Here is a 56,219-nt window from a genome sequence, read left to right on the forward strand (position 1 = left end):
TTGGCGCCGAGATTTCGCCCTGCTTCTTTTCTGAAGCGGGTTCAAGTTCATTAAGGGATTCGGGTTTTGAATTCTGTATGTGATAGCCAGAATGGTTATCACTGGCGTCTGTTTTTTGTGTTTTTAGCTGAAGTTCCAGATGGTTGAGCACCTCTTCGCGCAACAAAGCCATCTCGTTCAGGATTGCAGTGATGGTTTTGAGGTCGGCGCGGCGCGGCAGCCTCGACACAAGCGCGATATAATGGCTCTCGATCCGCTCCCAATTGCCGGCAGCCCCCTCCTCGATCGCTGCGGTGATGAGCTTGCGCACATCGCGACGGCAGATGGTGAGTTCCTCTTTGGCTAGGGAGAGCGCGCGCCGTTCAGCCGCTACCGATTGTGCAAGAAGTGCAAACTCTTCCGCGCGCAGCAGCAGCGGCGCCAGGCTGAAGCCAAAGGCCTGCTCGATATGGCCGCCGTCCTTGCGCCTGACATAGCGCTTGCCGTTCGGGCTATCGCGGCGATGGACAAGGCCCGCCTCGACCAGCGCCGCGAGATGGCGGCGAAGCGTCGTGCCGGCAATGCCATGGGCGCGCAGGCTCAGCTGTTCATTCGAGGGAAACACCACGAGCCCCCTCTCCTGCGACAGCTCGATGTCCGGGTAGAAGCTCAACAGCGCATTCAGCACCGCAAGGCTTCGATCCTGAAGCCCGAGCTTTTCGCGTGCTTCGGCAACATCGCGAAACAGTTTCCACTTGTCTGCCACTTTGCCGGCGCGGATGTCTTCGGCCTGCATCTGCTCTTTCACGAGCGCAAGCGAAACCCCACGCCGCCCAAAGGGCGTCGTCACTCCATGCGTCTGCATTGTCTTTCACCTTCAAACAGGCAAAAGAATCCAACCCGTCAAACAAACGGTTTCAAAGCTTGACAGCGATTCGTGGAAATGCGATTCTCACCTTGCTACAGATCGAGAGAGGCTTCCACGACGTCACAGTCGCTTGGGGGCCTTTTTCTTTTGCGGTTCAAGTCTCCTATGTCTTCATTTCCATGATCAGCCCGCTCACTCCGATCGGGCCGAACCTGCGATGTCTCTTGCGGCAAGCCTTCGTAAAGCCTGCCATTGTCAGCTGACAATGAGATCAGGCGTCCGAAGCGCCTTCATCCCGTTTTTCGAACTCTGCCACCAGCTGCGGCATCCGCTCAGCCATGAAGTCGGCAAAGGCCTGCGAGCGGATGGCAAGTTTTGCCCCCCTCCCCGTCCGCGACAGCGTACCAAGCACGATCCCCTTGCGGGTCTTTACCGCCTCATCGCTTGCCCTCATCTTCTGCTCGGGCGCCGCCTCATTGAGGGCTGCCCAGAGGCTGGCGAAACGGTCATTGCTGTCTGCGGTGCCAAATCCCTCCGCTCCGGTAATGGCTACAGCTTTACGCGCCGAAGCCTGAACCTTCAGACGGTCGGCGAGCGCCAGCCAGCGGGGCCGGCCGATCTTGGGCGCCGGGCCGATGGCCAGGATGATGTCATCCGGCACGGCCTGCGCCACCTGCAACAGCCGTGACACTTCCGGCTTGTCGACAGAAAGCGCCTGCGCAATCGTCTCACGATCAAAGCCGTGCTCGTCCATCCGCCGGGCAAACAGTGACCGTTCGATAAAGCTGAGATCGACGCGCTGGCCGTTTTCCTGGCCCTGCGCGAGGATCAGTTCCTGATCGCTCAGTTGGCGAATAACCGCCTTGACCTTCAGCCCCAGTTCGCCTGCGGCCCGCAAGCGGCGATGACCATAGGCCGCCTGATAGAGTTTGGCCTTTTCCGGATGTGGCCGAACGAGGATTGGCACCTGCTGGCCATTTTCACGGATGGATGCCTTTAACGCTTCGAGCGTCACGTCGACGGCGACCGGAATGCGATCCTGGATGAAGGCGGCCTCGACCTGCGCCGGATCGAGTTCCACCACGCGGTCACCCTGCGCAAGCGTTTCGCGCAACACCTTGGCAGCCGCGGCCTCTTCGTTCAGGCGGCCGAGAGACATGTTCATCGCCCGCACGGCACCAGCCGGACGATGGACCTGCTGCGGGTTCGCATCGGGCTTTTTCTGGTCGGTCGCGCCCACCATGCCCTTGAGAATATCGCGTCCCTTCATGCTCGTCCCCATGCCGCTCGGATCAGCTGTTCCACCTCTCCATTAACCCCGTCCATTGCCTCCACAGCACGATCATAGGTCTGGCGGTGCATGGTCTCTCGACCTGCCTCGTAGATCGTCTGCTTCGACAGGCCGGCATCGGAAACCGCGGTCGATTTGACCATCATGGAGGTCAAGACGCGCTCGTTGAACAGACTGCGCAGAAAGGCAACGATCTGGGCCTGCGGCCCGTCATTCGCCTCATAGCGCGTCACCAGATAGCGCATCCAGTCATACTGCAGATTGCCACCCGCTTCCTTGACGACCGCCAGAAGATCCGAGGTCATGGCGAGAAACTGGTTCATCGACGCAACATCCAGCATCTGCGGATGCACCGTGATCAAGACGGAAGTTGCCGCACAAAGCGCCGACAGCGTCAGGAAGCCGAGTGTCGGCGGGCAGTCGATCACCACGACGTCATAGTGATCATCCAGCAAGGAGAGCGCATTGCCGACGCGCATGAAGAACATGTCCGTATCAGTGCGCTCGTTATCGGCAAGCGCCCGCGGCGTGTCATGCTCGAACTCGTGAAGTTCCAGATTGCCGGGGATCAGATCGAGCCCGGCAAAATAGGTTTGCCGCACCACCTCCTCCACCGGACGCTGATGCTCGTCATACCGAATGGCGCCGTAGAGCGTCTCATTGTCGTTGACGTCGAACTCCGGCTGGAAACCGAGCATGGCCGACATCGAGGCCTGGGGATCAAGATCGACCGCCAGCACCCGGTAACCGCGCAGCGCCAGATATTGCGCCACGTGGATGGCGGTCGTCGTCTTGCCGGAACCACCCTTGAAATTGGTGACCGCAATGACCTGCAAATGATCGCCGGGACGCCGCCCCGGCAGATAGGACGGCTTGGTCTTGCCGAGATGCCGGCGGATGGCATTGATCTCTTCCAGGGAAAAGGTGCGGCGGCCGGAGGCCGATTTTTCCGAGGAGACCGTCTCCTCCTGGGCTGCCAGATGGCGCACGTAACTGTCGGTCACGCCGAGAAGGCGCGCGACTTCCGTGCTGCTGAAGCGCCGCAGATCCTTGCGGGCGTTCGGCGAGAAAAGCTTTTCGAACAGGATCTGCAACTGTCCGCTCAAAATGGCGGAATCATTGCCGATCGTTTCGTCGATCGAAAGCGTCTCAGGCTTTCTCATTTTGTCGGCAATTGCGTTGTTGTTCGGCATTCACGGAAAACCCGGTAAATTGGCGTGATTATCGCAAATAGGAACCGAGTCTGTCTTTCCGTCAAGCGGTTTTTGACCGCAACGCCGGATTTACCCAATTTATGCAGGAAATTCAGGGATTTGATTCCGTTGTCAGCTGACAATGCGGCTGAAGGCGCGGCAGAATCGGGCAGAAAACCGGTTTAGCCGAGAATCAGAAGGGCGGGAAGATCGCTCTCCCCGCCCCCAACAGTCGGATCAGGACGCTCCGCATAGCTCGCCTGCTATTCCTTCACCGCACCGGTCATCGAAGACACGTAGTAATCGACAAAGAACGAATAGAGGATGACCACCGGCAGCGATCCGAACAGGGCGCCGGCCATCAGCGAACCCCATTCAAAGATATCGCCACGCACCAGTTCCGTCAGAACGCCGACCGGCACCGTCTTGTTCTCGGACGACTGGATGAAGGTCAGCGCATAGATGAACTCGTTCCAGGACAGGGTGAAGGCAAAGATGCCCGCGGAGATCAGCCCCGGCACCGCCAGCGGCAGAATGATTTTCGACAGGATCTGCCAGCGGCTTGCCCCATCCACCAGCGCGCTTTCCTCCAGTTCGAACGGGATCGAACGGAAATACCCCATCAGCAGCCAGGTGCAGAAGGGGATCAGAAAGGTCGGATAGGTGAAGATCAGAGCCAGACGGGAATCATAGATGCCGATCTTGAAGACGATGAAGGCGAGCGGAATGAAGAGGATGGACGGCGGAACCAGGTATGCCAGAAAAATGAACAGGCCGACCGAGCGCGAGCCGGTAAAGCGGATGCGTTCGATTGCATAGGCACCGAACACCGATGCCACCAGCGACAGTGCGGTGGAGGCCGTGGCGACCAGCATCGTGTTCCACAGCCAGCCGGGGTAGGAGGTCTGGAACAGCAGGTAGTTTATGTGCTCCAGCGTCGCACCCACCACCCAGAACGGGCTGTAATTCTCGTAATCGGTCAGCTGCGCATTCGGCTTCACCGCGGTGATTGCCATCCAGTAGAAGGGAAACAGCAACACGAAGACGAAGACCGCCATGGGCAGGTAGACCGTCATCACCCGCCGCGGCAGCCGGTTGAGATAGGACATGCCCTGGCTGTCGTCCTGCAGGTCGGCATCGTTTGACGTCGATTTGGCGTTCATGGTCGTCTCCATCTCAATCCCCTCCACCCTGCTGCCATTTGCGCCTCTGCAGGCCGAAGAAAGAGAACAGGATCGCGGCAAGGAGGAAGGGGATCATGGCAACCGCTATGGCAGCCCCTTCGCCCAGCTGCCCGCCGGGAATGGCGCGCTGGAAGGAGAGGGTGGCCATCAGATGCGTCGCATTCACCGGTCCGCCCTTGGTCAGCACGTAGATCAGCTGAAAATCTGTGAAGGTGAACAGCACCGAAAAGGTCATCACCACGGCAATGATCGGCGTCAGCATCGGCAGGGTGACATGGCGGAAGCGCTGCCAGCTGCTCGCGCCATCCAGCGATGCGGCCTCCTGCAGCGATGCCGGTATCGTCTGGAGGCCGGCCAGCAGCGAGATCGCCACGAAGGGAATGCCGCGCCAGACATTGGCGGCAATGACCGATGCACGGGCAATGTTGGGATCGCCAAGGAAATTGATCGGCCGCTCGATCAGACCCATCTTGATCAGCGACCAGGACACGATGGAAAACTGCGCGTCGTAGATCCACCAGAAGGCGAGAGCGGACAATACTGTGGGCACCACCCAGGGCAAAAGCACGATGGCCCGGAAAAACGACTTGAACGGCAGATGCTCGTTCAGCAGCAGCGCCAGCCACAGGCCGAGTGCAAATTTCAGCACCGAGGCGACAAAGGTATAAACCACCGTATTGAAAACGGAGAGCCAGAACACCTTGTCATCCCAAAGGAAGGCGTAGTTTTCCAGCCCGATGAACACACCGTCGCGGCCGATAGTCGTGTCGGTAAAGCCCAGCCAGACACCGAGGCCAAGCGGGTAGGTGAGAAAGCAGACCAGGAAAACGGCCGAGGGCAGCATGAACAGGATGCCCAGCACATCGCGGTTGTTGCTGATGCGGGACCATAAAGAACGCTGCGGCGTGCCAGGATCCGTCGATGTCGTCATCGTCATCGTATGTCACTCCAGGAGGCGGATCGGAAACCGGAGCGCGCAAGGCTGAGCGCTCCGGCAAGGCGAACGTCAGACGCGGTAGTAGCGATTGGCGCGCTTTTCCGCCTGGGCAACGGCATCTTCCGGCGTTGCCGCACCTGTGACGGCCGAGGCGAACATGTCGACGAGCACATAGTCGGCCATGACGGCGGCAGAGGCATAACCGAGCGGGCCGGCATAGCCGTTCGGACGCAGCGTCTCGGACGCCTTGGCATAGGGCGCGTGGATCGGGTTTTCCGTCCAGATCGGATTGCTGGCGAAGGCCTTCAGCGGCTGGCAGCAATAGGCGCTGGAACCCTTGAGCCAGGCGTTCATCTGCTCGGCTTCCATCATGAACTTGATATAGGCCTTGGCCGCTTCCGGATATTTCGTATGCTTGAACAACAGCAGCGAACTGGTCTGGTGCAGTTCGATGCTCTTGCCGACCGGGCCGACGGGGAAGTTGGTGCTGCGCATGTCGGCAGCAATCTCGGCAAGCTTCGGATCGTTCTTGGCGGCGTAATAGATCGACACGCCATTCGCCGTCAGCGACACCTGGCCGGCGAGGAACGCCCGGTTGTTGTTGATGTCGAGCCAGCTTTCCGTGCCGGGGATGAAATTGGCGTAAAGCTCCTTGGCATATTTGATCGCGGCCAGCGTTTCCGGTGAATTGATCACCACCTTGCCGCCCTCGTCCACCATCTTGCCGCCGTGGCTCCACAGCAGCCAATGGGCATAATTGTTGCCGTCACCCACGGCCTTGCCGTGCGGGAAGCCAGCCGGCGTACCCTTGGCTTTCATCGCCTTTGCCAGTTCCAGGAAGCCGGCCGTGTCCTTCGGGAACTCGCTGAAGCCGGCCGCCTTCATATGGCTGTCGCGATAGACCACGGCATTGCCGATGGCGGTCAGCGGCATGGCGATGAACTTGCCCTGACGCGTCGCATAACCCTTCACGCCGTCGTAAAACCCGCCATACTTGCCGTCGAGATAGGTGCCGAGCTCCGTCAGGTCGACCAGCTTGTCGGGATACTGGTGGGCATCGTCGAACCAGCACATGACAAGATCCGGGCCGGAGCCGACATTGGCGGCAACAGCCGCCTTGGGGCGGATGTCCTCCCAGCTTTCCTTGTCGATGCGCACTTCGACGCCGGTTGCCTCGGTGAACTTCTTTGTGTTGGCGAGCCAGGCTTCCTCATCGCCCTTCACAAAGGGCGTCCAGCGCAAGAGACGAAGGCTTGCGCCCGCCTCAGGCTTGTAGCTCGGCTCGGCGGCAGCGGCCGTACGAATGCCCAGACCCGAAAGACCTGCGGCACCGGCAAGGCCGGCGGTACCGGCCAGAAAGCTTCTTCTTCTGATGGTCATGCTGTTCCTCCTCCAAATCCGGGACATTCCTGCTCGACATTCGCTGTCCCGACCGGCGAATGCGGGGATCGGCGCAGTGCAGATCCTCATCTCCCCGTGCCGACGGCTCCTCCCGGTCGGCGTGGGGCATTCTTGTCATGCGGAAATCCGCATGCCCGTCTGTTCGTCAAACAGGTGCACATGCGCCTGGTCGATCGCAATGGAGATGCTTTCGCCCGGCCGCACATCGATGCGTTCGCGAAAGACGCAGGTGACTTCCGCGCCGCCGAACCGGACAATGATCTGCGTCTCGTAACCCGTCGGCTCGATCACGACGACTTCGGCTTTGAAGCCGGTGCCGTTGAGGCTGATATATTCCGGCCGAAGGCCATAGACGAGATCGCGTCCGATCGCCTCGGGAAACGGGCGGGGCAGGGGCAGGCGCGTGCCATCGGCAGCCACAAGGATCTCGGGGTTTTCGGCGTCGATCCGGCCCTTGATCATGTTCATTGCCGGCGAACCGATGAAGCCTGCGACAAACAGATTGTTGGGATGATCGTAAAGTTGCAGCGGCGTGCCGATCTGCTCCACCCGTCCATCATGCATCACGACGATCTTGTCGGCCATGGTCATCGCCTCGATCTGGTCGTGCGTGACATAGACGGTCGTCGTCTTCAGCCGGTGATGCAATTCCTTGATCTCGGCGCGCATGGCAACCCGCAGCTTGGCATCGAGGTTGGAGAGCGGTTCGTCGAACAGGAACACCTGCGGATCGCGCACGATGGCGCGGCCCATCGCAACGCGCTGGCGCTGGCCACCCGACAGTTGGCGCGGATAGCGGTCCAAGAGTTTCGACAGTCCCAGAATGCCGGCCGCATAATTCACGCGGCTGTCGATATCGGCCTGCGGGGCCGAAGCCAGCATCAGCGAGAAAGCCATGTTCTTGGCCACCGTCATATGCGGGTAGAGCGCATAGTTCTGGAACACCATGGCGATGTCGCGCTCTTTCGGCGGCAGGCTGTTAACGGTGCGCCCGCCAATGCGGATTTCGCCGCCCGAAATGTTTTCCAGACCCGCCAGCATGCGCAGCAGCGTCGATTTCCCGCACCCGGACGGACCGACCAGGATGACGAACTCGCCATCCTCGATATCGATATTGACGCCCTTGATGACGGGAAAGGCGCCGAAGGACTTTTTCACCTCGGCAAATTGAACAGTGGCCATGCGTCTCCTCCCAGAGTGCAATCCAGAGTGCGGTTTGTCGTGACGGCACGTGATGACGGCAATCGTGCCCCCTTCTTGCCGTATGCCTCGCGATCGACACTCCATTCTGCCGATCGCTTATGTTTTTCAATCGGTTACAGTGCAGGCAGCGCCCTCCACAGCGCGCCTCACTGCTCACTCAAAGCCCTGCCTCTGCAGCGCTAAAGGTGCGTGTCCCCCTTAGCCTCGCCCGACAAAGGGCATCTTCGTTGCCATGACGGTCATGGTCAGCACATTTGCATTAAGCGGCAGGCTGGCCATGTAGACGACGGCATTGGCGATGTGGGTCGGGTCGATCGTCGGTTCGGCGGCAATGGTGCCGTTTGCCTGAACCACGCCAGTTGCGATCTTCTGCGTCATGTCGCTTGCCGCATTGCCGATATCGATCTGGCCGCAGGCGATGTCGAAATTTCGCCCGTCGAGCGCCGTGGATTTCGTGAGCCCCGTGATGGCGTGCTTGGTTGCCGTATAGGGCGCCGAATTCGGGCGCGGCGTTGTCGCTGAAATCGACCCGTTGTTGATGATGCGCCCGCCCTGCGGCGCCTGCGCCTTCATGAGGCGGAAGGCCTGCTGCGTGCACAGGAAGGCACCGGTCAGATTGGCGGCAAGGATGGCGCTCCACTGGTCGAAGGTGACCTCCTCCAACGGAACGCCCGGCACCGTGATCCCGGCATTATTGACCAGAAGATCCAGGCGGCCGAACTTTTCCGCAATGGCATCAAACAGCGCGCGCACGGATGCCGGATCGCCGACATCGGTGGCAATGGCATGAAACGAGCCGCCGGTCTCCTTCGACAGCACGTCGACCGCCTCTTCCAGCACGGCAAGACGCCGGCCGGAAATCACCACCGTATAACCTGTGGCCCCCAGCGCTTTTGCAATCGCGCGCCCCACGCCCGTGCCGCCGCCGGTCACCAGCGCAATCGAAGTTCTGTCCGTCACATCCGCCTGTGTCATGACAGAGATCCTCCGAGTTCGTCCTCGATATGGATGCGGATGATCTCGTCGAAGGTCGCTTCTGCGCGAAAGCCGAGCTGGGTGGCACGGCTGGCGTCAAAGCGCGTGGGCCAGCCCGCCACGATGCGGGCGATCACCGGATCCGGCTCGCGGCGGATCAGCGACACGGCCTTTTCACCGGCCACCCGTCGCAGTGCCTCGATCTCTTCTCCCACCAGCGCGGACAGGCCGGGCATGGTGAGGTTACGGCGCGGACCGATCGGAGCGGTCTCCATGCTTGCGGCATGCAGGAAGAAGCCGACGGCCGAGCGCGGGCTCGCAAACCAATGGCGCACATCCTCGCCAACCGGCAGCACGGCCTCCTTGCCCGACAAAGGCTCGCGCAGGATATTGGAGAAGAAGCCAGACGCCGCCTTGTTCGGCGTGCCGGGCCGCACGCAGATGGTCGGCAGTCGGATGCCAACCCCATCGAAAAAGCCGCGACGGGTATAGTCCGACAGCAGAAGCTCTGTGATTGCCTTCTGCGTGCCATAGCTGGTGAGTGGTGTGGTGAAAAACTCGTCGCCGATCGCATCCGGGAAGGGGGCCCCGAACACGGCAACGGATGATGCAAAGACGAGGCGAGGGGCATAAGGGGTGCGCTGGCCTTCGTGGCGGATGGCCTCGAAGAGCGCGCGTGTGCCATCAAGGTTCACCGCATAACCCTTGTCGAAATCCGCCTCCGCCTCACCCGACACGATTGCCGCCAGATGGAAGATCACATCCGGGCGTCCGGCAATCAGCGTCTCGGCGGTGCCGGGTGCCGCCAGATCCAGCGTCAGGCTTTTTGCAATCGACTGGAATGCAGGAGGTACCTGGGGCGCAAAGGCATCGGCAAGCGTCAGCCGCTCTATGTCCCGGCCGTTGAGCGCAGGGGAGGCGGCGAGTTTTTCGATCAGCTTGCGGCCCACCATACCGGCGGCCCCGATTACCAGAACATGCATGCGCGGCTTTCCTCCCTGCCTCTTGTCTTTCAATAGGCTGATGTCGCTGCGTGAAGCGACGTCAGGCGTTTTCCACCAATGGCCGGCGCTCCTCTGCCGCCATTGCCTTCGTCGTGTCGTAGATGCGCGTCAGATGCTGGCGAAAGGCCTCGGTCACACCGGCCCGGTCGCGCCTCTTCAAGGCATCCAGAATATCCGCGTGGTCGGCGTAACTGCTTTCAATCGCGCCCGGTTGCGCCATGGCATGGCGACGATGGTCCATCAGATAGCCGTAGAGATCGGTCACGAAATCGATCAGCAACGGATTGCCGCAGGCCCGGTAGATGGCCAGATGAAATTCGCGGTCGCAGATGAGAAACCGCATGGGATCGCCCGATAGCCGCCGCTGGGCTTCCAGAAGCGCCTCCAGGTGAGCGATCTCCTCATCGGAAATGGCATCCGCGGCATTGGCCACCACATCGAGTTCCACCAACAGGCGCGCGCCATGCACGGCATCGATGTCATAGCGATCAATGGCGCTGGAGGAAGCAATCGTCATCGGCAGATGGCTGAGATCCACATCCGCCACGCGGCTTCTGGTGCCCTGGGACACCTCGATAAAACCTTTGGCGGCGAGGATCTGGATGGCGCCGCGCACCGTCTCGCGGCTGACACTCAGCACATGCGCCAGTTCCCGTTCACCTGGCAGTTCATCCCCCTGGCGCAGCATGCCGGTCGCGATCAGCGTCGTCAGCTTGTCGGCCACGACGTCACGGGCCGTCTGACGGGTAATGGCCCGCCCTATATTGGGAACCTGGTTCAGAATGCCGCCGGTTTTCATAACCCGCCATCCACCAAAACGCCTGCCATGCCGCCGGTTAACGAAATCGTAACTGGTATGCTGGATGGACCACTGGACAAATTGATAGGCAACAGCCGACAAGCCGTCAACGCACAATCGTCGCTGCACTGCACAGAAAAACGCAACCGGAAGCCACAAAAACCCTAAACCGAAAGGGGAGGGGAGGGGAGAGGCGAGCAGCCGCGCTCACTGACGCAACGCCTTCAGCCAGCCAAGGCCCGCCACCGTGGACGTCGCCGGCCGGTACTCCGCACCGATCGGGCGATCATATCCCATGTCGTCGAGCAGCCTCAGCAGCGCGCGATAATCCAGATCGCCATGATCCGGCTCACGCCGGTCCGGCACGGATGCGATCTGGATATGGCCGATATGCGGCATCAGTCTTTCCAGCCGCGCCGGCAGATCACCCTCCATGATCTGCAGATGATAGCAGTCGAACATCAGCTTGACGTTGTCAGCTGCCAGCGTCTCGATCAGGTCGACAGCCTGCGCCGAACCGGTGAGAAAATAGCCCGGCGCATCGCGGGAGTTCAGCGGCTCGATGAGCAGCGTGATGTCGTGCGGGCGCGCAAGGTCGCTCGCATAGGCAAGGTTGGACAGGAACACGTCGCGCGCCTCTTCGCCACTCGCCTTGCCAGCCATGACATGCACATTTGGCGCGGCAATCGCGATCGCATAGGCAATCGCCTCGCGGATGGCGGCCCGCGCCTCGTCCTCGCGTCCGGGAATGGCCGAAAGCCCGTTATCGCCAAGCGCGACATTGCCCCGGCTGGTGTTGAGACCGAGCATGACAAGACCGGTGTCCGCAAGCGCCCCGCACACATCCTCGACCGGCACCGCATAAGGCCAATGGCATTCCACGGCCTCGAAGCCCGCGGCCTTGGCGGCGCGGATGGCATCCGGCAGCGCCAGATCGTCAAACAGAAAACCGAGATTTGCGGAAAACCTGGCCATGTCAGTCCCACTCCACATCAAAGGTGCGTACGATCTCGCCGATCTGGCTCTCATTCAGCAGGCGGGGGCTGAGGCCCCGCGTCAAAAGCGCAAGCTTTGCCGTCTCCTCCAGCTCTTCCATGGCATAGACGGCGGCTTCCAGATCCTTTGCGGCAACCACCGGCCCGTGATTGGCCAGCATCACGGCGCTGCGCTTGCCCGCAAGACCGCGGATTGCGTCTCCCGTCGCCGGATCGCCAGGAATGAAATAGGGAAGCAGCTTCACCTTGCCGAGCTTCATGATCGAATAGGCCGTGAGCGGCGGCAGCATGTTGTCCGGATCCACCTCCGGCAACAGGGAGAGTGCAACCGAATGACAGGAATGCAGATGCACCACGGCACCGGTTTTTGCCGGACGCGTTTCATAGAAGGCCGCATGCAGGGGCATTTCCTTCGTCGGCTTGTCGCCGCCGACCAGATGGCCGGCCGCATCGAACAGCGAAAGCCGCGCCGGGTCGAGCCATCCGAAGGAACTGCCCGTCGGCGTCACGAGAAGCCGGCCATCGGGGAGGCGTGCCGAGATATTGCCGGAGGAACCAGCAGTCAGGCCCCGCTCAAAGAGCGAGCGCGCCATGCGGCAGATATCCTCGCGCAGCCGTGCCTCTTCGCTCATTGTGTCTCCAGACGCTGCAGAGCCTCGGTGAAAAAGGCCGGGCCGCCAAAATTTCCGGATTTCAGCGCGAGTGCAACCGTCTTGCCGGAAATGTCGGCATAGGTCCAGGGCACGCCCGGCGCGATTTCGGCGCCAATGGTCAGCCGTGAGACACCGAGCGAGCGGGTTATCGCGCCTGCTGTTTCGCCACCGGCCACCACGAAGCGGTGGATGCCGAGATCAAGAGCCACACGCGCCAGCTCAGCCAGCGCATCCTCCACCAGAAGGCCGGCCTGCTCGACACCGAGCTTCTGCTGCGCCTGCCGCACTGCCTCTGGCTCGGCACTGGCATAGATCAGCTTCGGCTCGTCGGGTGTGCGGCTCTTCAGCCAGTCCACGGCCGCCGCTACGCCGTTTTCGGCGAGATCCAGGGGATCAAGCCGCAGGCAGGCGGCTGTCGGAAGATAATGCGCCACCTGGGTGCGGGTCATGGCCGAACAGCTTCCCGACAGAACGATCTCGCCCGTTCCGACAGACGGTCTTGCGCCGGCTTCCTCACCGCCGTCCAGCATGCCGCGCTCCCGATAAAGCCGGGGGAGGGGAGCTGCAAGCGCGCTCGCGCCCGTAATCAGCGGCATGTCGATCGAGGCGGTGGCGATGGTCAGCAGATCCTCGTCTTCGACGGCATCCACGATGATATGGGCGATCTGCCGGCCGTAGAGATCATTGAGCCGCGCCTTCAGCGCTTCCGGCCCGCGCGCCACATCCATGCGGCTCGCAAGGCCGACGGCGCCTTTCACCTGCGGCTGAAGAAGCCGCAGCAGGCTTGAATCGCGCATCGGCGTCAGCGGATGATCCTTCATAGGGCTCTCCGACAGCAATTGTTCGCCCACAAACAGATGACCCATGAAGACGCTGCGCCCGTTTTCGGGAAAGGCCGGGCAGTACAGGGTCTGCCCGGTGCCAAGATCCGCCATCAGCGCTTCGGCCACCGGCCCGATATTGCCGGTCGGCGTGCTGTCGAAGGTCGAGCAATATTTCCAGTAGAACCGCTCGGCACCGGCCGCTTTCAACCAGGAAAGGGCGGCACGGGCTTGCGCCACCGCATCCGCCACCGGCGCGGTTCGGCACTTGAGGGCGATTACCTCGAAAGCCGTCGTTTCCTCCGCGCGCGCAGGCTCCTCAGGCACACCGATGCGCAACGAGACCGGCAGGCCGCTGCGCGCCAGAAGCCCGGCCAGATCGGTTGCCCCGGTAAAATCATCGGCAATGGCCCCGAATAGAACACGCATGGCTCACTCCATTCCCGGCAGACGAACGCCGCTTCTGGCGGCGAGAACTTTTGCGACGGCCGCATCATCCTCAAGCCCGAGCCCTGCACCGGCGGCCTCCTGGAAGAGCGCAAGTGCGGCGGCGCTGAGCGGCGTTGTGCCGCCCTGCTGCCCGGCCTCCTGTGTCACGATCCCCAGATCCTTGACGAAGATATTGACCGCCGAGCGCGGCGTATAATCGCCATCGACGATATGCGGCCCGCGATTTTCAAACATCCACGACGACCCCGCAGAGACGGAGATCACGTCATGGACAGTCTTCAGATCAAGGCCTGCGCCCGCTGCAAGCGTGAGGGCTTCGGCCGTTGCGGCAATATGGACGCCGGCCAGAAGCTGGTTGATCATCTTGACCTTCGATCCGAGGCCAATCTCGGTACCCAGACGGAAAACCTTTGCAGACACGGCCTCGAGCGCGCGACCGGCCGCATCAAAAGCTGCGTCCGGGCCGGATGCCATGACGGTAATCTCACCAGTGAGCGCCTTCAAATGCCCGCCAGATACCGGCGCATCGATGACCTGCATGCCGGCGTCTAAAAGTTTCTGCGCAATCTCTTTGGTCGCCGAGGGGGCCATGGTGACGCAGAGCAGAAACACCGTGCCTGGCCGCGCCGTCGCCACAGCGCCCGTCTCTCCAAACAGCACCGCCTTTGCCTGGTCCGAATTGACGACGAAGACGAACACCACGTCGCTTTCGCCTCCCGCTGCCGGGCTTGCAAACGCCGCGCCGCCTTCTGCGGTAAAACGCGTGAGCACGTCCGGGCGAATATCGACGCCCTTCACTTCAAATCCGGCCCGCAGCAGTGAGAGAGCAGCCCCCCAGCCCATCGAACCGAGGCCGATCACGGTTGCCGTTTGAGAATGGGCCATAGGGTTCTCCGTCAGGACTGGCTTGCGATGGAAGAGTTGACTTGCGCGCCGGTATCGATACCGGTATCGGTAACGTAGAATGCCAGGACGTGTCCTGTCAATCGAGCAATTGCCTTTCCTATGGCCGCTGCATAGAGCTGAAACAGGGAGAGGGGCCGAGAAGCACACGCCGTGCAAGGACGTTTGACAGACGCGGACTTAAAGCCTGACCACAAGCCTCAACGCCGCCCGATCCCGATCCGGCATGCCAAGGACAGACACGTTCCATGCGAAGACCCACTCTTGAAGAAGTTGCGCTTGCCGCGGGCGTCAGCAAGATGACTGCCTCGCGCGCGCTGCGCGGTGCCGCCGACGTGTCGCAGGAAAGCATAGCCAAGGTGAAGCTTGCGGCCGAACAGCTGGGCTATGTCGGCAACCGGCTGGCGCTGTCGCTGTCGTCGCAGAATACCAACCTCGTCAGCGTCGTCGTGCCCAGCATGTCGAACATCGTCTTCCCGGAGGTTCTGTCCGGTATCACGGCGGGTCTTGAGGGGTCCGGCATGCAGGCGGTGTTCGGCATTTCCGATTACGACCCGGACAAGGAGCGCGATATCATCCGAAACATGCTGTCCTGGCGCCCCGCTGCCATCATCGTCACCGGCCTCGACCAGCCCGAAGAGACGGTGAGGCTGTTGAAGCAGGCCGACATCCCGGTCATCCAGATCATGGATCTCGACGGCACGCCGGTTGATTTCAATGTCGGCCTGTCGCACCACATGGCCGGCGAGGCGATGGCAAAGGCGCTGATCAAGGCGGGTCGCCGGCGGTTCGGCTATATCGGCAGCGCGCTCGACAAGGATTTGCGCGCCGGCAAGCGCAAGACCGGCTTTGCGCGAGCGCTTGCGGCTGAGGGTCTTCAGTTTCTGGCCGAAGAAACAGCGCCGGCCGGATCCTCTGCGGTTCTCGGCAAGGCGCTGACGAAACGGCTTGTCGAGAAGTGCGCCGATCTGGACTGTCTCTATTACTCCAATGACGACATGGCTGCCGGCGGTCTGTTTGCCTGCATGGAAATGCAGGTGAGCGTGCCGAGTAAGATCCTAATTGCCGGGTTCAACGGACTGGATCTCGCAAGCGCACTGCCGGTCAGCATCGCCACATCCCGCTCACCGCGCCGCGAGATGGGAGAAAGCGCCGCGCAACTGGCACTTGCGGCCCTTCGAAAGGGCAGGGACGGGCTTTCCCCGACGATCGAGTTTACGCCGGAGATCACCCTCGGGGAGGTCTAAACGCGCACTGGCCGCCTTCCCCTCCCCTCTTGCGAAGGGAAGGAGAGGGGAGGGGAGAACCTCAGGCGGTGCCGTCGACAATCACCAGCGGGCGCCCCTGCGTGCAGTTTTCCACACGCGCATCGACCCGGTAGACGTCGCGCAGCATGGCGGGCGTAATCACGTCCAACGTCGCGCCGCTCGCCAGAAGCTTGCCGCCGGAAATCACCAGCGTCTGCGAACAGTAACGAAGCGCATGGTTCAGATCGTGCAGGGCGATCAGCACCGCCATGCCTTCGGCCATCGCCAGACGCTTCATGAATTCCAGCACCTCAATCTGGCGAAACAGATCAAGCGCAGACGTCGGCTCATCCATCAGCAGCACTTCCGGCTTGCGCACCAGCGCCTGCGCAATCGCCACCAGCTGGCGCTGGCCGCCGGATAAGGCGCCGAGGTCGCGAAAGGCAAGGTCGGAAATGTGCAGAGCCGACAGAAGCCGGTCGATCTCGCTTAGGTCGCCATCCGCAACCCGCCAGCCGGACCCTTGCTTGGCCGCCAGCAGGATCGATTCGTAAACCGTCAGCACCGCATTGGCGCCGGTATCCTGCGGCATGTAGCAGATGGGCCGAAATCCTTCGCGCACATCCTCGACGGTCACGACACCCGCCCCCTTCAACAGGCCGGCAATACGCTTGAAGAGCGTCGATTTTCCCGCAGCGTTCGGCCCGATCAAGGCCGTCAGCGTGCCGCCCTTCAGCCAGTCGGTGGAGATCGCTTCAAAAACCTGCACCCGTCCGTAATGCGCGCCGACATCCTCGAGCTTCAGGGCTACCATGCGCGCCTCCTGTTGGTGAAGATCAGCGAAAAGAAGAAGGGGACACCGACAAGCGCGGTGATGACGCCGATCGGCAGGATGGCGCCAGGGATCAGCATTTTCGAGACGACCGAGGTGGCGGACAACAGAAGTGCGCCGCAGATGACGGAGCCCGGCAGGAAGAAGCGCTGGTCTTCGCCCACCACCATGCGGGCGATGTGCGGCCCGACGAGGCCGACAAAGCCGATCGTGCCGACAAAGGAAACCGGGATGGCGGCAAGCAGGCTCACCAGCATCATGGTTTCGAGCCGCAGGCCGCGCACGTTAACACCGAGGCTTGCCGCCTTGTCATCGCCGAGCCTCAACGCCGTCAGCGCCCAGGCGCGACGGGCAAACAGAGGCACGCAGATCACCAGCACGCCAAAGGTGACGGCAACCTTCATCCACGTCGCCTTGGTGAGGCTGCCCATGGTCCAGAACACGACGGCTGCCAGCGCCTGTTCGGAGGCCAGATATTGCAGCAGCGATAAAAGCGCATTGAAGGTGAAGACCAGCGCAATACCGAGCAGAACGATGGTTTCCACCGACACCCCACGCAGCGTCGAGACGCCATAGATGAACAGCGAGGCGAGCATGGCCATCAGGAAAGCATTGATCGGCACCATGAACTGGATGGCCGCCGGAAAGACAGCCACGCCCGCCACCAGGGCAAGCGCCGCACCAAAGCCGGCCGCAGCCGAAATGCCAAGCGTGAACGGGCTTGCGAGCGGATTGGCAAGGATCGTCTGCATCTGCGCGCCGGCCAGCGACAGGCAGGCCCCGACAGTCACCGCCATCAGCGCAATCGGCATGCGGATATCCCAGACGACGACGCGCAACTGGTTCGACACCGTGTCCGGCATGAAGATGGCGGAGAGAACTTCGCCCAGCGTATAGCGCGCCGGCCCAAGCCCGATATCGATCGAAATGCTGAGCGCCAGTGCCAGCGCAAGGCCGCTTAGAATAAGAATGCGGCGCGCGGCAAGAGCGCGGTAGCGACCGCGCCCCTCCACGATCGGCTGGTCCTGCAAAACGGCCACCATCAGTTCACGCCTTTGTCGAGGGAAACGAAATAGCCGGTCTTGTAGGTGACCGGCAGGAATTTCTCGTGGAAATCCCGGAACGTCTGCTCCGGGTCGAGATCGGCAAAAAGCTCCGGGTGGAACCACTTGGCAAATTGCTGGATCGGAACGAATTCATACGGCGCGCCATAGAACTGGTGCCAGACGGCATGGACTGCGCCGTTCTTGACAGCCTTCACCTCCGGAAAGGGCGTGCGCGTCATCAGGCTTGATAGCTTTACCCGCGCCGCCGCAAGGTCCGCACCGCGACCGACCGAGACGAACTGGTTGATGTCGCTTTCAGCCGCCCAGTTGGAACCGGTGACGATCACATGGTCCGGATCGGAGACGACAAGCTGCTCAGGGTTAAGGTCGCCGAACGTGGTGGTAATGATGCCGTTGGCAATATTGTCGCCACCCGCCTGATCGACCATCTTGCCGAAATTGTAAGGGCCGAATGTGCGGCAGCAGTTGTTCTCACCCGATATGCCGGGTGCGCGCTCGATGAAGACTTTCGGGCGTTTCAGGTCCTTCACGCCGGCCAGGCGATCGGTCACGCGGGCAATCTCGGCGCGGCGATAGGCCTTGAACGCCTCAGCCCGGTCGGTCGCGCCAAACAGCTTGCCCAGGATGTCGATGGATTTTTCCGTGTTCTTGTCCGGATCGAGCCGGAAATCGAGATAGACGACCTTGATGCCGGCCGCCGCCGCCTTGTCCTCGAACCCCGCTTCTTTGGCAATCTTTGCCGCTTCGAGATTGAGCGTGATCACATCCGGCTGCAGGGCAATGGCGCTTTCGAGATCGAAATCGCCTTGCGGCACATAGCCGAAGCGGGGCAGGTCGGCGATTGCCGGGAAATGCTCCACATAGGCGTCATAGCTATCGGGGTCCTTCTTCACCAGATCATCGCGCCAGCCGACGATGGTATCGAAAGTATGCTCCCCTTTCAGCGCCGCAATCACATGCACCTGGCGTGCTTCGCCGACGATGACACGTCGAGCCGGCAGCTCGACGTCTACCACACGACCGGCGGCGTCGGTGATTTCCGCCGCAAGGACGGGGCTCGCCAGAAACGGCAAAAGAGCGACAAGCGCTCGCGAAACTGCTGAAAACATGGGGAGTCTCTCCTTGGCAAAGGCATCCGGCAGGCTTGAACCTGCCGGATGCGGCCTCATCAGTTCTTGTCGTTCAACGACACGAAGTAACCGGTGTGGTAATCGACCGGCAGGAAGCGGGTGTGCAGTTCCTGGAAAGTCGCTTCCGGATCGAGATCGGCAAACAGGTCGGGATGAAGCCACTTGGCAATCTGCTGGATGGCGACGAACTGGTACGGGTTGTTGTAGAACTGGTGCCAGACCGCGTGGACATTGCCCTCCTTGACGGCCTTGATATCGGTAAAGGCCGGGCGCGCCATCAAGGCAGAGAGCTTCTTCTTTGCCAGCGCCTTGTCAGCGCCCGGGCCAACGCCCACCCATGCGCCACCCGGAACATAAAGCTCCCAGTTGGCGCCGGTCACGATCACCTGGTCCGGGTTGGACGCAATGATCTGCTCCGGGTTGACGGTCCCGAAGGTGCCGGGAATGATGCCGGTGGCGAGATTGATGCCGCCGGCCATCTCGACCATCTTGCCGAAATTCTCCGGGCCGAAGGACATGCAGCAATCATCGCTGTAGCCACCGGCGCGCTCCATGAACACGACGGGCTTCTTCAGGTCCTTGGCCTTTGCGATCACGTCGGTGACGCGGGCGATCTGCGCGTCGTGGAACCGAATGAATTCGTCCGCCTTCTGTTCCTTGCCGAACAGGGTTCCGATGAGACGCATGGACGGATCGGTATTTTCCAGCGATTTTTCCCGGAAATCGACGTAGACCAGCGGGATGCCGACCTTGGAGAGCTTCTCGATATAACCGCTCTCTTCTGTCGCCGACTTGGCATCGATGTTCATGATGATGACATCGGGCTTCAGCGTCACGGCCTGCTCGATATCGAACGTGCCGTCCTTCATGCCGCCGAAGGTCGGGATCTTTGCCATCTCGGGGAATTTCTTGAGGTAGATATTGTAGCCGTCGAGATCGGCCTTCTGGAAATCATCGCGCCAGCCGACGATGCGCTTGAACGGCGCGTCCGTATCCATGGCGCCGGTGAAATAGATCTGGCGGCCTTCGCCGAGGATCACCCGCTCGACAGGAACGCTGACCTCGACTTCACGCCCGGTAATGTCCTTGACCTTGATCTTTTCCCCCGCCTCAGCCACGCCTGCTGCAAACGTCAGCGACAGTGTCGCGGCCAGAACCGCCCCCGAAAACTTGAACACGATGGTCTCCATTTAGTCGTTTCCGGGCGCTTTTATGGTTTTATGACTTTTCTCGTCAAGAATTATCTTTTAGAAGAATTCCAAGCATTTACAGCCTGACGGACCGAATTCATGCAGCAGTTGGCAACGCAGACGAACTACAACCTCAAGGACGAGATCAAGGCCTACTGGTCGCAGCGGGCCGAAACATTCGATACGCAGCCCGGGCACGAGATCTTTTCCGAGAGCGAACGGGCGGCATGGCATGCGCTGATCCGGCGCCATCTTGGTGATGGAAAGGGTCGAAAGGCGCTTGACCTCGCATCCGGCACCGGCGTCGTTTCGCATCTCATGGATGATCTCGGCTTTTCCGTCACCGGCATGGACTGGGCCGAGCCGATGCTCGAGCGGGCGCGGGCGAAGGCCGAGGCACGCGGGCGCACAATCCGCTTCTTCCTGGGGGACGCGGAAAACACGCTGGAGCCCGACAATGCCTATGACGTCATTACCAACCGCCATCTGGTGTGGACGCTGGTCGATCCGAAAGCCGCCTTCCTCGAATGGCACCGTGTGCTGAAGCCCGGCGGGCGGCTGTTGATCGTCGACGGCGATTTCGTCAATCAAGGTCTTGTCGCGCGCCTTGCCGGCCGCGTTGCCGAGGCGCTGAAGACCTTCGGCATCGGCGCGCAACGCCCGCTGCATGGACCGGGCGCAAGCCTTGCCGAGACCCATCGCAGCATCCTGTCGCGGGTCTACTTTTCAAAGGGTGCGCGGGCCGAAGCAGTCGTGGAATTGCTGAAGGCCACAGGCTTCTCGTCGGTCACCGTGGATACCGACATGCGGGCGATCCATCGAGCGCAGAAGAAGAATTTTAGCTTCCTGAAGGGCCTCGAGCGGGCAACCCAGCATCGCTATGCCATTTGCGCCGTGAAATAAGAAAGACGAGGGCAGCCGAAAAAGCCGCCCTCATCCAGTCCCTGATCAGCCACCAAGGCCCAGAATTGCCGCCCCTATCAGGCCCGGCTCGATCTGGCATTCGGCCTTCACCACCAGCGGCCGCGCGAACTTGCGCAGGATGCGCGCCCGAACCGCATGATCGATGGCCTCGAGCAATTCCAGCGAATTGGACAGGCCGCCGCCGACCGGCATGATGGTGGCGCCGGTGACATTGGCAACCAGCGCCAGTGGCCCAGAGAGGATATCGACATACACATCGATGGTGCGCACGGCATCGGGATCCTGCCGTTGCCAGTCGGCGATGATCTCTTCGCTGGTCAGCATCTTGGCGTGGAGATGGGCGTGAAGCTTTTCCATGCCGCGCGCGCTGCACACCGCGTCGATGCATCCATCAAGGCCGCAGCCGCAGCGGAAGCGCGGCAGTTCAGCCGGTGGAGTACCGGCCTGCGTTGCGGCAACCGGCCCATGGCCCCATTCGCCGGCAAAGCCACCTTCGCTGTTGATCAGCTTGCCGTCGATCACCAGCCCGCCACCGACACCGGTGCCAAGAATGACGCCGAAGACGACGCGGTGGCCGCGCCCGGCGCCGATGCCGGCCTCTGCCAGCACAAAGCTGTCCGCGTCATTGGCGATCTTCACCGGAAGCCCAAGGGCAGTCTCAAGATCGTCCTGCAACAGCCGGCCGTGAATACACGGAACATTGGCCACCACCGCGCGGCGGCTGTCCGGATCAATGATGCCGGCAATGGACAGGGCAACACAGGACGGCTGTTCCGGCGCCTGGTCGATGACGGCGCGCATGGTGGCGACGAAGGCTGAAAAGTCATGAAGCGGCGTCGGCTGACGCGGCAGGGGGCGGATATCCTGGGCAGAAGTGGCAATTGCCCCCTTGATGGCTGTTCCGCCAATGTCGAAACACACGATCATGATACGAATACCGGCGACTTGGCGCCATGCACCGGCATGCCGCCGATCCAGGTGGAAAGGAGATTGAGCTTGTCATCCAGGAGGATGAAATCGGCATCGCGGCCCGCCATCAGCTGTCCTTTCGTGTCAGCGCCAATCGCCTCCGCCGGATAAAGAGAGGCCATGTTGAGCGCTTCGGCAAGCGGCAGGTTCAGCCTCTCGTGAACAAACCGGACGCAGGACATCATGTCGATATCGGCCCCAGCCAGCGTCCCGTCGGCCAGCGTCAGCCGCCCGTCGCGGCGATAGACCTGGCGGCCATTGAGGTTGAACCCTGTCTGATCGGTGCCGATCGTCGACATGGCGTCCGTGACGAGGAAGATCCTGGCCGGCCCCTGCTTGGCCCGCACCGCAACCCTCATCGAGACAGGGTCTACATGGAAGCCGTCGGCAATCAGGCCGCAGGACAGGCGCCTATCGGAAAGTGCCGCCCCCACCACGCCCGGTTCGCGATTGCCAAGCTGGCTCATGGCATTGAAGAGATGCGTGACCATCGAGGCGCCGGCATCCGCATAGGCAAGAACAGTTGCCGCACCAACATCCGTATGGCCAAGGCTTACCACATAGCCGGCAGCCTTCAGTGCGGCCACCTGCTGCGGCGTGACGTTTTCCGGGGCAATGGTGATCAGCGCCTTGCCGAACGAGCCCGCCGCCTCGACGAGAACGGCAAGGTCGGCCTCGGTCATCGGCCGGATCAGGGCAGGATCATGCGTGCCCTTGCGCGCGATGGAGAGATGCGGTCCTTCGAGATGCAGGCCGAGAAAACCGGGAATGCGGGCTTCGTGCGCTTTGCGGCCGGCGGAGAGGACCGTCGTGCGCAGCTCCACCGTGTCGGTGATCAGCGTCGCCAGCAAGGAGGTCGTGCCGAAACGCGCGTGCGCCGCGCAGATGGTCGCAATCCCGTCGGCAGTCGGCTGGTTGTTGAGCAGCACGCCGCCGCCGCCATTCACCTGCAGGTCGATGAAGCCGGCCGCGACCAGAGCGCCCTGCGCATCGATGCGGGGGAGGGAGGGCAAAGCAGCGTCCTCGGGAAGGATGGCCGCGATCTTGCCGCCCTCAACCACAAGCACATGCTTTTCCAGAAAGCGCTGACCATCAAAGATCCGGCCGCCCGTCACCATGATATCGCTTGGCATTTCGGTGGGCGGCGTGCCGGCAGGTGAAGACGACATGCTCATCGGGTTTCCGTTACCTTCTTCAGGGCCGCCGGCTTGTCGGGATTGAAGCCGCGCCGAAGCGAGAGGGTTTCGACCATGCCGTAATAGGGAATGATGAGGCAGAGCGCATCGGTCAGCGGATGCCCGGTTTCTACGACCGGCAGAGATTTCGGCCCATGCCCGAGGCTCGAGGTGAGGTAGATCGCCGCGTTCTTGTCGACAAGCTTTGAGGCGGTTTCGGCAACAGACGCTTCGGCCTTGTCACGCGCGGCAAAGGCGATGATCGGAAAATCAGCTGCCACCAGCGATACCGGCCCGTGCAGAACCTCGGCCGAGGAATAGGCTTCTGCATGCAGTTCGCAGGTTTCCTTGCATTTCAGCGCCGCTTCCGAGGCAATGGCCAGCGAGGGACCGCGACCGAGCATGTAGAGCGAATCGCAGGTGGCAAGCGGCGCGACCAGCTGGCTCCAGTCGAGCGACAGCGCCTTTTCGAAATACTGGGGAAGGTCCGACACCGCCTTTTGCAGGCCATCGTCTTTCTTCCAGGCCGCCAGGATGGCAAGGCCCGTGACGATCGAATTGACGAAGGATTTTGTCGCGGCAACGGCAATTTCCGGCCCGGCCTGAATGTCGATCGCCATGGTCGCCGCATCGGCAAGCGGCGAGGGCACTGTATTGGCAAGCGCAATCGTCAAGGCGCCGCCGGCTTTGGCGCTGCGGGCAAGCGAGACGATATCGGGGCTTGCCCCCGACTGAGAGACAGCGATGGCGGCTGCCCGCTCAAGCCGCAGCGGCGCATCGTAAATCGAGCTCAGCGACGGCCCGATGGAGGCGACCGGAATGCCGAGCTCCAGTTCGATGGCGTATTTGAGGAAATGCGCCGCATGGTCGGAGGATCCGCGCGCGATGGTGACAACGACGGCCGGATCCCGCTCGCGCAGGGCCGCGCCTGCCGCTTCAATGGCCCCCTGGCTCTTCACAAGAAGATCGGAAGCAACGGCCGGGATCTGGTTGATCTCCTGGCGCATGATGGAAGTCATGAAAAAGCCTTTCGAATTGGGCGTGGCGTCAGGCGCCGATGGTGAGTTCGGCGACGAGATCATAGGCGTCGCTGCGGTAAAGGGCGGTGGACACTTCCATCACGCGCCCGCTGTCGAGATAGGCGATGCGCTGGACAGACAGCGCTGCCGAACCGGGCGGAACTCCGAGAAGTTCGGTCTCTTCGTCCTTCAAGAGCACCGCGCAGATGCGCTGATTGGCCCGCACCGGCCGGATGTTGCGCTGGGCAAGCGCCTGGTAGAGCGAGTTTTCCACGACATCGGGATCGGGCAGCATGTCATCGGCAAGGCTGGTGCGCTCCAGCGCGATCGGCATGTCGTTGGCGGTGCGCAGGCGCGTGATGCGACAGACCCGGGCGGTGCCGGAAAGCCCGAGCGTCATGGTTTCCTCGGAGGTTGGATCGAAGATGCCGCGGTCGAGCCAGCGGGAGCCGGGCACCATGCCGCGCCGGCGCATGTCTTCCGAAAACGAGGTGAGCCGCGTCAGCGGCTGCTGCATGCGCGGCACCGGCTTGACGACAAAGGTGCCGGAACCACGCCGGCGCACCAGAAGCCCCTGATCCACAAGATCATCGATCGCCTTGCGCACCGTCACGCGCGAGATCGCCGCCTCATCGGCAATGTCCCGTTCTGCGGGGAGGGCATCGCCATGCTTCAGGCGACCGGACACCACGGCGTCTTCGATCATGTTCTTCAGCTTGAGATAAAGTGGACCGCCGCGCACGGCCTGGAGCTGCGCCAGCGGCAGAACCTCCTCCATTGCCATACCGATCCCCCATTGCGCTGGAAGCAGAGGATTGCAGCAGGCGAACCACCCCGCAAAGCCCGGCTTCCGTTTACCGTTTCGTAAGCGGGGACAATACCAACGCCATACCAAATCCGCAAATGGTTTTATTGGATATGTGAATTCCGTCTAATAACACCGGATTTCTCGTTGTTCTCCAGTGAAAACGACAGTTTTGGAATTTTTGTAACGGAACCGGTAGACGATTGGCATTTTTTTGGTATTGTTATCGCATTGACTGGACAGAATGACGGGGTGCAGCAACCACCAGATTTCCGAGATACCCTTTTACGCTGCCGGCTGCGCAACACGCGGCGAGCCATGAAAAGGAATTTCAGGAAATTTACCGAACGGCGTTTTTTGGTTGACGAAATCCGGCATCTGCCACAGGCTAAGAAAAATAATTACGAAAACAGGGAACAGGCCACAATGAAGGTCGCCATTATCGGGCTCGGATTCCGACTGGGCTATCTGGGACGCGCATTCAAGGATATCGACCCCGATTTCGAGATCGTCGGTTATGTCGATCCGGCGCCTGCCGGTCTGCCGCGCCTGACGGAGGCTGGCATCTCGCCGGGCAAGGCCTATGCCACCCCCGAGGAGTTGATTGCGTCCGAAAAATTCGATCTTCTGATGATCGGCTCGCCCAATCACCTGCATCTTGAACATATCCGCATCGGGCTTGAAGCGGGTCTTACCGTGTTCACCGAAAAGCCGATCGTCGTCTCGATCGAGGAAAGCTATGCGCTGGCCGCTCTCCTCAACACCTATGGCCATGACCGGCTGCTGGTCGGGCTCGTGCTGCGCTACTCGCCGCTTTACCGCGACCTTCGGGAAGCCCAGGCCAAGGGTCTCCTCGGCGATGTCGTCTCCATCGAGGCTTCCGAGCACATCGCGCCTTACCACGGCGCCTTCTTCATGCGCGACTGGCGCCGCTACGGCCGTTATGCCGGCGGCTTCATGCTGGAAAAGTGCTGCCACGACCTCGATCTCTATAACGGCGTCGTCGGCCAGCGTCCGCGTTTCGTCGCAAGCTTTGGCGGCCGCAAGAGCTTTGTGCCGGGCAACGCGCCGCAGAATTCCGGCGTCAACGATCTCGAAATCTACCACAAGAAGCCGAGCGGCTGGATGGGCTCCGACAAGGTGTTCGACAGCGACGGCGACATCATCGACTACCAGACTGCCATCGTCGAATACGAAGGCGGCGCCTCGATGACCTTCCACACCAATCTCAACGTGCCGGACGAATTCCGCCGTTTCTGCGTGATCGGTTCCAAGGGCATGGCGGAAGGCGATTTCGTTCGCGGCTTCCTCGACGTGCACGATGCCCACACCAGCGAAAAGCGCGTCGGCAACCGCTATCAGGCACCGTCTGCCACCTCGCACCATTACGGCGCCGACGAACAGATGGCAGCCGACGTCTTTGCCCATATCACGACCGGTGCGGCTCTGCCGGTTTCGGCGCTCGACGCCATCGAAGCCGGCATTCTGGCGCTGGCCATGGACGAGGCGCGGGCGAGCCGCAAGGTGGTCGATCTGGCTCCTGTCTGGGAGCGCTACGACACGCTGCTGCACGGTCAGCCCCTCAAGTCGAAGACCGCGTGAGGGAGTAACGCCATGCATGCCAGACGAAGCGCTGTCATCTTTGCCTGGCTGCTGCTGGCGCCGGCTCTCCTGTATGTGCTGACGATCGTTGCGTACCCGCTGGTCGATACCTTCATCCTCTCCTTCACCGATGCCTCGCTGAAGAAGGTGACGAACTGGGTCGGCTGGGAGAATTACGACAAGATCTTCAACGCCACCTTTGCCGAGGTCATCACGCGCACCTTCGTGTGGACCTTCTTCTCGGTGTCCATCAAGATGCTCATCGGCACGTTCGGCGCCTCCATGCTGAACGCTGCCGTGCCGGGACGCGCGCTGTTTCGCGTGCTGACCATGCCACCGTGGATCGTGCCCATGGCCATCGGCATCTTCATGTGGGGCTGGATGTATAACGGCCAGTTCGGCATGATTTCCGGCCTTCTGCAGCGTGCCGGCGTCGTCGATGGTCCGGTCGCCTTCCTCGCGCAGGGCTCCACCGCCTTCTGGGCCACCGTGATCACCGATGTGTGGATCGGCGTACCCATGGTGACGCTGTACATGCTGGCCGCCATGCAGTCGATCCCGCAGGATCTCTATGAGGCCGCCTGGACGGATGGGGCAGGGCGCTTCTACCGCTTCCGCCGCATCACGCTGCCGCTCCTCGTGCCGGCGATGATCACCATGTCGATGCTGTCGCTGATCTCGACCTTCAATTCCTTCGACATCATCTGGATCCTTACCCAGGGTGGCCCGAACGGTGAAACGACGACGATGATCATCGACACCTACCGTACCGCCATCGGCTCGAAGAAATACGGTGAGGGGGCAGCGCGCGCGGTGATGATCTGCATCTTCCTGTCGATCTTCTGCCTTTGCTATTTCCGCGTCACCAGCCGCCTGTCTGCCGGAGAGAAATGATGAAAGAGCCCCAGCAGCTGATCAATCGCTACAAGTGGTACGAGATCGTCGGCATCTATTGCGGCATCTTCGTCTTCCTGTCCTTTGTGCTGTCGCCCTTCGTCGAGGGCTTCCTGGTGTCGCTGAAGCCGCTCAGCCAGCTGTTTTCCTCGCCCTACCGGTTCATCCCGGAAAACGGCTCGTTTGCCGCTTACCGTACCATGTGGGAGAGCGTGCCGGGCTTTGGGCGGTATATCTTCAATTCCTTCTTCATTTCCTCGATCGTGACCGCGGTGGTGCTCGCCATGGTGGTGCCGGCGGCCTACGCCTTTGCCCGCTTCGAGTTCAAGGGCCGAGGCACGCTGCTCGGCGCCTTCCTCGCGGTCAACATGTTTTCGGGCGCGGTCCTCCTCATCCCGCTCTTTCGGCTGATGCGCAGCTTCGGCGTGCTCAATACCTATTTCGCCATGATTGTGCCGGGCGTCGCCTTTCTCATCCCGTCGGCCATCTGGCTGCTGCGCACCTATATCATGCGCATCCCGCGCGAGCTGGACGAGGCGGCCTATGTGGATGGGGCAAGCCATTTCTACACGCTGCGCCGCGTGATCCTGCCGATTGCCATGCCCGGCATCACAGTGGTCGCCATCACCACCTTCATCGGGTCCTATGCCCAACAGTTCATCTTCGCGCTGACCTTCAATGCGAAGTCCGAATACATGCCTTTGCCGGTTGGGCTTTACGCCTATTTCGGCCGCCAGGAAGTGATCTGGAACGAGTTGATGGCCGCAAGCTTCGTCGGCATTGCGCCTGCCATGATCGTCATCTTCTTCCTGCAACGCTATCTCGTCAGCGGTCTGACCGCCGGCGCGGTGAAACAATAAAACAACGACCACAGAGAATGGGAGCATGACCGTGAACATTTCTATCAAGACTGGGATCTATGCCGTAGCGCTTGCCGGCACCACGATGCTGAGCGCCATGGCGGCACATGCCGCCGACAAGGAAATCTCCTGGATCTATTGCGGCGACAAGATCGACCCGATCCATGAAAAGTACATCAAGGAATGGGAAGGCAAGAATGCCGGCTGGAAGGTCACGCCGGAAGTCGTCGGCTGGGCCCAGTGCCAGGACAAGGCAACGACGCTTGCCGCCGCCGGCACGCCGGTCGCCATGGCCTATGTCGGCTCGCGCACGCTGAAGGAATTTGCCCAGAACGACCTCATCGTTCCGGTGCCGATGACGGATGCCGAAAAGAAGAGCTATTATCCGAACATCGTCGATACCGTGACGTTCGAGGGCACCCAGTGGGGCGTGCCGGTCGCCTTCTCCACCAAGGCGCTCTACTGGAACAAGGACCTCTTCAAGCAGGCCGGTCTCGACCCGGAAAAGGCCCCGAAGACCTGGGCTGAAGAAATCGCCTTCGCCAAGCAGATCAAGGAAAAGACCGGCATTGCCGGTTACGGCCTGCCGGCCAAGACCTTTGACAACACCATGCACCAGTTCATGCACTGGGTGTACACGAACAACGGCAAGATCATCGACGGCGACAAGATCGTCGCCGACAGCCCGGAAGTTCTGGCCGCACTGCAGGCCTACAAGGACATCACGCCCTATTCCGTCGAAGGCGCCACCGCCTACGAACAGAACGAAATCCGCGCCATCTTCCTCGATGGCAAGGTCGGCATGATCCAGGCCGGCTCGGGTGCGGCAACGCGTCTGCAGGCCACCAAGATCAACTGGGGCATTGCACCGCTGCCGCTCGGCCCCTCGGCCAAAGGCGAGGGTACGCTCCTCATCACCGACAGCCTTGCCGTCTTCAAGGGCTCGGGCGTCGAAGACAAGGCGATCGAATTTGCAAAATTCATCACCTCCCCCGGTCCGCAGGGCGAATATGAATTGCAGGGGGGTGCCGGCCTGACCCCGCTTCGTCCCTCGCCGAAGGTCGATGAATTCGTCGCCAAGGACCCCTTCTGGAAGCCGCTCATCGACGGCATCAAGTTCGGTGGACCCGAGCCGCTGTTTACCGATTACAAGGGCTTCCAGAACGTCATCATCGAGATGGTCCAGTCGGTCGTGACCGGCAAGGCCGAACCTGCCGCTGCTCTGAAGAAGGCATCTGCCGACCTCGAGCAGTACAAGTAACAGCCTTCTCCATCAGGGATCGCGGCCATGCCGGTCGCGATCCTCATCCGCTTACCTTACCGCCGCGGCCGCTCGTTCCGGCGAACGGAGACTGAGACCCTTGGGACAGCTTTATCTCAACAACGTACAGAAGTTCTATGGTGACTTCGAGGTGCTGAAAAGCATCAAGCTGGAGGTGAAGGACGGCGAATTCGTCGTCTTCGTCGGTCCCTCCGGCTGCGGGAAATCAACGCTGCTGCGCATGATCGCCGGCCTCGATTCCACCTCGTCGGGCGATATCGTCATCGATGGCGAGCGGGTCAACGACAAGCCGCCGGTCGAACGCGGCATTGCCATGGTCTTCCAGTCCTATGCGCTTTATCCGCATATGACGGTGTTTGAAAACATCGCCTTTCCGTTGCGCGTAGAGGGGCTTCCCGAAGCCACGATCCGCGAAAAGGTCGGCGCGGTTGCCAAGATCCTGCAGCTGGAAAAGCGTCTTGAACAGAAGCCTGGCCTGCTGTCGGGTGGCCAGCGCCAGCGTGTCGCGATCGGCCGCGCCATCGTGCGCGAACCAAAGATCTTCCTGTTCGACGAGCCGCTGTCGAACCTCGACGCCGCCCTGCGATCGGACATGCGCATCGAATTGTCCAAGCTGCACGGCGACCTGAAGGCGACGATGATCTACGTCACCCACGACCAGGTGGAAGCCATGACCATGGCCGACCGCATCGTGGTGCTGAATGCCGGCCAGATCGCCCAGGTCGGAGCGCCGCTCGAGCTGTACCACAAGCCGCAGAACCTGTTCGTTGCCGGCTTCATCGGAAATCCCAAGATGAATTTTCTGCCGGTGCGCTGCGAAGCGGCCGGTCCTGAAGGCATCACCGTCTCCTATGACGGGCAGACCGTGACCATCCCGGTCGAACCTCGTGCCGATATCGTCGGGCGCATGCTGACGCTCGGCATTCGTCCGGAGCACACGACGCTGTCGGGCGGCGACCTCAATGTCACCGTCACCCCCTCGGTCATCGAGCGCCTCGGCATCAATACGGTCGCCTATGCCAGCCTGCCGACCGGCGAACCCTATTGCGCGCTCTTGTCCGGATCAGCCCCGATCGCGGTCAACACGCCGGCCACCACCGGCATCCGCATCGCCGATTGCCATCTGTTTGACGAGCAGGGTGAAGCCTTCGAACGGCGTATCGACTGGCGGACTGCGCATACCGAAGAGGCCGGAGCGGCTGCCTGAGGCAGGTCACGGCACCGGAAGAGCGAGGCGTCCGCAAACTCGGTGCGCCGCAGCGGAAAAGCCGGTTCACGATACAGGCGTGAGCCGGCAAAACCGAACTGCCACTATCGCGTTACTGGGGTTTGCGTCGGTCGCGCGACGGCATCGCGCACTGTCGTGACCAGCGTATCAAGTGCCGTAAACATCGCCTCTACCGCATAACCGGCGAGAAACGCGATGGTGAAGCTGTTGATGGTCGAGAGCGCGTGGGACGAGTCGATCAGTTGCGGCATGATAAAGCCGAGCGTCATCCCAAGGTTCATGCGCAGATAATATCCCGATTCCTCTCTCAGCACGAAGGTCTGGTTCGCCAGCCGTGTCAGGATGCTGCGCAGGATATAGGCGCAGGCCCCCAAAAGACCCACTACGACGTTGATGGCGTTGCGCACATGGACCTTGAACGGAGCTAGCAAATTCTGGTGTTCCGCGCTGAGAGTATTCTTCAAAATATCCGTCAATGCAAAGCATAGAATCGTTGCGATCAAAGACCCGACCGTGAACCACATCAGCTTCTTGATCAGACGGTTGACGCGCTTATAGATGTCCGCCTCTCTGGAGTCAGCATCATGCACGCTCTGTCCTTTCATCTGCCCTTCCATCAGCTCGGCAATTTCCAGCGAGAGTGGCGTGGCGGGGTAGATACGCGGCGCGAGCTTGTCGATCGCCTGTAACAGGGAAACCTCGACATCACTGATGGCCGTCGATGTGGGTGGCGCTACCATACCACGGGCCTTGGCAAGCGCTAAGGATGCGTCCTCGATAAGCTTTTCCGGCACCTCGATCGTTTTGGTGATGGAAGAGAAGCGCAGCATCCGCTCCAGATCGGCAACCATCTTGCTGATCTGGGAATTGTCCTGAAATGTAGCCTGCTGAACGTCAACCATATGCATGTCGCCCCCAACATCTAATGCAAATTGACGAATTTATTAAATGGTCGGCGACTTAAGGAGTCAACGCTTATCGGATTGCAGGATTTAAATTATTTATAGACCAAATCTGCTTGGAAGAACGGTCTGCTTCCAAGTTAGACTTCATGCAACTCATCTATAGGCCATTCACTGCTTCGGCAATGTCGCCTTATGCTTGGAGGGTGGCGACGCCGGAGCATTCGCGCCGCAGTCTAGCCGCGCCGTTACGGCATGTATCCCCCGCCATTCACCCAGAGAACCTGCCCCGTCATGAATCCACTTGCCGGCGACAGCAGAAATTCGATCGGGCCGACGATATCCTCCGGCAAAGCCAGCCGTTTCATCGGCGTCATGGCACGGTAGGCGTCGAGGGGAACGATCGACTGGCCGTCCTCATCGGACCGTCCAGTGCCGCCGCGCAGGAAGGCGGTATCGACGAGACCCGGCGCCACGACGTTGAAACGCACCTGAGGGGCGTTTTCCACCGCGAAGGTTTTGGTGAGCGCGATCACGCCGGCCTTGGAGGCCGAATAGGCGCCGTAACCCGGTCGGACATGCGCGGCAAGGCCGGAGGCGACATGGACCACCGTGCTCCCTTGCGCCATCATCGGCAGGACGGCTTTTGCCGCAAGGAAGACCCCGCGAAGATTGCCGGCGATGACCTCGTCAAAGTAATCCGCACCGGTCTGGGAAAGCGGCTGCAAGGCGCTGTTATAGCCCGCCAGATTGACGAAGCCGTCCACCTGGTCCCAGTGGTTGCCAAGTGCAGAAAAGGCCGTCGCGATCGAGCTTTCATCGCACACGTCGATGGCAATCGTTTTCGTGTCGAGTGCGTGGCGTGCAAGCGAGGAGGAGAGGTCGAGTACGGTCACGTCATCGCCCTTCTGCGCCAGATGAGCGATCAGCGCGCGGCCGATGCCGCCGGCACCGCCAAGCACGGCGATGCGGCGGCGCGTTGCCTTCTCAGTCATCGGTGTTCCTTTCAGGCCCAAGCGAGCGAAAGAAGTCCAGGATCTCCTCTTCGGAGACGACGTCGGCATATTTGGCATTCATGTCGAACAGGTTGGCTTCATGCGGCGCAGGATGGCGATCGCCGCAGGCCTCGCGCACGACGGTGGTGATGAAGCCGTGTGACATGGAATCGACACAGGAGGCTCGCACGCAGCCGCTGGTGGTCAGCCCCGTCAGCACCACATTGTCGATGCCCATCGCCGTCAGCGTCGAGGCAAGGGAGGTGCCGAAAAAAGCCGACGGATACTGCTTGGAGACGACGATTTCGTCGTCGCGCGGGACAAGACCCTGGGCGAAGACCGCGGTCTTCTGGCCCTGCACGAAAGAGGCAAGCGGCTTTGCCTTTTCAAAAAAGCGCCCGCCGTTCAGCCCGCCTTTCTGGTAGGTGACCTCCGTCAGGATCACCGGAATGCCCTGTTCATGGGCAACGGCGCGGATGCGCAGGGCAGAGGCGAGCGCCCCATCCACCCCGGCATAGAGAACGCAATCGGGATCGAAATAGGCTTCGGCGAAATCGATCAGCACCAGCGCCGGGCGCTTTCCGAACCCCGCCCGGTTGTCATAGGCGATCCTGTAGTTGTCATCGAGATCCTGGCTCATGCCTTGCTCCTTCAGATTTCCGCAAAGCGACGTTCAAACTCCCAGACATCCTCGAAGCCCAAAAGCTTGTTGAATTCTGCGAACGAGTAGAGGTCGATGTCGGGCGAGGTGATGCCGTTCACCTTCAAATCCTTGAAGGACTTGTCGAGGGCCGCGCCGACGCTCAGAAAGCCGAGCGCCGGGTGAATGGCAATCGCATAGCCGAGCTCTTTCAGCCGGTCGGCGGACAATAGGGGCGTGCGCCCGCCGTTCACCATATTGGCAAAGAGCGGCGCCTGGATGCGCTCGGCGACCGTCTTCATTTCCTCTTCGCTTTCGGGCGATTCCACGAAAACCACGTCTGCACCGGCTTCGCGATAGGCATCGGCACGGCGGATCGCTTCGTCAAGGCCGAGACTGGTTCGCGAATCGGTGCGCGCGACAATCAGGAAATCACGGCTGGAGCGGGCATCACTCGCAACCTTCACCTTGCGCACCATGTCTTCGAGCGGAATCACGCGGCGGTTTGGCGTGTGGCCGCATTTCTTGGGAAACTCCTGGTCTTCGATCTGAATGGCGGTCACGCCGGCATCCTCGTAGCCACGCACCGTATGGCGCACGTTGAGGAGGCCGCCATAGCCGGTATCGGCATCGGCAATCACCGGGGTCTTCGTCATTTTCACGATCTGGCCGATACGCTCGATCATGTCGCGATAGGTCGCAAGACCGGCATCGGGCAGGCCGAGATAGGAGGCGACCGTGCCATAGCCGGTGACATACAGCGCCTTGAAATCCTGGCGATCGGCGATCAGCGCCGAGATGAGATCAAATACGCCGGGCGCGAGAATAAAGTCCTTGGCCTCGAGGGCCTGCCTGAGACGAGGGTCCGCCATGGTTTTCCTTCCTATCTTCCTTGTGTTTTTAAGAATGTGTCAGTGCGCGGCGAGCAGCTGGCCATAAGAACTGAACCGATCCTCGATGCCGGTCGCCCGCAGCATCGCCCAGAAGGTCGCCTGATTGGAGGTGACAACCGGCACTCCGTAGCGCGCCTCCAGCGAGGCGATCAGCGGCAATGTGGGAAAATCGGTGCAGGTAATCAGGATCGCTTCGCTTCCCGGCACGAAACAATCGCCGACGTGGGCGGCGATCGCCTCGAGCGGCGTTTCTGCAATGCGGACATAGTCGGCAGGACCGGTCTCGCCGATGCCGAGACCAATCAGCCGCTCCACTGTAAAACCGTTATCCGCCAGAAACTCCGTTTCGTGGTGGTTCAGCGCGTCGTGATAGGGGGTTGCGACCGACAGGCGCTTCACGCCGAGCGTCTTCAGCGCATGGATAATCGCGGCCGAGGTCGTGATGGCGGTGACACCCGTCGTACTGGTCAGGCTCTCCGGCAGGCTTTCGACCGGATTGATCATCGATCCGGCCGTGCAGGCATAGGCGATCGCATCGACGCGGGCCTGCGCCAGGAGGGCGAAAACGCCTTCCAGATCCCGCATCAGTCCGGCCTTGCCCTCAACCGATGTGGTATCCTTATGCAGCGGCATGCGATGGGTATGGAAGGTCACGCCTTCGGGCATCATGCGCTGCCATTCCGCCTCGTTCACGGTGTTCGTGGGCGGCGTGATCAGGCCAAGCTTGGCGCGGCTCGAATAGACGGATTTGTGTCGCTCAGGCATGGCCTCTCCTAAATGTCATAATAAACTGATTACAAACTATGGACTTTGTCCATACCTTTGTGAAAATAGGCGCGGTTCGTCCCCATCTCCCTGCAGGATGGGCGGTATTTCCGGGGCCGAATTTGTTATAGTGAAGAGAACTTGAACACCGCCTGGGCTTGGCGCCAAACGAAAGTGCTGCATGACGACCAAAGAGGATGACCTCGTCGAGGACCGCCCCCATGACGGCTTGCCACGCTATGCGCAGATCCAGAAGATCCTCGAGGATCGTCTGGCAGCGGGCATCTATCCCGTAGGGTCGCTGCTGCCGCCGGAGCTGGAACTGGCCGTCGAATTCAACAGCAGCCGCACCACCATTCGCGAGGCCTTGCGGTACCTGCGCGAACGCGGTTACGTCGAACGCCGGCAGGGCATCGGCACGCGGGTGATCTCCGATACGTCGCGGGCGACCTTCTACCAGTCCTTCGGGTCGCTTGAAGAACTGTTCCAGGTGGCGGTCGAGACCTATTACGTGGTCATGGACGTGACGACCGTCACGCTCGACAGCGAGCTTGCAGAGCTGGTCGGCGGCCTTGCCGGCGAGGAATGGATCCTCATCAATGGCGTGCGCTGGACGGAACCGGGCGGCAAGCCGATCTGCTATATTCAAAGCTATGTGCCCAAGCGCTTCGAACACGTGGTGGCGCAGTTTGCCGATCACCAGGGCCCCTTCTTCGCGCTGCTCGAGCGCTATTCCGAGGGACCGATCGAGGAAGCGGTGCAGGAGATCCGCGCCCTTCCCATGCCGGTCGAGTTCACCCGGCAACTGGGGTTGAAGCCGGGCTCGTGGTCGCTCCAGCTGCTGCGCCGCTACATGACCCAGAGCGGCGTGCTGATCGCCTCTTTCAACTGGCACCCGGCCGACCAGATGGCCTACCGGATGCGCATCCATCGCAGCAAGGAAATGACGGGGGAGTGAATTTTGCTCCCTCTGTCGCACCGCCCGGCGAGCGTTAGAAGCCTGCAGGAGTGAGCCGGATCGGCCGGACTGCTGGCTTGTGCCCGGGCGTATCGTGACGACATTTCGAGAGGCGTCGTGCATCAGGCGACAAACTCCGGCCGGTAGCCACCGCTGGCATCACCGCGGATCCGCATGCCGGAATAATGCCTGAGATGCGCCGGCACCAGAAGGTCGTCGCGCGACGCTGCCTGATCGAGCAGCACATGCCGCGTGGCGATGGCCGCCTGCGGGTCGCTGCAGAAGCGGCTTGTCCAATCCGGATGAAACACCTGGACGGGGGTATGAATGGCATCGGCGCAGAAGATCGCCCGCCGATCCTGGTGGCAGAGGCAAAGGCCGAGCTGCCCGCGGGTGTGACCGGGCAGCGCCATCAGATCGAGCCCGCCTGAAACGGTAAACCCGTCATCAACGAATTCCGCCTGTCCGGCGTCCACCACCGGCTGCACGCTGTCGATGAACGAGCCGTGGTTATGGGTGCCCGGCGCGCTCTCTTCCTGATCCCGCCACAGGTCGAATTCGGCGCGGCCGATCAGATAGCGCGCTCTCGGGAAGGTCGGCACCCAGCGCCCGTCGACAAGCTTTGTATTCCAGCCCACATGGTCGGCATGCAGATGCGTGCAGAGCACGATGTCGATATCCTCGGCCCGAAGACCGGCCGATGCCAGACGCTCAAGATAGCCCGACGCCGCCCGCTGGTGCCAGTCGGCTCGGCGCGGGCGCGGCTTGTGCTCGCCGATGCAGGTGTCGATCAGAATGTTGAGCCCGGCCGTTTGCAAAAGATGACTGTGCACGCCAAGCAGGATCGATCCCGTATCGAAATCCACGTGATGGGGCGCCAGAACCGTTTGCAGCGGCCGCAGCATCTCCACGTCACGGCCCGGGAACAGCAGATCTATCGGCAAAGCGAAGGGATCGAGATCGGCAAGCGTGCGGATGCGGGCCGGGCCGAAGGCAAACATGGGACCTCACTTCCACGAAAGGGGGTTTGTCACCGGGTTCGACCGGCGACCGCCGCAGCGTACAACACGCGGGCGGCAAGCCCGCCGGTGAGACGGCATGCCGCGGCCGGTCATTCGCCCGCCATCCCCATGCGGGGCATCATGCGCGGCGCGCGCGCGATGATCGTCGTCTTCATTTCGGTAAACATCGCCTGCGAGCCCTTGGCGCCCTCGCGACCGAGCCCTGACTGCTTGTAACCACCAAAGCCCGTGCGCAGATCCCGAACGATCGGGGTGTTGACGAGAACGGTTCCGGTGCGAAGCGCCGACGCCGTCCGCATGGCGCGCTCCAGATTGCCGGTCCACACATAACCGACGAGACCGAACTCGCTCTCATTGGCCTTGGTGATCACCTCCTCTTCCTCGTCAAAGACCTGAAGGGCGGCGAAAGGCCCAAAAATTTCTTCGCGGCAGATGGCGATGTCGTTTGACGGGGCCAGCATCGCGGTCGGCTCGAAGAAATAGCCGGCGTTCACGTTGCTATAGCGATGGCCACCACAGAGCAGGCTTGCTCCTTCCGCGATGCCGCTCTCGGCATAGCGTGCCATCCGCTCGCGCTGCGCCTGGTTGATCATCGGGCCGATCTCGGTGCCGTCCACCAGCGGGTCGCCGATCTTCAAGGCCTTGGTGCGACGGGTAAAGCTGTCGATAAAGCGGTCGGCGATCTTGCGCTCGACAAAAATGCGGCTGCCGGCCAGGCACATCTGGCCATTGTTCATGAAGGAACTCATCATCGCCGCATCAAGCGCCTGGTCGAAATCGGCATCGGCAAAAACGATATTGGCCGATTTCCCGCCAAGCTCCATGGCCGAACCTTTAATGCCCTTGGCGAGCGAGCCGAGGATCGCAGCCCCGGTGACCGTGCCGCCGGTAAAGGACGCCATGTCGATGCCCGGATGGGATACGAGCGCAGTGCCGGTCACCTGACCACGGCCGTTGACGAGGTTGACCACGCCCTTCGGCAGGATGCCCTCGATCAGTTCCACCACGCGGGTCACGGTAAGCGGTGTCAGTTCCGAGGGCTTGACCACGCAGCTATTGCCGAAGGCGAGCGCACCGGCCATCTTCATCGCGGTGAGCCCAAGCGGCATGTTCCACGGACCGATGAGCGCGCAGACGCCGATCGGCTCATAGGTCACCATGCTCATCAGCCCGGGCTCCTGGGTAAACACCTCGCCACCCGACTGGTTGATGTATTCGGCGAAGAACCGGAAATTATAGGCCGCGCGCGGAATATGGACGTGGCGCGTCTGGCTGAGCGGAATGCCGGTGTTGATCGTCTCCAGCACGGCCAGTTCGTCGGCATGGGCAAGGATGACATCATGGATGGCAAGCAGGGCTTTCTGCCGTTCGGCAACGGTTGCGCGTCCCCAGGGCCCTGCATCGAACGCCTGTCGGGCCGCGACCACGGCCCGGTCCACCTCATAGGCGCTCGATTCGCAGAGTGTCGCGACCCTCTGCTCGGTCGTCGGATCGATGACCGCAATCTCGGCTGCGCCCGACGGATCGCTGAACTGACCGGCCACATAGCCGCGGATCACGAGGGGGCTTCGGTTCAATTCGTCGCGTCGGTGCTGCACTGGCTGTCCCTCAAGCGCTTTTGCGCAATTATTTCTTAGCGGTTGGGGCCGCGGTTCGTGTCCCGCGGCTTCGGCTTGGTCGAAAGAATGTGGCCGGACATGGCAGCGGCCGCCCATTCGCTGTTGCGGGCGCTGAGCGCGGCGTGGATGTCGCGGTGCTGGCGATTGGAGCGCACGACATCGACGCGCTGGTCCATGACGAACTGCTTGACGAGAATGAGCGGAAGCGCTGCGGCAGGCGCCGTCAATCGCTTCAACTGTGCCGAACGGGTCGCATCGATGATGGCGCCGTGAAACTCGGTGTTGAGCGCCAGGAACCGCTCGGCGACCACGCTGCTCGTGTCCGTCTCGATCTCGGCCATGGCGTCGATCAGATGCTGCAGGCGGGCAAGCTCGGCCGGCGTGATCTTCTGCGCGGCAATGGACGCGGCATACGCCTCGTGCTGCGCACGAATGTCGAAGATGATCGACACTTCCTCGGGCGAGAAATTCGTCACGAAACGGTGGCGGTTGCTGACGGTCGCCAGCCCCTCGGTGGCAAGCCGGCGCAAGGCCTCGCGCACCGGCGTGCGGCTGGTGCCGGTCATGGCCGCCAGCATTTCCTCCGGAAGATGATCGCCCGGCTTCAGTTCGCCGCGCAGGATCGCCCGACGAATGCCCTGATAGGCCTTTTCGACCGGTCGCTGCAGATCGGCATCATCCTGATCGCTGCTCTCCGGCTGGCCGGCCAGATCATCTTCCGAAGTCTCATTCATCGCGTTTTCACCTCGATATGGTCGGCATGGTTGTCCATGTACCAGGCCGCGATCTCCTCGCGGGTGGTAAACCATACATCATCGAACTGCTTGGCGTAGCGAATGAAGTCCCGCAGCGCCCGAATGCGGTACGGTTGCCCGATCACATGCGGATGCAGTCCGATATTCATGAACTTGCCGGTCATCGCGCTCTCGGCATACAGCCAGTCGAACTGTTCCTTGAACATCTGAAGACCACCTTCGGCCCCGAGCCCCTGGCGCAGGAAGCTGAAGTCGTTGACTTCGGACGTATAGGAGACAGACACCATCGGCTTGCCGCTGCGGGTCTGCACCATGTAGGGCTGGTCATCGTTGAGGAGGTCGCAGATATAGATCAGGCCCTCTTCGGCAAGGATGTCGATGGTATTGAGCGTCGAGCGCAGGGAACTGGAGAGCCAGCCCTTGGCCTTGAAGCCGCAGAACTCCTCATAGACCTTGAGGGTGGCGCGAATGACCTCGCGCTCCTTGTCCTCATCGAACATGTTGTCGGTCAGGAGCTCGCTCTGCACATAGTTATGGGCTACGATCTCCCAGCCGCGGTCCAGCGCAGCCTGAACGACCTGCGGCCGTTCCAGCGCCATCTTGGCATTGATGGTGCAGCTGGACGGCACGCCTTCTGCGTCGAAAATGTCGAACATGCGCCAGACGCCGACGCGCTGACCGTATTCCCGCCAGGTATAATTGGCATTGTCATAGACATTGCCGGGAAGATCGCCGCCGACAATGCTCGGGCCGCCGGGATAGTAAGGCTTCGGCGTATCGCGGACCGGATCCCAGTATTCGAAATTGGTGGTGAGGATGACCGCAAGGCGCTTGCCGTTCGGCCATTTCAAGGGCTTGCGCTCGCTGATCGGAATGAAGTCGTAATGCATGGCTTTTCTCGACTGGTTCAATGATGGGACAGGAGCGAGCCAAAGCCCTGCACCTTGTCGTCAATGCCGTTCTGACGCAGCGCATACCAGTAGGTTGCGGTGTTGATGGCGATCACCGGCTTGTCGAGCCAGAATTCAGCAAGGCCCGCAACACGCGCCATAGCCAGATTGGTACCGACCTGCACGATCGCTTCCACACTGGAATCATTGACCTCGTTGATGCTGTCGCGCAGTTCGGCTTCGCTGACATGGGCGATCAGCATCGGGCTTTCGCAGCGCAGGCCCTTGAGATGCACCACCTCGTAGCCGCAATCGGCAAAGAACTTGACCACCTGGGCGTCGCCGACCGGCATATAGGGGGTAACGACGCCGATGCGCTTGATATCGCCGTATTTGGCCAGCGCCGCCTGGCACGCGTCCGAGCCCATGGTCACCTTCACGCCGGCGCGCTCCTCCACGCGCTTTTGCAGCTGTGCGGAACCGTCGAGACCGTCCCAAAAGGTTTCCGCCGACATGCCCATCACCAGATGGTCCGGGCGGCAGGTCATGACCGAATCGATCGACTCCATGATCGCGCCGCGGATATTGTCGATGAGCTTGAGAAAATCCTCGTCGCTATGGACCGGATCGTCCGGGATGGTGATGCGCGAGAAATGGTTGGTCACACCAACCGGGCTCATGCGGTCGAATTCGGGCTGCACGGATGTATTGGTCGAAGGCGCAATGACGCCGAATTTCTTGCGATAACCGAGGCTGTCCACCATGTCTTTATGTCCTTTGTTCAAAATTGCTGTGTGAATTCAGGCAACGTTTTCCAGCTCGCGCAGCGACTGGATCATCGACGAGCGCATCAGGTAGGCCTTGTGCTTTTTCGGATCGTCGACGATGCGGCGCAGTTCATCGTGGTAGGCTGCGCGGGCAGCCGGATCATTTTCCGCCATCATCTTGCGATTGCGCAGAGACTGTTCCTGGACGGTCTCGATCGCCACCTTCCGGCGCTGGCGATTGTAGCGCTCGGTAATGTCGAGCGGTGCGCGGCCATGCCAGACTTCGGCCAGCTTGTCGCAGAGGTTCACGGCGTCGTGGATGCCGCCATTCATGCCCATGCCGCCGAGCGGATTGTTGAGATGGGCCGCATCGCCGGCCAGGAAAATACGACCTGCGACATAGGTGGCGGCGACGCGCTGATGCACCCGGTAGGCCGTGGCGTGGACAACATCATAGGCGCCCGGCTTCGGGCAGAGCGCCTGCAGACGGCGCTCCATCACGGCCGGATCCTTGATCTGCTCGTCCGTCTGGTTCGGGTCGGTCGGCAAAAGCACGCGCCAGAGCGACGGCGTGCGCAACAGGACGGCCCATTCGCTGGGATCGGTCAGATAGGCGATAGGCGCCAGATCCCCGATCGCCTCGTCGAAACGGAACGAGGTCGACATCGACAGGAAGATTTCCGGGATCGTCAGCCCGTCAAAGGCAATGTCGAGTGACTTGCGCACCGCGCTTCGCGCCCCGTCGCAGGCAATCAGATATTGTCCGGACAATTGGTCCTGCGAGCCATCGGCCTGTCGCTCGATGGTGAGCGTTACGCCGGCGTCATCCTGCGCGACGCTCAGCGCCTTTGCCCCGTAGATCAGCTCGATCCGGTCATCGGCCTCGATCAGGGCCCGCAACTCTTCCGACAGCTTCCACTGCTCGCACTGAAGGCGATAGGGATGGTTTGTCTCCCCCTCCAGAATACCGAGATCGAAGGTGGCAATGACGCCTTCCTTGCGGTCGCGAAACTGCCAGGTCGGGCAGACAAGGCCCCGTTCGACGAGCTTTTTGCTGATATCGAAGCGGTCCAGCATGTCGAGGGTCGGCGGATGGAAGGTGGAGGCCCGCAGATCCGTCGGCAGATCAGGGCTGGTCTCCACAATGGTCACGGGGATGCCGGCCCTGGACAGGCAGCAGGCGGACACAAGGCCGACCGGGCCGGCACCCACGATCAGAACACGATCTTTTTTCAGCGTCATTATCAGTAATTCTCCGCCAATGTTTCCCTTGACAAGGGTCAAGTGCTAACTCATTGTGTACAACATGTCACGACATTTAAAGAGACAATTTTGAAAATGTCGCGATTTTTGAGTTCAGCGAAACGTCCGCGACCGGAACAAGGAAAACCGGCCGCAACAGACAGGCGCTCGCTGCGCGTCGAGAAAAACGAGGCGCCATAAGGCGTCCAACGGTGGGAACCAAGCTTTTGAACGGGACTTTGACGGGGAGAATCCCGCTTTTCTCCTAGAGTGATCTGAGCGCTGGCCGGGCGGCTTGCGGCATGACCATGTGCCGCTTTTCTGTGCTTTTGCACCTTGCCCTGCTTTGTTTGTATACAAAACTTGTGAGAAAAGCTGATGCTGTTAATACAACAAGTGCTGAATGGGGTCATGCTCGGGAGCGTCTACGTGACGGTCGCCGTCGCCTTTACCCTGACCATCGGCGTGTTGAACTTCCTCAACTTCACCATCCCGACCCTGTTCATGCTGTCGGGCATGGCCGCCTGGGCGCTGACCAAGTGGGGCATTCCCTTCGGGCTCTCGCAGGCTCTGCCATGGCCGCTTGCGCTTGCCGCTGCAGTTGTCATGACAATTGTAGCCTCGCTGATCGTCGAGCGTTTCACCTTCCGCTACATGAAGACGAAATACGGCGATGCCACCGAACATGCGATCCCGTTGGTCAGCTCCCTCGGCTTTCTCCTCATCATCGAAAACCTGATCCGCATCGGCTACGGCACGGATGCGCAGCGCATGGCAGCCGTCAGCTGGGACACCACGGTCAATCTCGGTGGCCTATTGCTGCGCGCGCCGCAACTTATCAGCCTGTGTGTGGCGCTCGTCATCGTTTCGGGGCTCAACTGGGTGCTGAAGCACAGCCGCATCGGGCGCGGCCTGCGCGCGATTGCCGAAAACCCCGATGCTGCCAACATCCTCGGCGTCGATTCCAGGCGCCTCGTCCCGGTCATCTTCATGCTGACGGGCCTGCTGTGCGGGCTGGCGGGCATCCTCTTTGCGATCAATTACGGCGAAGTGTCGCCGCAGATGGGCGAGGACATCGGCTCCAAGGCCATCGCCGGCATGGTCATCGGCGGGCTGGGCTCGATCTGGGGCGCGGTTCTTGGCGGCCTGATCATCGGCATCACTGAAATGATGACCATCCATTTCTTCGGTGCCGATACCGTGCAGGTCGCCGTGTGGGGCCTACTCCTCGTCGCGCTCTTTGTGCGGCCACAGGGCCTTCTCGGCCACCATTCCATCGGCAAGGGGAAGCTTTGACCATGAGTGGCTACTGGACAGGCATCCTCACCATTCTCTCGATCAACATCATCATGGCCTATGCGGTCTTCCTGCCGGTCGCGACGGGCCAGCTTAACCTCGGCGGCGCGGGCTTTCAGGCTCTCGGCGCCTACACGGCAGCCTTCCTGTCGGCAGCCTTCGGCCTCAACGCCTGGGTCACCATCCCGGCGGCCATGGCCGTCGGCGGCCTTGTCAGCATGGCCATCGCCTTTCCCCTGTTGCGCACCAAGGGTGTCTATCTGGTGCTGGCCACCTTCGCACTTGCCGAGGTGATCGCAGGCGTCATTCTCAATACCGACGCGCTCGGCGGCGCCATGGGACTGTCCGTACCGGACTTCCTCGATTACCACGTGCCGCTCATCGCGGCCGTCCTCGTCACCCTCTTCGTCTTCTATCTGATGGCAACGCGTTTCGGACTGACCATGCGCGCAGCCCATGACGACGATGTGGTGACCGATCTGCTTGGCGTCTCCGTTCGCGGCGTTCGGGTGGCGGCCTTCTCGCTCGGCGGGGCGCTCGCCGGTCTTGCCGGTGCGCTTTACGCCCACACTTTCAGCTTCGTCGATATCCAGAGCTTCAACGCCTCGCTGTCGATCTATGTGCTTCTCTACGTGCTTCTCGGCGGAACGCAGACGGCCTTCGGACCTCTTTTCGGTGCTGCCTTCTTCACGCTGCTGCCGGAGGGGCTGCGCGTCGTGATGCCAGAATTGAAAACCTTTATCGCCGCCGCTTTCCATCAGAGCGGCCCCCTGTCCCCGCCCGATGAGAGCTGGCGCTTCGTCATCCTCGGCGTCCTCACCGTGCTGATGATGGCATTCCGGCCCGAAGGGCTGATTACCCGCAGCCTGATCGAACGGCTGAAACCCGGCCGGCGGACGAAACGGCTGGACGTGGCGCAGGAGGTCTCGGCATGAGCGGGCACGAAACGGCAAATATTCTGAGCCTTCGCAATGTCACGAAGAGCTTTGGCGGCCTCACCGTCATTTCCGATGTCAGTTTCGACGTGCCGAGAGGCGCCCGCATGGCGCTGATCGGTCCGAACGGAGCCGGAAAGACGACCGTCTTCAATCTGATCTCCGGTTTTTATCAGCCAAGCGAGGGTGATATCCTGCTGGAGGGCAAACCCATCCAGCAGATCCCGTCGAGAAAGCGCATCGGCCTCGGGATCGCCCGCAGCTTCCAGAACATCCGCCTCATGCCACACCTGTCGGTGATCGAGAATGTGATGCTCGGCCAGCAGGCCAACGCCGGCGGTCTCGTCGACATGCTGAAGCCGCTGTCCTTCTTCGGCCATTCCGCCTGGCGCCATGAGGCCGAAGCCCTCCTCGACGAGATGGAACTGTCAAGCTATCCCGGCGAGGTCGTGGCAACCCTGCCGTATGGGGTTCGCAAGAAGATCGAGGTGGTGCGCGCCCTTGCGGCAAAGCCCCGGATCCTCCTGCTCGATGAGCCGGCCGCAGGCCTCAACGGTGCAGAAACCGACAACCTCACGTCCTTCCTCAAACGCCTCAGCGCAACCGGGATCACGCTTCTCGTCGTCGAGCACGACATGGGGCTGGTGCGCCGGCTTTGCGATGATGCGGTGGTCTTGAATTTCGGCCGCAAGATCTATGACGGCAAGACGGCGACGGTCCAGGACAATCCGCTGGTGCTGGAGGCCTATCTCGGCCCCCGCCATGCCGGCACGGTGAAGGAAGGGGCAGCCGATGTTGCTTGAAGTTCGCGGCCTTGATGTCCGCTATGGACGCACCCATGCCGTCAAATCCATCGATCTCGACCTTGCCGAAGGAGAGATCGTGACCGTGCTGGGGGCGAATGGCGCCGGCAAGACCTCGCTCCTGCGAGCTTTGCAGGGTGCGATCAAATCCGGCAGCGGATCGGTGCGGTTTGCCGGCGAGGTCTTGACCCATGCCTCACCGGCCGAGCGCGTGCGCCGCGGCATGATGCTGGTGCCGGAAGGCCGCCAGATCTTCGTGTCGATGACGGTGGAGGAGAACCTTCTGATGGGGGCCTATCTGCGCCGCGGTGCGGACTGGCATCAGGATCTCAGCCAGATCTATGACCGCTTTCCGAACCTTGCCGAGCGCCGCCACATGAAGGCCAGCATTCTCTCCGGCGGCGAACAGCAGATGCTGGCCATCGGCCGCGCGCTCGTCAGCCGTCCGCGCCTGATCATGCTGGACGAGCCGTCGCTCGGTCTGTCGCCGCTCTTCGTCAACAACCTCTTCGAACTGATCAAGGAGTTGAACCGCAGCGGCATCAGCATCCTTCTCGTGGAGCAGAACACCGCCATGGCGCTCGACGTGGCGGAGCGCGGCTATGTGCTGGAACTGGGCCGCGTGGTTCTGTCCGACAGGGCAGACGCGCTGTCGCGCGATCCGGCGCTCGCCGAGGCCTATCTCGGAGGCCACGCATCATCCCAACACCCGATCGACCAGATTGCCTGAGCACCTGGCCAGCCGGCGCGACACATCAACACAACCGATAAACATCAGGAGAGTGATATGAAATTTGGGTTTCGTTTTGCAACCTCGGTCGCCCTGGCTGCCCTGCTCACAGGCCCGGCACTTGCCGAAGATACGATCAAGATCGGCAATCTTGTCGCCACGGCCGGCTTTCTGAAGGGCGTGGCGGAGCCTGCCGTGGTGGCCGCCGATGTGGCGCTCGCTGAAATCAATGCAGCAGGCGGCATCAACGGCAAGAAGGTGGAATTCGTCCGCTTCGACACGAGTTCCGATCCGAAGCAAGCTTCGGTCGGCGCGCGCAAACTGGCGCAGGATGACGGTGTGCTCGCCATCCTCGGCCCCTTCTCCTCCGGTGAATCCGCCGTTGCCTTCAACGATGCCGAACGCCTCAAGGTTCTGATGATGCCGAACTCGGCATCGACACCGGGCCTGACCGACGGCAAGACCTATGGCTGGCGCCTCTCCGAAGACGAGGAGAAGCAGTTTCGCCGGCTGCTGAAGTCCATCAAGGCCCGCGGCATCAAGGCCGATACGGCCGAGATCGTCTATATTTCGGAAGAGGTCGTCTCCAATTCCGCCGGCACCAAGCTTTACCCGAAACTGTTGGCCGAAATGGGCATCAAGCACGGCGATCCGATTGCCGTGCAGTACAAGAGTTTCGACATGTCCGCGCAGGCCGCGCGCATCCTCCAGTCCAATCCGGATATCGTTGCGCTCGCCGCCACGCCGGATTCGGCCTCCAAGGTCATCAAGGAACTGCGCCGCCAGGGCTACAAGGGCCGCATCATCGGCTCGCAGATCTTTGCGGATCCGAACGTCGTGGAACTGTTCGGACCAGAAGGCGAGGGCACGATGCTGGTCGCGGGCTTCTGGAAGGGCTTCAATGCCCGTTCGCAGGCCTTCAACGACACATTCGTGGCGGAAGCCGAAAAGCGCGGCATTCACAAGCTCGGCGCGCATCATTCCGATGCCCAGACCTATGACACGCTCTACCTGATGAAGCAGGTGATGGAAAAGGCGGGCGTGACCGGCGATCCGTCAAAGCTTGCCGAGGAACGCGAAAAGATCAACGCCGCCATGCAGAATGTCAGCTTCTCCGGCATTCTCGGCGACAATATCTGCTTTGCCGGCCACGATGCCGAACTTCCCGGCTACATCATCGAGATCAAGGACGGCAAGTGGACCAAGTTCGACGAGGCCCCCGCCGATCCCTGCAAGTGATGTCATGCCCCATGGCCGCCGGCAATCGTCGCGCGGCCATGCACCGGCATGTGGGATGCCTGGACGCCTGAAAATCAAAAAAAGAGGGGACTGCAAAATGCTGAAGCGCGTGATGATGACGGTTGCGATGACCGCAGCACTGTCGGGATGGTGGACCGCGATGGCGGCTGCCCAGGCGGTGGGCCTGGCAACGACCAAGGGGGGCGCGACCGAACAGATTGCCACGGCGCTCGCCAAGACCATCAGCGAAAAATCCGGCGTGATGGTGAGGCCGCAGGTCATGGCCAATACCTCGCAATATCTCCCGCTGGTCGATAGCGGCCGTGTAGAGTTCGGTATCGCCAACTTCCCCCAGACCGCCTATGCCATCTCCGGCACCGGCATGTCGCAGGGCCAGCCCAACCCGAACCTGCGCATGGTGGCCTCGCTTATCCCCTTCAATGCCGGGCTGCTGGTGACGGCAAAATCCGGGCTGAAGACCATGGCCGATCTGAAGGGAAAGCGGGTTCCACGCTTCCCCGCCAATTCTCTCGGCGATTTCATCATCCGCGCCTCCCTGCAGACGGCAGGTCTCACCTATGACGATGTGTCCAGCGTGCCGATCGCCAATTTCCCGGCCATGTTCGAGGCGCTGAAAGACGGCTTGACCGATGTCACCATCGCCACGGCCGGATCACAATCGGTGCTGGATATCGATGCCTCCGTCGGCGGCGTGACCTTCCTCAGCTACAAGCCCGGCGACGAAAAGGTTCTCGACGAAAACCTGCCGGGGACGGCGTTGAAAACCGGCAGCCAGTTGACCAACTCGCCGGGATTGACCCCGCAAACTGCAATCTTCTGTTACGACTACACGCTTTTTGCCAGCGCCAGCGCCTCCGATGAAACGGTCGCCAAGGTGGCCAAGGCGCTTTACGAAGGCCGGCAGAGCCTGCAGGCGTCCGGCCCGATCTGGAGCGAGTTCGACCCTGCCCGGCTCGCCCATGTGACCAAGCTTGCCTATCACCCCGGCGCCATCGCGTTCTACAAGAGCGTCGGCATCTGGTCCGGCCAGTAAGGGGGCAGACGCAATGGAAAACCCAGTCGTCAAGGACGAGACCGACATCGTGCGGATGACCGAGATGGGAATGCTGTCACGCATCCTGTCGCTGGTCGTGCCCTTCCTCGCTCTTCTTTGGGTGGTTGCCTTGCCGCAAAGGCTCGGCCTGCTGATCTACCCCGAGCAGATCGTGGCGCTGATGTTCGGCGCCTCGCTTGCTGTCGTCTATTTTCGCCGCAAGGGTACCGGCCGGCCGGTTCTTCGGGCCGCCAATGCGGCGGCCGGCTATCTTTCCATTGCGCTTGGCATCTATGTTTTCGTGCGCTTTCCGGTCCTGTCGGAGGCAACCCATCTGCATCCGACGGAAGCCCTGCTGCTCGGTGCGCTGGTAACGGCCTTGAGCATGGAAGCGCTGCGCCGCGTGGTCGGATGGACGCTGATCATCATCTTCGCGCTGTTGTTTGCCTATGCCGTCTTCGGCGATTGGGTGCCCGGTGCGCTGCAGGGAAAACCGATGGCGGCCGCCGACGTCCTGCGGTTCATCGGGACGGATTCTTCGGCCGTCTGGGGCCAGACCTTGCAGATCGCAGCCTTCGTCGTCGTCGTTTTCGTGCTGTTCGGCGGCTTGTTGATCGCCTGCGGCGGCGGTGATTTCTTCACCCAGCTTGCCATGCGCGTTGCCGGGCACGGACCTGGCAACTCGGCCAAGGTGGCCGTTACGGCATCCGCGCTGTTCGGCACGGTCTCCGGCAGTGCGGTCTCCAACGTCATGTCGACGGGCATCATGACCATTCCGCTGATGAAGCGGGCAGGCTTTACCCCCGCGCAGGCCGGCGGCATCGAAGCGGTCGCCTCCACCGGCGGGCAGCTGATGCCCCCGGTGATGGGGGCCGCGGCCTTCCTGATGGCCGAAATCCTGATGGTTCCCTACAAGACGGTCGCGCTGGCGGCGATGCTGCCAGCCGTTCTTTATTACCTGTCCGTCTATGTGCAGATCGACTTCATCGCGCGGCGCGACAACATTCCCTCACTGGGCGACTTGCAGCGGCAGGGCATTCTGGCAGTCATGCGCGAGGGGTGGCTGGCCATCCTTGCATTCGGTGTTCTCCTGTTCTGCATCTTCGAGTGGAACATGCGGGCAGAACTTGCCGCTGTCTGGGCGGTTGCGGCCATTGCGGTGGCGGGCCTTGTCGCCGGCGCTCGACGCGGCAAGGCGGGCATGACGCCGCGCCAGATGCTGGACGTGGTGATTGATACCGGCCGCTCGACCTGTGACGTGCTGCTCATCACGGCCGTTTCCGGCATGATCATCGGGCTTCTGTCGACCACCGGTCTCGGCTTTTCGCTTTCCATGTACCTCCTGGAATTCGGCGGCACGAGCCTGTTCGGCCTGCTGCTCGTGACGGCCGTGATCGGCATCATCCTTGGCCTTGGCCTGCCAACCACGGGGGTCTATCTGCTGATGGCAGCACTTGCGGCCCCAACGCTGGTGCAGTTGGGCGTTCCGCCGATGGCCGCCCACATGTTCGTCTTCTATTATGGCATCCTGTCGATGATCACGCCGCCGATTGCGCTCGCCAGTTTCGCCGCCTCAAGCCTTGCCGGAGCGCCGAAGGGACAGACGGATATCGAGGCATTCCGCTTTGGCTGGATCGCCTATATTCTGCCCTTCCTGTTCATCTACAAGCCCGGCCTTCTCCTGATCGGCTCGTGGGCCCATATCGGTTACGTCTTTGCAAGTTCCATCGTTGCCGTCGTTCTGGTGACGGGCGGTCTGGTCGGCCACGGCCTGAAGCCGCTCAGCCCCTTGCTGCGCCTAGTCTGGCTCGGCGCCGGCCTGCTCGTCATTGCACCGCTGAACGAGATCGGAGGCGACATCCTGGAATATGGCATGAGCGCCATCGGCCTCCTCCTGCTTGTGTCGTTCGCAACCCAGAAGGACAGGGCAGGCGCGCGCGCCTGATCATCCCCGCGGGCAAAATTTACCGTAAAACGGTCATTGCCCGCCGGTCCTCTTTGTCAGGAACGGGCAAGATGGGGCCGGCGAAGCCGAGACCGCGGTTTTCGTCGGAAATGCTCTACGTCTTTGCAAACCACAGCTCAAAGTGCAGGGGGCGTATGCTGCTGTCGCTAAATCCCGAGACGAATTTGGGATCAACCGATATGCCTGCTCCCTTCAGGGTCGATGCCACCTGCTTTGCGCCCTCTGCATCCCTCGCACTGAAATAGCGCAGCTCCAGTTTTCCAGGCGCCTTTGTGCCGACATTCTGAATTCCGGGCACAAGATCTCCGGCTTCCTGCAAGGCGTTTTTGGCCTGCGTGGCAGCGTCTCTTTGGTTTTCGCTTGCAATGTGGATGTAGACCCTCGGCTTGATGGTTGCCGTAGTGTTTGCAGCCGTGTCTTTGGTGTCCAACGCGGTCAACGTTTCATTGGCCGTGTTGAGCTCCTTCTCCGCCTGCTTTCCTGCGGCCAGTTCGGTGGCGACGGGCTGCGGGTTGAGCTTGATCAGTCCCCCGAAGGCGCCCACGCCAATGACGGCAATCTCGACAACAAGAACGTTGAACAATTTGGTGCCGTGAGCCGGATCTATTCTCATGAAACCGGCAAGGTAAAGCACGGCGATAATCGAGGTGCAGACAAAGACGCCGACGCATGTATACCCGATGATCAGCTGCATCAAAAAAACGTCAGACACATCAGCCCCCGTTGATGCTTATTGTAGCCTGCTCTCAACCCCGAACATTTTAATATGACAACATATTCTAAATAGAAATCAACCCATGTAAATCCACATTTCGGCACTTTACTTGGGCTATGCCTTGCACGCCTATTCCCTCTCCTCTGGAAAATCAGCCAAAACCTCAGTACTGGGTGAAATCTCCCGTTTCCGATTGCAGAAGCGTCAGCGGATAGCGCGTTGGGTGGTGGATCAGGGCCGTCATGTTGACGGGGCGGTTGCGCTCGTCAAAAGCAATCTGGTCGACGGTCAGGACGGCCGAGGGAGAGGATAGCTGAAGAAGGCGCGCCTCGTTCTCCGCTGCAAGGCGCGCACTGAGCGTCGTTTGTCCGCGCTTGGGGAAGATCCGATAGCGTTGTCGCAATTCCTCGTACAAGGATCGGTTGCTGACCTCCCAATCCAGCTCCAGCAGGCCGGGCACGCGCGCGGCCGGGATCCAGTCCGTCTGGATGACCGCCGGTATGTCGTCGATGAGGCGCAGTCGGGAGAGAACCACCACCTCGGCACCTGCTCCCAGAAACAGGGGCCGGCTGATTTCGAGCGGCGCGGGGATGAGACGGGCGTCGATCAGCTGATGGCCGGGCTTGCGTCCATTGGCGAGCGCAATGCTGGTAAAGCTCTTCAGCACCTGAAGCTCGAAGCTGCCGCCACGCTGCGTGACATAAAGCCCCTTGCCCGGCTGGCTGTGCACCACACCCTGCTGGATCAGTTCGCGGATCGCATGGCGGATGGTGATGCGGCTTACCGCATAGAGATCGACCAGTTCCCGTTCGGAGGGAAGCTTGCCGCGCAAGGGAAGCCGGCCATCATTGATGGCGGCCAGCAATGCCTCGTAGATCTGCTTGTGCAGCGGACGTGGATCGTTGCGATCCACTGCTCCCTGTGTCGCAGCCAGCGTGCCTTCATCTGCGTGCGTCTTCAAATCGATCGGCCCCCGCCCATGTCCTCTTCCCGATATTCTGTCAATTTCTGCGTCATTCTATGTTGACATGACTGGTCATAACCAGTCCTATTATCAACAGGGAACCGGAGAGTTCCGAAGGATTTGAGACCTAACATAATCGAGGGAACTATTTCATGCTTAAGAAGAGCCTTGCAGCCCTTGCGCTGTCTGCTGCGCTGTGGAGCGGGACATCCCACGCCGAAACGATTTCCGTCTTCTGCGCGCCGACCGAGTTCGAAATCTGCACGAACGTTGCCAATGCCTGGAAGGAAAAGACAGGCAACGAGGCCAAGATCAACAAGATGCCGGCGCTGCTGGATGACGCCATCCCGATCTACCAGCAATTACTGGCGGCAAAATCCACCGATATCGACGTGCTGTTTCTCGATGTCATCTGGCTTGGCATGTTCAAGAACGGCCTGCTCGACCTGAAGACCACAATCCCGCAGGCCGACCAGGACAAGCATTTTGCCTCCACGCTCAATGCGGCAAAGCTCGACGGTCATCTGGTGGCGATGCCGGCCTATATGGACGTCGGCCTGATGTTCTATCGTAAGGATCTCCTGGAGAAATACGGCAAGCCGCAGCCAAAGACCTGGGATGAACTGGCCGCCACCGCCAAGGAAATCCAGGACAAGGAGCGCGCCGCCGGCAATGGCGAGATGTGGGGCTATGCCTGGCAGGCCAAAAGCTACGAGGGCCTGACCTGCGACGCGATCGAGCTTATCGCCTCCAATGGCGGCGGCACGATCATCTCCGACGACGGCAAGGTCACCATCGACAACCCGAAGGCTGTCGAAGCCATCGAGAAAGCGAAGGGCTGGATCGGGTCGATCAGCCCGGAAGGCACCCTCAATTACGACGAGGAAGCCTCGCGCGCCGTATTTGAATCCGGCAACGCCGTCTTCCACCGCAACTGGCCCTATGTCTGGGGCACCTCGCACAAGCCGGGCAGCGCCGTCATCGACAAGGTCGGCGTGATGCCGCTTCCGGTCGGAAGCGCCGGCCAGAAATCCAGCGGCTGCCTTGGACCGATGTATTATGGTGTGTCCAAATACAGCGCCAAGCCGGCAGCCGCGACCGATTTCGTCAACTTCATCACCGGCCCCGACATGCAGAAGAAGCGGGCGCTGCAGGATGCGGTCAACCCGTCCATCCCCGCGCTCTACAACGATGCGGACGTGCTGGCGACAATCCCCTTCCTCAAGGACAACCAGCAGGCCTTTGCCGATAGCGCCGTTCGCCCCTCGGGCTATACCGGCACGAGCTATAACCGTGTGTCGCAGGCCTTCTATCGCACGGTTCACGACATGCTGTCGGGAAGCGGTGACGTCAAGTCGGGCCTGAAGTCGCTGGCCGCGCGTCTGGAAAAGCTGAAGGAAAGCCGCTGAGCCATGCCTGAACAGAGGTGGCCGGTTTCAAGGGACCGGCACTTCTGCGCTGCATTGTCTTTTCTCGCCGCCCCGTGAGGCGGCGAGCCTTCTATCCGTGCAAGCCTCAGGTAAAAAAATGGCATCGGTTTCCCTTCACGCCGTCTCGAAGAGTTTTGGCACGCACGCCGTGATCCAAGGGGTCGAACTGCAGATCGACGACGGTGAATTCGTGGTGTTCGTCGGCCCCTCCGGATGCGGCAAGTCCACCCTCCTGCGCATTGTTGCAGGCCTTGTCGCGCCGTCCAGCGGGATCGTCGCCATCGGCGGAGATGATGTCACCGACGTTCCGGCGTCGCGTCGGGGCGTCGCCTTCGTCTTTCAATCCTACGCGCTCTATCCGCATATGAGCGTTGCCCGCAATATCGGCTTTGCGCTGGAAACGCTCGGCATGGCGCGGGACGCCGTCAGCCAGAAGGTTTTGGGCGTCGCGCGCATGCTGAAGGTGGATCACCTCATGGATCGGCGGCCGCGCGAACTCTCAGGCGGCCAGCGGCAGCGCGTCGCCATCGGCCGGGCGCTGGTGCGCCAGCCGGAAATCTTCCTCTTCGACGAGCCGCTGTCGAACCTCGATTCGGATCTGCGCATGGAAATGCGGCTCGAGATCGCACGGCTTCACACCGAGCTGAAGACGACCATGATCTATGTGACGCATGACCAGTCGGAGGCGATGACGCTTGCCGATCGCATCGTCGTCCTCAATCAGGGCCGCGTCGAGCAGGTCGGCACGCCGCAACAGCTCTACCATGCGCCGGACAATCGCTTCGTGGCAGGCTTCATCGGCAGTCCCCGCATGAACTTCCTCAATGTGTCGTCGCGGCAAGAAGGCGAGGTCGCCGTGCTTACCGGAGCGGGAAACCTCTCCCTCGCCTTGACAACCGGCGACGCTCAAAGCGGCATCGCCGAAATCGGCATTCGCCCGGAAGCCTTGCGGCTCGTCGCGGAAGGGGAGGGCAGGATCGCCTGCATCCTCGAGCGTGTCGAAGATCTGGGCCATGAGCATTTCGGCTATTGCCGGATCAGCGATGGCACCGTCTGGGTCATCCGCCTGCCGCAGGCGCCCTTGCCGGACCGGATCGGCAAACCGGCCGGACTCGATTTTGCCGGTTCAGCGGTATACGCCTTTGCAGCCGACGGCCGGCGCGTGGCGGTCGGGGCGGGACACGTCGCCGAGGGTCCGCAGCCATGAGCGCGAAACTTGCCCGCCGCGATCACCGCGCTGCCTGGCTGTTTCTGCTGCCGGTCCTTGTCGTCATCCTGCTGGTGGCCGTCTGGCCGCTTGCCCGTACATTCTACTTCGCCTTTACGGATGCCTATCTGGACGATCCATCGGTCTATTCCATCGTCTGGTTCGATAACTTCATCGAGGTGCTGAACGATCGCAGCTGGTGGGTCGCCGTCAGGAACACGCTCGTCTTCACGGTGATCTCGGTTGCCATCGAAACAGGGCTCGGCCTTGCGATCGCACTGCTGCTCAACGCGGCCATTCCCGGCCGCGGGCTGGCACGCGCCGCCATTCTGGTGCCCTGGGCCATTCCCGTCGTCGTTGCGACGAAAATGTGGGAATGGATGCTCAACGACCAGTTCGGCGTCATCAACAAGATCCTGTCGGGTCTGGGTCTTGTCGATCACGGAATTGCCTGGACGGCCAGCAGTTCGCTGATCATGGGCGTGGTGATCTTCGTCGATGTCTGGATGACGACGCCCTTCATGGTGCTGCTGATCCTTGCGGGCCTGCAGCTGATTTCGCCGGAAATTTTCGAGGCCGCCGATGTGGACGGCATTCCCGCCTGGAAACGCTTCTGGTCGATCACCCTTCCCATGCTGCGGCCGGCCATCGGCGTGGCCGTTCTGTTCCGCGTCCTCGATGCGCTGCGCATGTTCGATCTTGCCTATGTGCTTGCGGCCAGCAACGAGAATGTCATGACGGTCTCGATCTATGCGCGCGACCGGCTGATCAGCTTTCAGGAACTGGGCGTCGGCTCGGCCGCATCGACCTGGGTCTTTCTGCTGGTCGCCCTGGTGGCAATCATCATCATCGGGGTGCTGCGCCTCGACAGGGCGGCGGGGACGTGAACATGGACACTGCAACTCTCTCCCGGCCCTTGCGCAAGCCCTCCTCCTTCCACCGGGCAAAACGACGGATCGTCCGCGGCCTGCAGATCTTTGCCCTGCTGCTGGTGCTCGTCTACACGCTCTTTCCCTATTACTGGGCCTTCGTATCCTCCACCAAGCAGGGGGCCGCACTCTATCATTCAGCCCTCGTGCCGGCGCTTGATTTTACCTATTACAGGCAGCTGATCGACAATCCGATCTTCATGGGATCATTGCTGAACTCCGCCTATGTCGCGGTCTGCACGACTTTTCTGTCTCTCGTCATCGGTGTCTCGGCTGCCTATGCCCTGGGCCGGATCGAATTTCCGCAGCGCCGGGCAGTGCTGATGATCGTCCTGATGATCTCGATCTTTCCGCAGGTCGTGGTCCTGTCGGGGATGTTCGAACTGATCAACTGGTTTGGGCTGTTCAACCGCCCGAGCGCGCTGATCCTCACCTATCTTCTATCGACCGTGCCCTTCACCACCTGGATCCTGACCACCTTCATCCGCGAGTTTCCCCGCGAGCTGGAGGAAGCGGCCATCATCGACGGCTGCTCGCATTTTCGCATCCTGACGAAGATTTTGCTGCCGCTGATGGGGCCGTCGCTCGCCAGCACCGGCATCCTGGCCTTCATTCTGGCCTGG

General features: G+C 61.3%; 55 protein-coding genes (1 of these 55 running past the window's edge). 19 read left to right on the plus strand and 36 right to left on the minus strand.

Annotated elements, in window-relative coordinates; translation table 11 throughout:
• The 14 genes from repC to ltnD all read right to left on the minus strand — a co-directional run.
• Positions 1-844: plasmid replication protein RepC (gene repC, locus J2858_RS18580; protein WP_210106349.1), on the minus strand; the 844-nt coding region annotated here is incomplete at its 3' end.
• Between the two features lie 274 nt (positions 845-1,118).
• Positions 1,119-2,117, minus strand: a complete 999-nt coding sequence (gene repB, locus J2858_RS18585) for a plasmid partitioning protein RepB (RefSeq protein WP_210106350.1) — start codon at positions 2,115-2,117, stop codon at positions 1,119-1,121.
• The gene (gene repA / locus J2858_RS18590) at positions 2,114-3,331 is read right to left on the minus strand and encodes a plasmid partitioning protein RepA (RefSeq protein WP_210106351.1); all 1,218 of its coding nucleotides are present in this window, start codon (positions 3,329-3,331) and stop codon (positions 2,114-2,116) included. Before repA ends, repB begins: the two co-directional genes overlap by 4 nt.
• Positions 3,332-3,594: 263 nt before the next feature.
• Positions 3,595-4,494 carry a carbohydrate ABC transporter permease gene (locus tag J2858_RS18595; protein ID WP_210106352.1) on the minus strand — a complete coding sequence of 300 codons (900 nt, stop codon included), beginning with the start codon at positions 4,492-4,494 and terminating at the stop codon, positions 3,595-3,597.
• 13 nt (positions 4,495-4,507) lie between these two features.
• The gene (locus J2858_RS18600) at positions 4,508-5,452 is read right to left on the minus strand and encodes a carbohydrate ABC transporter permease (RefSeq protein WP_377298327.1); all 945 of its coding nucleotides are present in this window, start codon (positions 5,450-5,452) and stop codon (positions 4,508-4,510) included.
• Between the two features lie 69 nt (positions 5,453-5,521).
• On the minus strand, positions 5,522-6,832 hold the full coding sequence (locus J2858_RS18605; RefSeq protein ID WP_210106353.1) for an ABC transporter substrate-binding protein: 1,311 nt from the start codon (positions 6,830-6,832) through the stop codon (positions 5,522-5,524).
• 135 nt (positions 6,833-6,967) lie between these two features.
• Positions 6,968-8,035: an ABC transporter ATP-binding protein gene (locus J2858_RS18610; RefSeq protein WP_210106354.1), complete on the minus strand. Its 1,068-nt coding sequence runs from the start codon at positions 8,033-8,035 to the stop codon at positions 6,968-6,970.
• Positions 8,036-8,254: 219 nt separating this feature from the next.
• On the minus strand, positions 8,255-9,031 hold the full coding sequence (locus tag J2858_RS18615) for an SDR family oxidoreductase (protein ID WP_210106355.1): 777 nt from the start codon (positions 9,029-9,031) through the stop codon (positions 8,255-8,257).
• Entirely contained in the window at positions 9,028-10,014 is a 987-nt protein-coding gene (gene denD, locus J2858_RS18620) for a D-erythronate dehydrogenase (protein WP_210106356.1), read from the minus strand. Before denD ends, J2858_RS18615 begins: the two co-directional genes overlap by 4 nt.
• A gap of 61 nt (positions 10,015-10,075) precedes the next feature.
• Entirely contained in the window at positions 10,076-10,834 is a 759-nt protein-coding gene (locus J2858_RS18625) for a FadR/GntR family transcriptional regulator (RefSeq protein ID WP_210106357.1), read from the minus strand.
• A 207-nt stretch (positions 10,835-11,041) separates the two neighbouring features.
• Positions 11,042-11,809 (minus strand): hydroxypyruvate isomerase family protein, encoded by a 768-nt coding sequence (locus J2858_RS18630; protein WP_210106358.1) that lies wholly within the window; start codon positions 11,807-11,809, stop codon positions 11,042-11,044.
• A gap of 1 nt (position 11,810) precedes the next feature.
• Positions 11,811-12,461 carry a 3-oxo-tetronate 4-phosphate decarboxylase gene (gene otnC, locus J2858_RS18635; RefSeq protein ID WP_210106359.1) on the minus strand — a complete coding sequence of 217 codons (651 nt, stop codon included), beginning with the start codon at positions 12,459-12,461 and terminating at the stop codon, positions 11,811-11,813.
• Positions 12,458-13,732 carry a 3-oxo-tetronate kinase gene (gene otnK, locus J2858_RS18640; protein ID WP_210106360.1) on the minus strand — a complete coding sequence of 425 codons (1,275 nt, stop codon included), beginning with the start codon at positions 13,730-13,732 and terminating at the stop codon, positions 12,458-12,460. Before otnK ends, otnC begins: the two co-directional genes overlap by 4 nt.
• A gap of 3 nt (positions 13,733-13,735) precedes the next feature.
• Complete coding sequence (gene ltnD, locus J2858_RS18645) at positions 13,736-14,638, minus strand: L-threonate dehydrogenase (protein WP_210106361.1); 903 nt, start codon at positions 14,636-14,638, stop codon at positions 13,736-13,738.
• 266 nt (positions 14,639-14,904) lie between these two features.
• Between ltnD and J2858_RS18650 the strand changes: the two genes are divergently transcribed.
• Positions 14,905-15,903, plus strand: coding sequence for a LacI family DNA-binding transcriptional regulator (locus J2858_RS18650; protein ID WP_210106362.1), 999 nt, complete (start codon positions 14,905-14,907; stop codon positions 15,901-15,903).
• Positions 15,904-15,964: 61 nt separating this feature from the next.
• On the opposite strand, the gene J2858_RS18655 is transcribed toward J2858_RS18650, so the two are convergent.
• Genes J2858_RS18655 through J2858_RS18670 form a run of 4 tightly spaced genes read right to left on the minus strand, consistent with a single transcriptional unit; the run spans position 15,965 to position 20,074 of the window.
• A complete protein-coding gene (locus tag J2858_RS18655) occupies positions 15,965-16,717 on the minus strand; it encodes an ABC transporter ATP-binding protein (protein WP_210106363.1) in 753 nt (250 codons plus the stop codon).
• Positions 16,711-17,778 carry a FecCD family ABC transporter permease gene (locus J2858_RS18660; RefSeq protein WP_210106364.1) on the minus strand — a complete coding sequence of 356 codons (1,068 nt, stop codon included), beginning with the start codon at positions 17,776-17,778 and terminating at the stop codon, positions 16,711-16,713. Before J2858_RS18660 ends, J2858_RS18655 begins: the two co-directional genes overlap by 7 nt.
• Complete coding sequence (locus J2858_RS18665) at positions 17,778-18,911, minus strand: ABC transporter substrate-binding protein (protein ID WP_245366681.1); 1,134 nt, start codon at positions 18,909-18,911, stop codon at positions 17,778-17,780. Before J2858_RS18665 ends, J2858_RS18660 begins: the two co-directional genes overlap by 1 nt.
• Before the next feature lie 59 nt (positions 18,912-18,970).
• A complete protein-coding gene (locus J2858_RS18670; RefSeq protein ID WP_432443380.1) occupies positions 18,971-20,074 on the minus strand; it encodes an ABC transporter substrate-binding protein in 1,104 nt (367 codons plus the stop codon).
• 147 nt (positions 20,075-20,221) lie between these two features.
• On the opposite strand from J2858_RS18670, the gene J2858_RS18675 reads away from it, so the two are divergent.
• On the plus strand, positions 20,222-21,025 hold the full coding sequence (locus J2858_RS18675; RefSeq protein WP_210106367.1) for a class I SAM-dependent methyltransferase: 804 nt from the start codon (positions 20,222-20,224) through the stop codon (positions 21,023-21,025).
• Between the two features lie 45 nt (positions 21,026-21,070).
• Here the strand turns inward: J2858_RS18675 and J2858_RS18680 are convergent, their stop codons facing one another.
• The 4 genes from J2858_RS18680 to J2858_RS18695 are packed head-to-tail and all read right to left on the minus strand — an operon-like array spanning position 21,071 to position 24,987.
• Positions 21,071-21,973, minus strand: a complete 903-nt coding sequence (locus J2858_RS18680) for an ROK family protein (protein ID WP_210106368.1) — start codon at positions 21,971-21,973, stop codon at positions 21,071-21,073.
• Positions 21,970-23,148 carry an N-acetylglucosamine-6-phosphate deacetylase gene (gene nagA, locus J2858_RS18685; RefSeq protein WP_210106551.1) on the minus strand — a complete coding sequence of 393 codons (1,179 nt, stop codon included), beginning with the start codon at positions 23,146-23,148 and terminating at the stop codon, positions 21,970-21,972. Before nagA ends, J2858_RS18680 begins: the two co-directional genes overlap by 4 nt.
• A 38-nt stretch (positions 23,149-23,186) precedes the next feature.
• Positions 23,187-24,209: an SIS domain-containing protein gene (locus tag J2858_RS18690; RefSeq protein ID WP_210106369.1), complete on the minus strand. Its 1,023-nt coding sequence runs from the start codon at positions 24,207-24,209 to the stop codon at positions 23,187-23,189.
• A gap of 28 nt (positions 24,210-24,237) precedes the next feature.
• Positions 24,238-24,987 carry a GntR family transcriptional regulator gene (locus J2858_RS18695; protein ID WP_210106552.1) on the minus strand — a complete coding sequence of 250 codons (750 nt, stop codon included), beginning with the start codon at positions 24,985-24,987 and terminating at the stop codon, positions 24,238-24,240.
• 453 nt (positions 24,988-25,440) lie between these two features.
• On the opposite strand from J2858_RS18695, the gene J2858_RS18700 reads away from it, so the two are divergent.
• The 5 genes from J2858_RS18700 to J2858_RS18720 all read left to right on the plus strand — a co-directional run bounded on the left by J2858_RS18700 (position 25,441) and on the right by J2858_RS18720 (position 30,859).
• Positions 25,441-26,616: a Gfo/Idh/MocA family protein gene (locus J2858_RS18700; RefSeq protein WP_210106370.1), complete on the plus strand. Its 1,176-nt coding sequence runs from the start codon at positions 25,441-25,443 to the stop codon at positions 26,614-26,616.
• A gap of 12 nt (positions 26,617-26,628) precedes the next feature.
• Complete coding sequence (locus J2858_RS18705; RefSeq protein WP_210106371.1) at positions 26,629-27,510, plus strand: carbohydrate ABC transporter permease; 882 nt, start codon at positions 26,629-26,631, stop codon at positions 27,508-27,510.
• Positions 27,510-28,370 (plus strand): carbohydrate ABC transporter permease, encoded by an 861-nt coding sequence (locus tag J2858_RS18710; RefSeq protein ID WP_210106553.1) that lies wholly within the window; start codon positions 27,510-27,512, stop codon positions 28,368-28,370. Before J2858_RS18705 ends, J2858_RS18710 begins: the two co-directional genes overlap by 1 nt.
• 25 nt (positions 28,371-28,395) lie before the next feature.
• A complete protein-coding gene (locus tag J2858_RS18715; RefSeq protein WP_210106372.1) occupies positions 28,396-29,631 on the plus strand; it encodes an extracellular solute-binding protein in 1,236 nt (411 codons plus the stop codon).
• Between the two features lie 100 nt (positions 29,632-29,731).
• Positions 29,732-30,859 (plus strand): ABC transporter ATP-binding protein, encoded by a 1,128-nt coding sequence (locus J2858_RS18720; protein ID WP_210106373.1) that lies wholly within the window; start codon positions 29,732-29,734, stop codon positions 30,857-30,859.
• 104 nt (positions 30,860-30,963) lie between these two features.
• Here J2858_RS18720 and J2858_RS18725 read toward each other — a convergent pair whose 3' ends face one another.
• From J2858_RS18725 to J2858_RS18745, 5 genes are all read right to left on the minus strand, one after another.
• A complete protein-coding gene (locus J2858_RS18725; RefSeq protein WP_210106374.1) occupies positions 30,964-31,788 on the minus strand; it encodes a hypothetical protein in 825 nt (274 codons plus the stop codon).
• Positions 31,789-32,030: 242 nt separating this feature from the next.
• Positions 32,031-32,777 (minus strand): SDR family NAD(P)-dependent oxidoreductase, encoded by a 747-nt coding sequence (locus tag J2858_RS18730; RefSeq protein WP_210106375.1) that lies wholly within the window; start codon positions 32,775-32,777, stop codon positions 32,031-32,033.
• Positions 32,770-33,417, minus strand: coding sequence for an isochorismatase family protein (locus tag J2858_RS18735; RefSeq protein ID WP_210106376.1), 648 nt, complete (start codon positions 33,415-33,417; stop codon positions 32,770-32,772). The genes J2858_RS18730 and J2858_RS18735 overlap by 8 nt, the downstream gene beginning before the upstream one ends.
• An 11-nt stretch (positions 33,418-33,428) precedes the next feature.
• Complete coding sequence (locus J2858_RS18740) at positions 33,429-34,289, minus strand: isocitrate lyase/PEP mutase family protein (protein ID WP_210106377.1); 861 nt, start codon at positions 34,287-34,289, stop codon at positions 33,429-33,431.
• Between the two features lie 39 nt (positions 34,290-34,328).
• Entirely contained in the window at positions 34,329-35,075 is a 747-nt protein-coding gene (locus J2858_RS18745) for a maleate cis-trans isomerase family protein (RefSeq protein WP_210106378.1), read from the minus strand.
• A 181-nt stretch (positions 35,076-35,256) separates the two neighbouring features.
• On the opposite strand from J2858_RS18745, the gene J2858_RS18750 reads away from it, so the two are divergent.
• A complete protein-coding gene (locus J2858_RS18750) occupies positions 35,257-36,033 on the plus strand; it encodes a GntR family transcriptional regulator (RefSeq protein WP_210106379.1) in 777 nt (258 codons plus the stop codon).
• Between the two features lie 122 nt (positions 36,034-36,155).
• Here the strand turns inward: J2858_RS18750 and J2858_RS18755 are convergent, their stop codons facing one another.
• The 7 genes from J2858_RS18755 to J2858_RS18785 all read right to left on the minus strand — a co-directional run bounded on the left by J2858_RS18755 (position 36,156) and on the right by J2858_RS18785 (position 42,741).
• Positions 36,156-37,034 carry an MBL fold metallo-hydrolase gene (locus tag J2858_RS18755; RefSeq protein WP_210106380.1) on the minus strand — a complete coding sequence of 293 codons (879 nt, stop codon included), beginning with the start codon at positions 37,032-37,034 and terminating at the stop codon, positions 36,156-36,158.
• Positions 37,035-37,144: 110 nt separating this feature from the next.
• On the minus strand, positions 37,145-38,653 hold the full coding sequence (locus J2858_RS18760) for an aldehyde dehydrogenase (RefSeq protein WP_210106381.1): 1,509 nt from the start codon (positions 38,651-38,653) through the stop codon (positions 37,145-37,147).
• Positions 38,654-38,688: 35 nt separating this feature from the next.
• Positions 38,689-39,408, minus strand: coding sequence for a GntR family transcriptional regulator (locus J2858_RS18765; RefSeq protein ID WP_210106382.1), 720 nt, complete (start codon positions 39,406-39,408; stop codon positions 38,689-38,691).
• On the minus strand, positions 39,405-40,319 hold the full coding sequence (locus J2858_RS18770; RefSeq protein ID WP_210106383.1) for a hypothetical protein: 915 nt from the start codon (positions 40,317-40,319) through the stop codon (positions 39,405-39,407). The genes J2858_RS18765 and J2858_RS18770 overlap by 4 nt, the downstream gene beginning before the upstream one ends.
• Positions 40,320-40,336: 17 nt before the next feature.
• Positions 40,337-41,083, minus strand: a complete 747-nt coding sequence (locus tag J2858_RS18775) for a maleate cis-trans isomerase family protein (RefSeq protein ID WP_210106384.1) — start codon at positions 41,081-41,083, stop codon at positions 40,337-40,339.
• 36 nt (positions 41,084-41,119) lie between these two features.
• A complete protein-coding gene (locus J2858_RS18780) occupies positions 41,120-42,328 on the minus strand; it encodes an FAD-dependent oxidoreductase (RefSeq protein WP_210106385.1) in 1,209 nt (402 codons plus the stop codon).
• Positions 42,329-42,378: 50 nt separating this feature from the next.
• A complete protein-coding gene (locus J2858_RS18785) occupies positions 42,379-42,741 on the minus strand; it encodes a hypothetical protein (RefSeq protein ID WP_210106569.1) in 363 nt (120 codons plus the stop codon).
• On the opposite strand from J2858_RS18785, the gene J2858_RS18790 reads away from it, so the two are divergent.
• The 7 genes from J2858_RS18790 (at position 42,740) to J2858_RS18820 (ending at position 50,330) form a co-directional block, all read left to right on the plus strand.
• Positions 42,740-43,624, plus strand: a complete 885-nt coding sequence (locus J2858_RS18790; RefSeq protein ID WP_245366703.1) for a branched-chain amino acid ABC transporter permease — start codon at positions 42,740-42,742, stop codon at positions 43,622-43,624. The two genes, J2858_RS18785 and J2858_RS18790, sit on opposite strands and share 2 nt — an antisense overlap.
• Positions 43,625-43,626: 2 nt before the next feature.
• Positions 43,627-44,559: a branched-chain amino acid ABC transporter permease gene (locus J2858_RS18795; RefSeq protein WP_210106386.1), complete on the plus strand. Its 933-nt coding sequence runs from the start codon at positions 43,627-43,629 to the stop codon at positions 44,557-44,559.
• Positions 44,556-45,362 (plus strand): ABC transporter ATP-binding protein, encoded by an 807-nt coding sequence (locus J2858_RS18800; protein WP_210106387.1) that lies wholly within the window; start codon positions 44,556-44,558, stop codon positions 45,360-45,362. The genes J2858_RS18795 and J2858_RS18800 overlap by 4 nt, the downstream gene beginning before the upstream one ends.
• The gene (locus J2858_RS18805; RefSeq protein ID WP_210106555.1) at positions 45,355-46,092 is read left to right on the plus strand and encodes an ABC transporter ATP-binding protein; all 738 of its coding nucleotides are present in this window, start codon (positions 45,355-45,357) and stop codon (positions 46,090-46,092) included. Before J2858_RS18800 ends, J2858_RS18805 begins: the two co-directional genes overlap by 8 nt.
• A gap of 57 nt (positions 46,093-46,149) precedes the next feature.
• Positions 46,150-47,331 (plus strand): ABC transporter substrate-binding protein, encoded by a 1,182-nt coding sequence (locus J2858_RS18810; protein WP_210106388.1) that lies wholly within the window; start codon positions 46,150-46,152, stop codon positions 47,329-47,331.
• A 97-nt stretch (positions 47,332-47,428) separates the two neighbouring features.
• Entirely contained in the window at positions 47,429-48,385 is a 957-nt protein-coding gene (locus J2858_RS18815) for a TAXI family TRAP transporter solute-binding subunit (RefSeq protein WP_210106389.1), read from the plus strand.
• 13 nt (positions 48,386-48,398) lie between these two features.
• Positions 48,399-50,330 carry a TRAP transporter permease gene (locus tag J2858_RS18820; protein WP_210106390.1) on the plus strand — a complete coding sequence of 644 codons (1,932 nt, stop codon included), beginning with the start codon at positions 48,399-48,401 and terminating at the stop codon, positions 50,328-50,330.
• A 115-nt stretch (positions 50,331-50,445) separates the two neighbouring features.
• On the opposite strand, the gene J2858_RS18825 is transcribed toward J2858_RS18820, so the two are convergent.
• Together J2858_RS18825 and J2858_RS18830 are read right to left on the minus strand one after the other, a co-directional pair.
• Positions 50,446-51,045, minus strand: a complete 600-nt coding sequence (locus J2858_RS18825; protein ID WP_210106391.1) for a hypothetical protein — start codon at positions 51,043-51,045, stop codon at positions 50,446-50,448.
• A gap of 184 nt (positions 51,046-51,229) precedes the next feature.
• Positions 51,230-52,027 (minus strand): GntR family transcriptional regulator, encoded by a 798-nt coding sequence (locus tag J2858_RS18830; RefSeq protein WP_210106392.1) that lies wholly within the window; start codon positions 52,025-52,027, stop codon positions 51,230-51,232.
• A gap of 155 nt (positions 52,028-52,182) precedes the next feature.
• Between J2858_RS18830 and J2858_RS18835 the strand changes: the two genes are divergently transcribed.
• From J2858_RS18835 to J2858_RS18850, 4 genes are all read left to right on the plus strand, one after another.
• Positions 52,183-53,439 (plus strand): ABC transporter substrate-binding protein, encoded by a 1,257-nt coding sequence (locus tag J2858_RS18835; protein ID WP_210106393.1) that lies wholly within the window; start codon positions 52,183-52,185, stop codon positions 53,437-53,439.
• Between the two features lie 118 nt (positions 53,440-53,557).
• Complete coding sequence (locus J2858_RS18840; RefSeq protein WP_210106394.1) at positions 53,558-54,667, plus strand: ABC transporter ATP-binding protein; 1,110 nt, start codon at positions 53,558-53,560, stop codon at positions 54,665-54,667.
• A complete protein-coding gene (locus tag J2858_RS18845) occupies positions 54,664-55,554 on the plus strand; it encodes a carbohydrate ABC transporter permease (RefSeq protein WP_210106395.1) in 891 nt (296 codons plus the stop codon). The genes J2858_RS18840 and J2858_RS18845 overlap by 4 nt, the downstream gene beginning before the upstream one ends.
• Before the next feature lie 2 nt (positions 55,555-55,556).
• Positions 55,557-56,219: the 5' portion of a carbohydrate ABC transporter permease gene (locus J2858_RS18850; protein WP_210106396.1), read on the plus strand. Its footprint extends 216 nt past the window's final position; only the first 663 of its 879 coding nucleotides appear in the window; its start codon is at positions 55,557-55,559; its stop codon lies off the right edge, out of view.

The organism is Neorhizobium galegae (assembly GCF_017877135.1).
Taxonomy (GTDB): domain Bacteria; phylum Pseudomonadota; class Alphaproteobacteria; order Rhizobiales; family Rhizobiaceae; genus Neorhizobium; species Neorhizobium galegae_A.

What these genes read in the sequence shown, in the direction of transcription:
- J2858_RS18795 (WP_210106386.1), top strand. Translation starts at nt 43,627, where the DNA reads ATGAGTGGCTACTGGACAGGCATCCTCACCATTCTCTCGATCAACATC.
- J2858_RS18655 (WP_210106363.1), bottom strand. Translation starts at nt 16,717, where the DNA reads ATGGTAGCCCTGAAGCTCGAGGATGTCGGCGCGCATTACGGACGGGTG.
- J2858_RS18650 (WP_210106362.1), top strand. Translation starts at nt 14,905, where the DNA reads ATGCGAAGACCCACTCTTGAAGAAGTTGCGCTTGCCGCGGGCGTCAGC.
- otnC (WP_210106359.1), bottom strand. Translation starts at nt 12,461, where the DNA reads ATGAGCGAAGAGGCACGGCTGCGCGAGGATATCTGCCGCATGGCGCGC.
- J2858_RS18800 (WP_210106387.1), top strand. Translation starts at nt 44,556, where the DNA reads ATGAGCGGGCACGAAACGGCAAATATTCTGAGCCTTCGCAATGTCACG.
- J2858_RS18600 (WP_377298327.1), bottom strand. Translation starts at nt 5,452, where the DNA reads ATGACGATGACGACATCGACGGATCCTGGCACGCCGCAGCGTTCTTTA.
- J2858_RS18770 (WP_210106383.1), bottom strand. Translation starts at nt 40,319, where the DNA reads ATGCATTACGACTTCATTCCGATCAGCGAGCGCAAGCCCTTGAAATGG.
- J2858_RS18680 (WP_210106368.1), bottom strand. Translation starts at nt 21,973, where the DNA reads ATGATCGTGTGTTTCGACATTGGCGGAACAGCCATCAAGGGGGCAATT.
- J2858_RS18705 (WP_210106371.1), top strand. Translation starts at nt 26,629, where the DNA reads ATGCATGCCAGACGAAGCGCTGTCATCTTTGCCTGGCTGCTGCTGGCG.
- J2858_RS18825 (WP_210106391.1), bottom strand. Translation starts at nt 51,045, where the DNA reads ATGCAGCTGATCATCGGGTATACATGCGTCGGCGTCTTTGTCTGCACC.
- J2858_RS18630 (WP_210106358.1), bottom strand. Translation starts at nt 11,809, where the DNA reads ATGGCCAGGTTTTCCGCAAATCTCGGTTTTCTGTTTGACGATCTGGCG.
- J2858_RS18615 (WP_210106355.1), bottom strand. Translation starts at nt 9,031, where the DNA reads ATGACACAGGCGGATGTGACGGACAGAACTTCGATTGCGCTGGTGACC.
- J2858_RS18610 (WP_210106354.1), bottom strand. Translation starts at nt 8,035, where the DNA reads ATGGCCACTGTTCAATTTGCCGAGGTGAAAAAGTCCTTCGGCGCCTTT.
- J2858_RS18660 (WP_210106364.1), bottom strand. Translation starts at nt 17,778, where the DNA reads ATGGTGGCCGTTTTGCAGGACCAGCCGATCGTGGAGGGGCGCGGTCGC.
- repA (WP_210106351.1), bottom strand. Translation starts at nt 3,331, where the DNA reads ATGCCGAACAACAACGCAATTGCCGACAAAATGAGAAAGCCTGAGACG.
- denD (WP_210106356.1), bottom strand. Translation starts at nt 10,014, where the DNA reads ATGCATGTTCTGGTAATCGGGGCCGCCGGTATGGTGGGCCGCAAGCTG.
- J2858_RS18595 (WP_210106352.1), bottom strand. Translation starts at nt 4,494, where the DNA reads ATGAACGCCAAATCGACGTCAAACGATGCCGACCTGCAGGACGACAGC.
- J2858_RS18790 (WP_245366703.1), top strand. Translation starts at nt 42,740, where the DNA reads ATGCTCGGGAGCGTCTACGTGACGGTCGCCGTCGCCTTTACCCTGACC.
- J2858_RS18765 (WP_210106382.1), bottom strand. Translation starts at nt 39,408, where the DNA reads ATGAATGAGACTTCGGAAGATGATCTGGCCGGCCAGCCGGAGAGCAGC.
- J2858_RS18715 (WP_210106372.1), top strand. Translation starts at nt 28,396, where the DNA reads ATGACCGTGAACATTTCTATCAAGACTGGGATCTATGCCGTAGCGCTT.
- J2858_RS18755 (WP_210106380.1), bottom strand. Translation starts at nt 37,034, where the DNA reads ATGTTTGCCTTCGGCCCGGCCCGCATCCGCACGCTTGCCGATCTCGAT.
- J2858_RS18785 (WP_210106569.1), bottom strand. Translation starts at nt 42,741, where the DNA reads ATGACCCCATTCAGCACTTGTTGTATTAACAGCATCAGCTTTTCTCAC.
- J2858_RS18695 (WP_210106552.1), bottom strand. Translation starts at nt 24,987, where the DNA reads ATGGAGGAGGTTCTGCCGCTGGCGCAGCTCCAGGCCGTGCGCGGCGGT.
- otnK (WP_210106360.1), bottom strand. Translation starts at nt 13,732, where the DNA reads ATGCGTGTTCTATTCGGGGCCATTGCCGATGATTTTACCGGGGCAACC.
- J2858_RS18780 (WP_210106385.1), bottom strand. Translation starts at nt 42,328, where the DNA reads ATGACGCTGAAAAAAGATCGTGTTCTGATCGTGGGTGCCGGCCCGGTC.
- J2858_RS18675 (WP_210106367.1), top strand. Translation starts at nt 20,222, where the DNA reads ATGCAGCAGTTGGCAACGCAGACGAACTACAACCTCAAGGACGAGATC.
- J2858_RS18710 (WP_210106553.1), top strand. Translation starts at nt 27,510, where the DNA reads ATGAAAGAGCCCCAGCAGCTGATCAATCGCTACAAGTGGTACGAGATC.
- nagA (WP_210106551.1), bottom strand. Translation starts at nt 23,148, where the DNA reads ATGCCAAGCGATATCATGGTGACGGGCGGCCGGATCTTTGATGGTCAG.
- repB (WP_210106350.1), bottom strand. Translation starts at nt 2,117, where the DNA reads ATGAAGGGACGCGATATTCTCAAGGGCATGGTGGGCGCGACCGACCAG.
- J2858_RS18725 (WP_210106374.1), bottom strand. Translation starts at nt 31,788, where the DNA reads ATGCATATGGTTGACGTTCAGCAGGCTACATTTCAGGACAATTCCCAG.
- J2858_RS18690 (WP_210106369.1), bottom strand. Translation starts at nt 24,209, where the DNA reads ATGACTTCCATCATGCGCCAGGAGATCAACCAGATCCCGGCCGTTGCT.
- J2858_RS18745 (WP_210106378.1), bottom strand. Translation starts at nt 35,075, where the DNA reads ATGCCTGAGCGACACAAATCCGTCTATTCGAGCCGCGCCAAGCTTGGC.
- J2858_RS18835 (WP_210106393.1), top strand. Translation starts at nt 52,183, where the DNA reads ATGCTTAAGAAGAGCCTTGCAGCCCTTGCGCTGTCTGCTGCGCTGTGG.
- J2858_RS18845 (WP_210106395.1), top strand. Translation starts at nt 54,664, where the DNA reads ATGAGCGCGAAACTTGCCCGCCGCGATCACCGCGCTGCCTGGCTGTTT.
- J2858_RS18735 (WP_210106376.1), bottom strand. Translation starts at nt 33,417, where the DNA reads ATGAGCCAGGATCTCGATGACAACTACAGGATCGCCTATGACAACCGG.
- J2858_RS18605 (WP_210106353.1), bottom strand. Translation starts at nt 6,832, where the DNA reads ATGACCATCAGAAGAAGAAGCTTTCTGGCCGGTACCGCCGGCCTTGCC.
- J2858_RS18700 (WP_210106370.1), top strand. Translation starts at nt 25,441, where the DNA reads ATGAAGGTCGCCATTATCGGGCTCGGATTCCGACTGGGCTATCTGGGA.
- J2858_RS18665 (WP_245366681.1), bottom strand. Translation starts at nt 18,911, where the DNA reads ATGTTTTCAGCAGTTTCGCGAGCGCTTGTCGCTCTTTTGCCGTTTCTG.
- J2858_RS18820 (WP_210106390.1), top strand. Translation starts at nt 48,399, where the DNA reads ATGGAAAACCCAGTCGTCAAGGACGAGACCGACATCGTGCGGATGACC.
- ltnD (WP_210106361.1), bottom strand. Translation starts at nt 14,638, where the DNA reads ATGGCCCATTCTCAAACGGCAACCGTGATCGGCCTCGGTTCGATGGGC.
- J2858_RS18625 (WP_210106357.1), bottom strand. Translation starts at nt 10,834, where the DNA reads ATGAAAACCGGCGGCATTCTGAACCAGGTTCCCAATATAGGGCGGGCC.
- J2858_RS18840 (WP_210106394.1), top strand. Translation starts at nt 53,558, where the DNA reads ATGGCATCGGTTTCCCTTCACGCCGTCTCGAAGAGTTTTGGCACGCAC.
- J2858_RS18810 (WP_210106388.1), top strand. Translation starts at nt 46,150, where the DNA reads ATGAAATTTGGGTTTCGTTTTGCAACCTCGGTCGCCCTGGCTGCCCTG.
- J2858_RS18740 (WP_210106377.1), bottom strand. Translation starts at nt 34,289, where the DNA reads ATGGCGGACCCTCGTCTCAGGCAGGCCCTCGAGGCCAAGGACTTTATT.
- J2858_RS18730 (WP_210106375.1), bottom strand. Translation starts at nt 32,777, where the DNA reads ATGACTGAGAAGGCAACGCGCCGCCGCATCGCCGTGCTTGGCGGTGCC.
- J2858_RS18750 (WP_210106379.1), top strand. Translation starts at nt 35,257, where the DNA reads ATGACGACCAAAGAGGATGACCTCGTCGAGGACCGCCCCCATGACGGC.
- J2858_RS18815 (WP_210106389.1), top strand. Translation starts at nt 47,429, where the DNA reads ATGCTGAAGCGCGTGATGATGACGGTTGCGATGACCGCAGCACTGTCG.
- J2858_RS18775 (WP_210106384.1), bottom strand. Translation starts at nt 41,083, where the DNA reads ATGGTGGACAGCCTCGGTTATCGCAAGAAATTCGGCGTCATTGCGCCT.